The 56,904-nt window shown below is 50.8% G+C and carries 58 protein-coding genes (2 of these 58 only partly in view); 34 read left to right on the top strand and 24 right to left on the bottom strand.

Annotated features, from left to right (window positions below):
- The 3 genes in view from AB9H23_RS08045 to leuS are tightly spaced (each overlapping or abutting the next) and all read left to right on the top strand, a layout consistent with a single transcriptional unit that may run on beyond the window.
- Positions 1–463, top strand: the 3' portion of a protein-coding gene (locus AB9H23_RS08045; RefSeq protein WP_370004726.1) for an NAD+ synthase. The gene continues 323 nt to the left of window position 1, outside the view; 463 of the gene's 786 nt are visible here — the last part of the coding sequence; its start codon lies beyond the left edge, outside the window; its stop codon occupies positions 461–463.
- Complete coding sequence (cutA, locus tag AB9H23_RS08040; protein ID WP_147671270.1) at positions 463–780, top strand: divalent-cation tolerance protein CutA; 318 nt, start codon at positions 463–465, stop codon at positions 778–780. The genes AB9H23_RS08045 and cutA overlap by 1 nt, the downstream gene beginning before the upstream one ends.
- Complete coding sequence (gene leuS / locus AB9H23_RS08035; protein ID WP_370004725.1) at positions 761–3,610, top strand: leucine--tRNA ligase; 2,850 nt, start codon at positions 761–763, stop codon at positions 3,608–3,610. The genes cutA and leuS overlap by 20 nt, the downstream gene beginning before the upstream one ends.
- A 115-nt stretch (positions 3,611–3,725) precedes the next feature.
- Here the strand turns inward: leuS and AB9H23_RS08030 are convergent, their stop codons facing one another.
- Together AB9H23_RS08030 and hisG are read right to left on the bottom strand one after the other, a co-directional pair.
- Complete coding sequence (locus tag AB9H23_RS08030; protein ID WP_370004723.1) at positions 3,726–4,499, bottom strand: fumarylacetoacetate hydrolase family protein; 774 nt, start codon at positions 4,497–4,499, stop codon at positions 3,726–3,728.
- Positions 4,500–4,509: 10 nt separating this feature from the next.
- Positions 4,510–5,373: an ATP phosphoribosyltransferase gene (gene hisG / locus AB9H23_RS08025; RefSeq protein ID WP_370004721.1), complete on the bottom strand. Its 864-nt coding sequence runs from the start codon at positions 5,371–5,373 to the stop codon at positions 4,510–4,512.
- Between the two features lie 158 nt (positions 5,374–5,531).
- On the opposite strand from hisG, the gene AB9H23_RS08020 reads away from it, so the two are divergent.
- Together AB9H23_RS08020 and AB9H23_RS08015 are read left to right on the top strand one after the other, a co-directional pair.
- Entirely contained in the window at positions 5,532–6,821 is a 1,290-nt protein-coding gene (locus AB9H23_RS08020; protein WP_370004720.1) for an amidohydrolase family protein, read from the top strand.
- Positions 6,822–6,831: 10 nt separating this feature from the next.
- Positions 6,832–7,503 carry an HAD family hydrolase gene (locus AB9H23_RS08015; protein WP_370004719.1) on the top strand — a complete coding sequence of 224 codons (672 nt, stop codon included), beginning with the start codon at positions 6,832–6,834 and terminating at the stop codon, positions 7,501–7,503.
- A gap of 8 nt (positions 7,504–7,511) precedes the next feature.
- On the opposite strand, the gene tfrA is transcribed toward AB9H23_RS08015, so the two are convergent.
- The gene (gene tfrA / locus AB9H23_RS08010; protein WP_370004717.1) at positions 7,512–9,155 is read right to left on the bottom strand and encodes a fumarate reductase (CoM/CoB) subunit TfrA; all 1,644 of its coding nucleotides are present in this window, start codon (positions 9,153–9,155) and stop codon (positions 7,512–7,514) included.
- A 225-nt stretch (positions 9,156–9,380) separates the two neighbouring features.
- Between tfrA and sepS the strand changes: the two genes are divergently transcribed.
- The 4 genes from sepS to AB9H23_RS07990 are packed head-to-tail and all read left to right on the top strand — an operon-like array spanning position 9,381 to position 12,810.
- Complete coding sequence (gene sepS / locus AB9H23_RS08005; protein ID WP_370004715.1) at positions 9,381–10,976, top strand: O-phosphoserine--tRNA ligase; 1,596 nt, start codon at positions 9,381–9,383, stop codon at positions 10,974–10,976.
- Between the two features lie 4 nt (positions 10,977–10,980).
- Positions 10,981–11,367 carry a DUF120 domain-containing protein gene (locus AB9H23_RS08000; protein ID WP_147671277.1) on the top strand — a complete coding sequence of 129 codons (387 nt, stop codon included), beginning with the start codon at positions 10,981–10,983 and terminating at the stop codon, positions 11,365–11,367.
- 28 nt (positions 11,368–11,395) lie between these two features.
- Positions 11,396–12,070 (top strand): 3,4-dihydroxy-2-butanone-4-phosphate synthase, encoded by a 675-nt coding sequence (gene ribB / locus AB9H23_RS07995; RefSeq protein WP_370004713.1) that lies wholly within the window; start codon positions 11,396–11,398, stop codon positions 12,068–12,070.
- Positions 12,071–12,081: 11 nt separating this feature from the next.
- Positions 12,082–12,810, top strand: a complete 729-nt coding sequence (locus AB9H23_RS07990) for an ATPase domain-containing protein (RefSeq protein ID WP_013294922.1) — start codon at positions 12,082–12,084, stop codon at positions 12,808–12,810.
- Between the two features lie 39 nt (positions 12,811–12,849).
- Here the strand turns inward: AB9H23_RS07990 and AB9H23_RS07985 are convergent, their stop codons facing one another.
- Complete coding sequence (locus AB9H23_RS07985) at positions 12,850–14,319, bottom strand: cobyrinic acid a,c-diamide synthase (RefSeq protein WP_370004711.1); 1,470 nt, start codon at positions 14,317–14,319, stop codon at positions 12,850–12,852.
- Positions 14,320–14,330: 11 nt separating this feature from the next.
- Positions 14,331–15,686 (bottom strand): Asp-tRNA(Asn)/Glu-tRNA(Gln) amidotransferase subunit GatA, encoded by a 1,356-nt coding sequence (gatA, locus tag AB9H23_RS07980; RefSeq protein WP_321211382.1) that lies wholly within the window; start codon positions 15,684–15,686, stop codon positions 14,331–14,333.
- A 204-nt stretch (positions 15,687–15,890) separates the two neighbouring features.
- Between gatA and ala the strand changes: the two genes are divergently transcribed.
- The 8 genes from ala to AB9H23_RS07940 all read left to right on the top strand — a co-directional run bounded on the left by ala (position 15,891) and on the right by AB9H23_RS07940 (position 23,372).
- Positions 15,891–16,883, top strand: coding sequence for an alanine dehydrogenase (gene ala, locus AB9H23_RS07975; protein WP_370004709.1), 993 nt, complete (start codon positions 15,891–15,893; stop codon positions 16,881–16,883).
- 74 nt (positions 16,884–16,957) lie between these two features.
- A complete protein-coding gene (locus AB9H23_RS07970) occupies positions 16,958–17,158 on the top strand; it encodes a hypothetical protein (protein ID WP_147671281.1) in 201 nt (66 codons plus the stop codon).
- A 9-nt stretch (positions 17,159–17,167) separates the two neighbouring features.
- Positions 17,168–17,788: a LysE family transporter gene (locus AB9H23_RS07965; RefSeq protein ID WP_370004707.1), complete on the top strand. Its 621-nt coding sequence runs from the start codon at positions 17,168–17,170 to the stop codon at positions 17,786–17,788.
- Positions 17,789–17,903: 115 nt separating this feature from the next.
- Positions 17,904–20,546, top strand: coding sequence for a DUF1156 domain-containing protein (locus AB9H23_RS07960; protein ID WP_370004706.1), 2,643 nt, complete (start codon positions 17,904–17,906; stop codon positions 20,544–20,546).
- Positions 20,547–20,663: 117 nt separating this feature from the next.
- Positions 20,664–21,455, top strand: coding sequence for an HAD family hydrolase (locus tag AB9H23_RS07955; protein WP_370004705.1), 792 nt, complete (start codon positions 20,664–20,666; stop codon positions 21,453–21,455).
- Between the two features lie 46 nt (positions 21,456–21,501).
- Positions 21,502–22,326 carry a hypothetical protein gene (locus AB9H23_RS07950; RefSeq protein ID WP_370004703.1) on the top strand — a complete coding sequence of 275 codons (825 nt, stop codon included), beginning with the start codon at positions 21,502–21,504 and terminating at the stop codon, positions 22,324–22,326.
- A complete protein-coding gene (locus AB9H23_RS07945) occupies positions 22,323–22,925 on the top strand; it encodes a 5'-nucleotidase C-terminal domain-containing protein (RefSeq protein ID WP_370004702.1) in 603 nt (200 codons plus the stop codon). Before AB9H23_RS07950 ends, AB9H23_RS07945 begins: the two co-directional genes overlap by 4 nt.
- Before the next feature lie 96 nt (positions 22,926–23,021).
- Positions 23,022–23,372, top strand: coding sequence for a DsrE family protein (locus AB9H23_RS07940; protein ID WP_370004701.1), 351 nt, complete (start codon positions 23,022–23,024; stop codon positions 23,370–23,372).
- A gap of 168 nt (positions 23,373–23,540) precedes the next feature.
- On the opposite strand, the gene AB9H23_RS07935 is transcribed toward AB9H23_RS07940, so the two are convergent.
- From AB9H23_RS07935 to AB9H23_RS07925, 3 genes are read right to left on the bottom strand one after another with little or no spacing between them, the layout of a single operon-like run.
- Positions 23,541–23,759 carry a hypothetical protein gene (locus AB9H23_RS07935; protein ID WP_370004700.1) on the bottom strand — a complete coding sequence of 73 codons (219 nt, stop codon included), beginning with the start codon at positions 23,757–23,759 and terminating at the stop codon, positions 23,541–23,543.
- Between the two features lie 46 nt (positions 23,760–23,805).
- Positions 23,806–23,973 carry a TMEM175 family protein gene (locus tag AB9H23_RS07930; RefSeq protein WP_321211374.1) on the bottom strand — a complete coding sequence of 56 codons (168 nt, stop codon included), beginning with the start codon at positions 23,971–23,973 and terminating at the stop codon, positions 23,806–23,808.
- Positions 23,974–24,008: 35 nt separating this feature from the next.
- Positions 24,009–24,755: a sugar phosphate isomerase/epimerase family protein gene (locus AB9H23_RS07925; protein ID WP_370004699.1), complete on the bottom strand. Its 747-nt coding sequence runs from the start codon at positions 24,753–24,755 to the stop codon at positions 24,009–24,011.
- Positions 24,756–25,048: 293 nt separating this feature from the next.
- Between AB9H23_RS07925 and AB9H23_RS07920 the strand changes: the two genes are divergently transcribed.
- Genes AB9H23_RS07920 through AB9H23_RS07900 form a run of 5 tightly spaced genes read left to right on the top strand, consistent with a single transcriptional unit; the run spans position 25,049 to position 29,890 of the window.
- Positions 25,049–25,471: a PadR family transcriptional regulator gene (locus AB9H23_RS07920; protein WP_370004698.1), complete on the top strand. Its 423-nt coding sequence runs from the start codon at positions 25,049–25,051 to the stop codon at positions 25,469–25,471.
- On the top strand, positions 25,468–26,517 hold the full coding sequence (locus AB9H23_RS07915; protein WP_370004697.1) for an ATP-binding cassette domain-containing protein: 1,050 nt from the start codon (positions 25,468–25,470) through the stop codon (positions 26,515–26,517). Before AB9H23_RS07920 ends, AB9H23_RS07915 begins: the two co-directional genes overlap by 4 nt.
- 5 nt (positions 26,518–26,522) lie before the next feature.
- Entirely contained in the window at positions 26,523–27,680 is a 1,158-nt protein-coding gene (locus AB9H23_RS07910; protein ID WP_013294908.1) for an ABC transporter permease, read from the top strand.
- Positions 27,681–27,708: 28 nt separating this feature from the next.
- Positions 27,709–28,917, top strand: coding sequence for a PQQ-binding-like beta-propeller repeat protein (locus tag AB9H23_RS07905; RefSeq protein WP_370004696.1), 1,209 nt, complete (start codon positions 27,709–27,711; stop codon positions 28,915–28,917).
- A gap of 37 nt (positions 28,918–28,954) precedes the next feature.
- Entirely contained in the window at positions 28,955–29,890 is a 936-nt protein-coding gene (locus AB9H23_RS07900; protein WP_370004695.1) for a pyridoxamine 5'-phosphate oxidase family protein, read from the top strand.
- A gap of 369 nt (positions 29,891–30,259) precedes the next feature.
- On the opposite strand, the gene albA is transcribed toward AB9H23_RS07900, so the two are convergent.
- The 6 genes from albA to AB9H23_RS07870 form a co-directional block, all read right to left on the bottom strand.
- On the bottom strand, positions 30,260–30,535 hold the full coding sequence (gene albA, locus AB9H23_RS07895) for a DNA-binding protein Alba (RefSeq protein WP_013294904.1): 276 nt from the start codon (positions 30,533–30,535) through the stop codon (positions 30,260–30,262).
- Positions 30,536–30,614: 79 nt separating this feature from the next.
- Complete coding sequence (locus AB9H23_RS07890; RefSeq protein ID WP_370004694.1) at positions 30,615–31,799, bottom strand: nitrogenase component 1; 1,185 nt, start codon at positions 31,797–31,799, stop codon at positions 30,615–30,617.
- Positions 31,800–31,807: 8 nt separating this feature from the next.
- Complete coding sequence (locus AB9H23_RS07885; RefSeq protein ID WP_370004693.1) at positions 31,808–33,325, bottom strand: 2-isopropylmalate synthase; 1,518 nt, start codon at positions 33,323–33,325, stop codon at positions 31,808–31,810.
- 145 nt (positions 33,326–33,470) lie between these two features.
- Complete coding sequence (locus AB9H23_RS07880; protein WP_370004692.1) at positions 33,471–34,262, bottom strand: DUF63 family protein; 792 nt, start codon at positions 34,260–34,262, stop codon at positions 33,471–33,473.
- On the bottom strand, positions 34,252–34,914 hold the full coding sequence (locus tag AB9H23_RS07875; RefSeq protein ID WP_370004691.1) for a PHP domain-containing protein: 663 nt from the start codon (positions 34,912–34,914) through the stop codon (positions 34,252–34,254). Before AB9H23_RS07875 ends, AB9H23_RS07880 begins: the two co-directional genes overlap by 11 nt.
- A gap of 41 nt (positions 34,915–34,955) precedes the next feature.
- Complete coding sequence (locus AB9H23_RS07870) at positions 34,956–35,999, bottom strand: DUF1786 domain-containing protein (protein WP_370004689.1); 1,044 nt, start codon at positions 35,997–35,999, stop codon at positions 34,956–34,958.
- 123 nt (positions 36,000–36,122) lie between these two features.
- Here AB9H23_RS07870 and AB9H23_RS07865 point away from each other — a divergent pair, with 123 nt between their 5' ends.
- From AB9H23_RS07865 to AB9H23_RS07825, 9 genes are all read left to right on the top strand, one after another.
- Positions 36,123–37,409, top strand: coding sequence for a TrpB-like pyridoxal phosphate-dependent enzyme (locus tag AB9H23_RS07865; protein ID WP_370004688.1), 1,287 nt, complete (start codon positions 36,123–36,125; stop codon positions 37,407–37,409).
- 160 nt (positions 37,410–37,569) lie between these two features.
- Entirely contained in the window at positions 37,570–37,857 is a 288-nt protein-coding gene (locus AB9H23_RS07860; RefSeq protein ID WP_370004687.1) for a hypothetical protein, read from the top strand.
- Positions 37,858–37,869: 12 nt separating this feature from the next.
- Positions 37,870–39,090: a bifunctional 5,6,7,8-tetrahydromethanopterin hydro-lyase/3-hexulose-6-phosphate synthase gene (locus AB9H23_RS07855; protein WP_370004686.1), complete on the top strand. Its 1,221-nt coding sequence runs from the start codon at positions 37,870–37,872 to the stop codon at positions 39,088–39,090.
- Between the two features lie 18 nt (positions 39,091–39,108).
- Positions 39,109–39,693, top strand: coding sequence for a flavodoxin family protein (locus tag AB9H23_RS07850; RefSeq protein WP_370004685.1), 585 nt, complete (start codon positions 39,109–39,111; stop codon positions 39,691–39,693).
- 76 nt (positions 39,694–39,769) lie between these two features.
- On the top strand, positions 39,770–41,326 hold the full coding sequence (locus tag AB9H23_RS07845; protein WP_147671293.1) for an oligosaccharide flippase family protein: 1,557 nt from the start codon (positions 39,770–39,772) through the stop codon (positions 41,324–41,326).
- 40 nt (positions 41,327–41,366) lie between these two features.
- Entirely contained in the window at positions 41,367–42,038 is a 672-nt protein-coding gene (locus AB9H23_RS07840) for a TOBE domain-containing protein (RefSeq protein ID WP_147671294.1), read from the top strand.
- A gap of 19 nt (positions 42,039–42,057) precedes the next feature.
- A complete protein-coding gene (locus AB9H23_RS07835; RefSeq protein WP_147671295.1) occupies positions 42,058–42,288 on the top strand; it encodes a 4Fe-4S binding protein in 231 nt (76 codons plus the stop codon).
- Positions 42,254–42,829, top strand: coding sequence for an imidazoleglycerol-phosphate dehydratase HisB (gene hisB, locus AB9H23_RS07830; RefSeq protein WP_147671296.1), 576 nt, complete (start codon positions 42,254–42,256; stop codon positions 42,827–42,829). Before AB9H23_RS07835 ends, hisB begins: the two co-directional genes overlap by 35 nt.
- A 239-nt stretch (positions 42,830–43,068) precedes the next feature.
- A complete protein-coding gene (locus tag AB9H23_RS07825; protein ID WP_370004684.1) occupies positions 43,069–43,851 on the top strand; it encodes a class II glutamine amidotransferase in 783 nt (260 codons plus the stop codon).
- A gap of 174 nt (positions 43,852–44,025) precedes the next feature.
- Here AB9H23_RS07825 and AB9H23_RS07820 read toward each other — a convergent pair whose 3' ends face one another.
- The 6 genes from AB9H23_RS07820 to AB9H23_RS07795 all read right to left on the bottom strand — a co-directional run bounded on the left by AB9H23_RS07820 (position 44,026) and on the right by AB9H23_RS07795 (position 49,566).
- A complete protein-coding gene (locus AB9H23_RS07820; RefSeq protein ID WP_370004683.1) occupies positions 44,026–44,856 on the bottom strand; it encodes a F420-dependent methylenetetrahydromethanopterin dehydrogenase in 831 nt (276 codons plus the stop codon).
- A gap of 168 nt (positions 44,857–45,024) precedes the next feature.
- On the bottom strand, positions 45,025–45,438 hold the full coding sequence (locus AB9H23_RS07815) for a cysteine peptidase family C39 domain-containing protein (RefSeq protein WP_370004682.1): 414 nt from the start codon (positions 45,436–45,438) through the stop codon (positions 45,025–45,027).
- 220 nt (positions 45,439–45,658) lie between these two features.
- Positions 45,659–46,720: a hypothetical protein gene (locus AB9H23_RS07810; RefSeq protein ID WP_370004681.1), complete on the bottom strand. Its 1,062-nt coding sequence runs from the start codon at positions 46,718–46,720 to the stop codon at positions 45,659–45,661.
- A complete protein-coding gene (locus AB9H23_RS07805) occupies positions 46,677–47,759 on the bottom strand; it encodes an oligosaccharide repeat unit polymerase family protein (RefSeq protein ID WP_370004680.1) in 1,083 nt (360 codons plus the stop codon). Before AB9H23_RS07805 ends, AB9H23_RS07810 begins: the two co-directional genes overlap by 44 nt.
- Positions 47,749–49,104 (bottom strand): Ni-sirohydrochlorin a,c-diamide synthase, encoded by a 1,356-nt coding sequence (cfbB, locus tag AB9H23_RS07800; RefSeq protein WP_370004679.1) that lies wholly within the window; start codon positions 49,102–49,104, stop codon positions 47,749–47,751. The genes AB9H23_RS07805 and cfbB overlap by 11 nt, the downstream gene beginning before the upstream one ends.
- 81 nt (positions 49,105–49,185) lie before the next feature.
- Complete coding sequence (locus AB9H23_RS07795) at positions 49,186–49,566, bottom strand: hypothetical protein (RefSeq protein WP_370004678.1); 381 nt, start codon at positions 49,564–49,566, stop codon at positions 49,186–49,188.
- A gap of 644 nt (positions 49,567–50,210) precedes the next feature.
- Here AB9H23_RS07795 and AB9H23_RS07790 point away from each other — a divergent pair.
- Entirely contained in the window at positions 50,211–51,317 is a 1,107-nt protein-coding gene (locus AB9H23_RS07790; RefSeq protein WP_370005981.1) for a radical SAM protein, read from the top strand.
- A 1-nt stretch (position 51,318) separates the two neighbouring features.
- Here AB9H23_RS07790 and AB9H23_RS07785 read toward each other — a convergent pair whose 3' ends face one another.
- From AB9H23_RS07785 to AB9H23_RS07770, 4 genes are all read right to left on the bottom strand, one after another.
- Positions 51,319–51,618 carry a hypothetical protein gene (locus tag AB9H23_RS07785; protein WP_370004677.1) on the bottom strand — a complete coding sequence of 100 codons (300 nt, stop codon included), beginning with the start codon at positions 51,616–51,618 and terminating at the stop codon, positions 51,319–51,321.
- A gap of 4 nt (positions 51,619–51,622) precedes the next feature.
- Positions 51,623–52,390, bottom strand: coding sequence for a ParA family protein (locus AB9H23_RS07780; protein ID WP_370004676.1), 768 nt, complete (start codon positions 52,388–52,390; stop codon positions 51,623–51,625).
- A 101-nt stretch (positions 52,391–52,491) separates the two neighbouring features.
- Complete coding sequence (locus AB9H23_RS07775; protein ID WP_370004675.1) at positions 52,492–54,309, bottom strand: threonine--tRNA ligase; 1,818 nt, start codon at positions 54,307–54,309, stop codon at positions 52,492–52,494.
- On the bottom strand, positions 54,306–55,211 hold the full coding sequence (locus tag AB9H23_RS07770; RefSeq protein WP_370004674.1) for a TrmB family transcriptional regulator: 906 nt from the start codon (positions 55,209–55,211) through the stop codon (positions 54,306–54,308). Before AB9H23_RS07770 ends, AB9H23_RS07775 begins: the two co-directional genes overlap by 4 nt.
- 86 nt (positions 55,212–55,297) lie before the next feature.
- On the opposite strand from AB9H23_RS07770, the gene hcp reads away from it, so the two are divergent.
- Positions 55,298–56,773, top strand: coding sequence for a hydroxylamine reductase (hcp, locus tag AB9H23_RS07765; protein WP_370004673.1), 1,476 nt, complete (start codon positions 55,298–55,300; stop codon positions 56,771–56,773).
- A gap of 6 nt (positions 56,774–56,779) precedes the next feature.
- Positions 56,780–56,904, top strand: partial view of a cupin domain-containing protein gene (locus AB9H23_RS07760; protein WP_321211341.1) — the 5' portion only. The gene runs 193 nt beyond the window's last position; only the first 125 of its 318 coding nucleotides appear in the window; its start codon is at positions 56,780–56,782; its stop codon lies beyond the right edge, outside the window.

Genomic DNA, 56,904 nt, shown 5'->3' with positions numbered 1-56,904 from the left:
ACTCGCTCTGGCAAACCTCAAGCCAAGGGCAAGGATGATGGTCCTCTACTACCATGCCAACTCCATGAACCGGCTTGTGGCTGGTACCGGTAACCGTACGGAGCTCCTTGTGGGATACTTCACAAAATACGGTGATGGGGGAGTCGACATACTTCCAATTGGGGGCCTATACAAAAAACAGGTCCGTATGCTTGCAGAGGAGCTTGGTGTTCCATCCGAGATAATATCCAAGGCCCCGTCAGCCGGCCTCTGGCCCGGCCAGACCGATGAGGAGGAACTGGGGATAAGTTACGACGTCCTGGATGAGATCCTCTTTCTGCTGGTTGATAAAAAAATGGGGGTTCCTGAAGTCGCATCTGAACTTGGAGTGCCTGTTGAAGAGGTTAAGAGGATACAGGGTATGATAAATGCGGCAGGGCACAAGCTCAGGCCCCCGGAAATAGCCGATCCCGGGGTGATCTGATGTTCACGCTGATATACATAACGACCTCCGGCCAGGAGGAATCGGCAAGGATCGGGCGCAGACTTGTTGAGGAGAGGCTCGCAGCATGTGTGAACATCATACCCTCCATAAAATCCTTCTACCACTGGGAGGGCTCCCTTGAGGAGGATGAGGAGTCGGTCCTTATTGTTAAAACAACCAGTGAACTAACCCAGCAAATAATTAAAAGAGTTAGGGAACTACATAGTTATGATAATCCATGCATAATTTCAATTCCCATAACAGGGGGATCCCGTGATTACCTTGAATGGTTAAATAATGAAGTCAAAAAGCCATGATGGCGGTGATTCAGTGGATATTGAGAGTAAATGGCGCGATAAGTGGAGAGATGCAGGAATATTTCATGCTGACCCCGATGACAGAGAGAAGATCTTCCTGACAGTTGCCTATCCCTACCCCAGCGGTGCCATGCACATAGGACACGGAAGGACCTACACGGTCCCGGATGTCTATGCACGTTTCAAGAGGATGCAGGGATACAACGTCCTCTTTCCCATGGCCTGGCACGTCACAGGGGCCCCGGTAATAGGGATAGCCAGGAGGATACAGAGACAGGACCCCTGGACCCTCAAGATCTACAGGGAGGTCCACAAGGTACCCGAGGAGGAACTTGAACGCTTCAGTGCCCCCGAATACATAGTTGAATACTTCAGCAGGGAGTACCGTTCTGTGATGGAGGATATGGGTTACTCCATAGACTGGAGGCGTGAATTCAAGACCACGGACCCCACCTACAGCAGGTTCATACAGTGGCAGATAGGGAAGCTCCGTGACATGGGCCTTGTGAGGAAGGGCGCCCATCCAGTGAAGTACTGCCCTGACTGTGAAAACCCGGTGGGTGACCACGACCTCCTTGAGGGGGAGGGTGTGGCCATAAACCAGCTCACGCTCCTCAAGTTCAGAATGGATGATTCATACCTTGTTGCGGCCACCTTCAGGCCCGAAACAATCTACGGTGCAACCAACCTCTGGTTGAACCCGGAGGAGGAGTATGTGAGGGTGCGGACAGGCGGTGAAGAGTGGATAGTAAGCCGCGCATCCCTTGATAACCTCTCCCATCAGAAGCTGGACCTTGAGGTTGAGGGTGACGTGGACCCTGAGGAACTCATTGGAAGGGAAGTTGAAAACCCTGTGACCGGAGAAAAGCACCCCGTACTTCCAGCCTCATTCGTTGACCCTGAGTACGCCACTGGAGTTGTATTCTCTGTACCTGCCCATGCCCCTGCAGACTTCATAGCCCTTGAGGACCTCAGGAAGAACTCTGAACTGCTTGAGAGGTATGGTCTCGGTGATGTGATTGAGGGCCTCGAGCCCATCAATGTGATCACCGTTGAGGGTTACGGAGTGTTCCCTGCAGCAGAGGTGATCCAGAAATTCGGGGTTGAGAGTCAGGAGGATGAACGCCTTGAGGACGCCACAGGGGAACTCTACAAGGTCGAACATGCCAAGGGTGTTATGAGCAGCCACATCCCTGTTTACGGTGGGATGAAGGTTTCAGAGGCCCGTGAGGTCATAGCAGATGAACTGAAGTCTGAGGGCCTGGCCGATGAGATGTACGAGTTTGCAGAGCGCCCTGTGATATGCCGCTGCGGTGGAAGGTGCGTTGTGAGGCTCATGGAGGACCAGTGGTTCATGAAGTACTCCGATGAGGAGTGGAAGGAACTGGCCCACAGGTGTCTTTCCAGCATGAAGATAATACCCGAGGAGGTGAGGGCCAACTTCCAGTACTACATTGACTGGCTGAATGACTGGGCATGCTCCAGGAGGATTGGTCTCGGTACAAGGCTCCCCTGGGATGAGAGGTGGATAATAGAGCCCCTCACCGATTCAACCATCTACATGGCCTACTACACCATCGCCCATAAACTGAGGGAGATGGACCCTGAGAAACTGGATGATGAGTTCTTTGACAGTGTCTTCCTTGGTGAATCCATAGCGGGGGATGAACTCAGGGAGGAATTCAGCTACTGGTACCCCCTTGACTGGAGGCTGTCTGCCAAGGACCTCATAGGCAACCACCTCACATTCCATATATTCCATCACTCCGCCATATTCCCTGAATCCCGCTGGCCCCGTGGTGTTGTTGTATTTGGAATGGGCCTCCTTGAGGGTAACAAGATGTCCTCATCCAAGGGTAACGTGATACTGCTGCGGGATGCAATAGAGAGGCACGGAGCAGATGTTGTGCGCCTGTTCCTCATGTCATCTGCAGAGCCCTGGCAGGACTTTGACTGGAGGGAGAAGGAGGTTATAGGAACCAGGAGGCGCATCGAGTGGTTCAGGGAATTCGGTGAAAGGGTCTCTGAGATCTGGGATGGCAAACTGGCCCTGTCTGAGCTTCCTGAATTTGAGCCTGAAAGTTTCGCTGGTAAGTGGATGATCTGCCAGCTTAACCACAGGATACGCGAGGCCACAGATGCCCTTGAGTCATTCCAGACCCGTAAGGCAGTGCAGGAGGCACTATATCTCCTCAAAAAGGATGTGGACCACTACATGGCCCGTGTTGATGGCCGTGCCGACATGGAGGTTAAAATGGTGCTTGCACATGTTCTGAGCGCCTGGATAAGGCTCATGGCACCATTCACTCCCTACACAGCCGAGGAGATGTGGGAGAGATACGGTGGTGAGGGTTTCGTATCGGAGGCTCCCTGGCCCAGGTTCAGGGAGGACGCCATAAGCAGGGAGGTCCAGGTTGCAGAGGAGATGGTCCAGAACACCGTCAGGGATATTCAGGAGATCATGAAGATACTGGACGCCCGACCTGAGAGGGTGCACCTCTACATATCACCGCCCTGGAAGTGGGATGTCCTGAGAATAGCATCTGAGGTTGGAAAACCAGATATGGGTGCCATAATGGGGAGGGTTTCAGCCTCCGGAGTCCACAGCAACATGAAGGAGGTCTCAGAATTCGTGAGGAGGATCCTCCGGGATGCGGGTAAATCTGAGGTTGTTGAGGTGGACGAGTACAGTGTACTGGTTGATGCCAGTGACTACATAAAATCAGAGGTGGGGGCCGATGTGGTGATCCACCGTGATGCGGACTACGACCCTGAAAACAAGGCCAAAAATGCTGTTCCCCTTAAACCCGCAATATATCTTGAGACATGAGGTTAAAGGGGACATTTTATTTTTTTATTTATCCAGTGCCTGGCCCTTTTTTATTGAAAAAAATAATACAATGGCTTGGGGATTAAATAAAGCCTATTTTATCAGATGCTGGCTTTCACTGGATGTTATCTGAAGATTCAACCCTGTTTTCAAGTGTTCCCACACCCTCAACGGTGGCCCTTACGGTGTCACCCGGTTTCATCTCTCCGACGCCGGGTGGTGTGCCGGTTGCAATGATATCGCCGGGCTCCAGTGTCATGATCTCTGATATGAACTCAACCAGTTCCTGGACGGTGAATATCATGTTGGATGTGCTGGATGACTGCCTGAGTACCCCATTGAGTTCAAGGGATATATCAAGGTTGCTGGGTCTGATATCAGTTTCTATGAATGGCCCTATGGGGCAGAAGGTGTCAAAGCTTTTTGCACGGGTCCACTGGCCGTCACGCCTCTGTAGGTCCCTTGCAGTTACATCATTGAGGACCGTGTAACCTGCTATGAATTCATCCGCCTCCCCTGAATCAACGCGCCTTGCCCTTTCTGATATAACCGCTGCGAGTTCAACCTCATGGTCAACCTCCGAGGACATTGCAGGGTAGACTATTGCATCTCCATGGCCTATGACCGCTGTTGGTGGCTTGAGGAATATGACGGGTTCATCAGGTATGTCCATTCCAAGTTCAGCTGCGTGGTCCCTGTAGTTGAGACCCACACATATGACTTTTGAGGGTGAAACCGGTGGGAGGATCTTCACGTCCTCCATATGATATTCAGAGATGACCTCAGGGTCTTCAAGGAGGTGGTGATCACTTTCAACCTGAAACACCTTTTCTCCGTCTGCAAAGCCGCAGAGAACCCTTCCGCCATCTGAAAACCGGAGGAACTTCATTGATAACACCTCAGGGGATTATCCTCTCAATTGGCACAACCAGTATGTCCCTTGCCCCCACGGACTTGAGCCTGTTCACCAGGTTGAAGACCTCCTTCTCATCCACAACCGCGTGGACAGCCACAACACCGTTATCCGATAGAACCTCAGAGACCGTGGGTCCTGTCATCCCTGGCATGAGTGCCCTGACACGATCCAGGTTTTTCCGGTCTATGTTCAGCATTACGAGCCTGCGGCCCTCTGCATCTATAACTCCCCGTATACCTGTTCTGAGCTCCTCTATCAGCTGCCCCTTGCGTCTGTAACTTTCAGGGTTTGCTATGAGTTTCACTGAACTCTCAAGGAGTGTGTCAATGACCTTGAGGTGGTTCATCCGGAGTGTGGTGCCGGTGCTGCTGAGGTCAGTTATGAGGTCCGCCACCCCTATGAAGGGTGCTATCTCTGTGGAACCTGTGAGTTCAACTATCTCGGCCCCTATGTTCCTTTTCCTGACGTAGTCCTCTGTTATCCTGGGAAACTCTGTTGCTATGACCGCACCGTCGGGTATGTCCTCTGGTTTATCGATGGGGGAGTCCTCGGGGGCTGCCAGGACCAGGCTGGCCCTCCCATAGTTGAGGTCCTCGAGGATTTCAACCTCACTCCCCCTCTCCACTATGAGGTCGTATCCTGTGATACCAAGGTCAGCCGCCCCATCTGCAACGAATTCGGGTATATCGGCTGCCCTGCTGAACATGACATCGATCTGGGGGTGCTGTGTCTTTGAAAATAGCTTCCTGTTAATTGTATCCTTCAGCCCCACACCTGCGTTTTCAAGTAGCCTTATTGCAGGTTCGCTTATCCTTCCCTTTGAGGGAACCGCTATTCTTATCTTCATTCAATCCCTCGATGACTCAAATATTTACTGTGAATACCGTACACATGTATCTCATCTGCAGAATCACATCACTTATATCTCTTTTTAAGGAACCTATATAATAGCTTTAGATTCATCCCAGATTATAAGTTAAAACTTATAAGTTATAAGGTGATCCGATGGAAAATGAGAGCATACTGATACATGGCGCCCAGGTCCTTGACGCAGCAGGCCCCCGCAGGGGATCGGTTCTGATTGAGGGTAACACCATAGAGGAGGTTTCAGACACCCTGAGTCCCGGTGACGCTGACACCGTCATTGATGGCCACGGGAAACTCATCATCCCGGGTCTTGTGAATACACACACCCACCTCTCAATGACACTCTTCAGGGGTATGGCAGATGACCTCCCCCTTGACAGGTGGCTGAATGACCACATCTGGCCAGCCGAGGCCCACCTCAACGGGGAGTACTGCCATGCAGGGGCACTCCTTGGATGTGTGGAGATGATAAGGTCAGGTACAACCACCTTCAATGACATGTACTTCTACATGGATGACGTGGCCTGTGCAGTGGATGAGGCAGGACTGAGATGCGTTCTAAGTCACGGGATGATAGACCTGGGGGATGACGATAAAAGGCGGGCTGAAATCAGAGAGAGCCTCAGGATAATCCGTGAATGCCATGGGATGGCAGATGGACGCATAAAGGTCGCCCTTGGGCCCCACAGCCCCTACACCTGCTCAGAGGAACTCCTCCGAGAAACCGCTCGACTGGCAGCTGAACACGGTGTTGGTATCCATATCCACGTATCTGAAACAGAAAATGAGGTCAGGGAGGTCTCAGAGGCCCATGGAATGTCCCCTGTTGAGTACCTGGATTCAACAGGCGTCCTTGGACCGGGGACCGTGGCAGCCCACTGTGTCTGGCTGAAAGAAAATGAAATGGAGATCCTCTCAGAGAGGGGGGTGAAGGTCTCACACAACCCCTCAAGCAATATGAAACTGGCATCAGGCACCTCACCTGTACCTGAACTCATGGAGAGGGGCGTCAACGTCTCCATCGGGACAGATGGGGCCGCCTCAAACAATAACCTGGATATGTTTGAGGAGATGAAGACCGCCTCACTGCTCCAGAAGGTCAGCCTCCATGACCCGACGGCACTCCCGGCAATGGATGTATTCCAGATGGCGACATTGAATGGTGCCGAGGCCCTGGGAATCTATTCTGGCCTCATAGAGGAGGGTAGGCTGGCGGATCTTGTGGTCCTAAACACCCGCAGACCCCACCTCACACCCTGGAGGAACCCGGCCTCACACCTCGTCTACTCTGCCAGTGGCGCGGATGTTGATACGGTGATATGTGACGGGAGGATTCTGCTACTGGAGGGTGAGCTGAAGGTGCTGGACGAGGAATACGTCATGGAAGTTGCAGAGGGTGCTGCAGAGGAGCTTACCTCAAAACAGTAGGGTTGGGAAGATGATCGCACTATTCGACATAGACAAAACCCTCATACACCGCTCAGAGGTCCATGAGGAGGCATTCAGCTATGCTTTCAGGGAGGTCTACGGTGTTGACGCCACCGTTGACCTCATAGACTACCATGGAAAAACAGACCCTGCAATAGCCAGGGAGATCCTCAGCCTCCTGGGCCTCAAATCAGAGGATATAGAGGATGGGATGGACGACTTCCTCCATGAGCTCATATTTTATGTGGGAAAAAACATCCGGTACGATGATATCAGGCTCATAGATGGTGTTATGGGGTTCCTTGAGGCTCTAAGATCCTGCAGTGCCTGCATGGGAGTTGTCACAGGTAACCTGGAGGATATAGCCTTCATGAAGCTTGAGAGGGCAGGAATTGCAGGTTACTTCTCATTCGGGGGCTTCGGGAGTGACAGCCCCATAAGGGAGGAGCTCACAGAAATCGCGGTTAAAAGGGGACTTGAGATGGGGGCCTCGGGAAAAATCGTCCTCTTTGGTGACACACCCTACGATATGATGGCCGGAGCCCATGTGGGTGCCCTTAAGATTGGAATAGCAGCCGGAAGGTACGGGGAGGCAGAGCTCAGACGGGCCGGGGCTGACCATGTCTTCAGGGACTACCGCAGCCCTGAGATAATGGATATAATTACTTGTGAGCAGTTTTAACTTACTGCTCATCTCTCTATGAACTGAGGCTCCCCTTTCCTGTTTAGTAATATGCTCCTTTTCCATTCCGGGCGTGTTTCCGGAAAATCCTCCCGGTAGTGGGATCCCCTGCTCTCCTCCCTTATAAGGGCTGAGCGGGTCACCAGTGAGGCTGTTATGAGCATGTTCTCAAGTTCAAGGGCCTCCAGGAGGTTGCTGTTAAATCCTCCTGTTTCAGGGACATCAAGGTCCCCCAGTTTATCCATCAGCGTGGAAATCCTGGACATTGCAGATTCAAGTGACCTCCGGCTCCTCACAATTGCAACATCACTCCACATCGCCTCGTGGAGTTCATCCCTTATCTCAGCCGGCCTTATGGATCCATCGCGGACCATACCCTTTATCCGCTGCTCCTCCTCCTCAATGAGTGACCTGACCTGTCTCCTGGATGAACTCATGGCGTTTTTTGCAGCTGATATGCCCGCCCTCCTTCCAAATACCTGGGTATCGGCCAGGGCATTTCCTCCGAGCCTGTTGGCACCGTGGACACCACCTGAAACCTCACCTGCTGCGAAGAGGTTCCTGAGGCTGGTCCTGCCCCACTCATCTATCCTTACACCCCCCATGAAGTGGTGTGCTGTGGGTGCAACCTCCATTGGCTCGGACCTTATATCCACGCCCACATCCAGGAACTGGAGTAGCATGGTCTCAAGTTTCTCCTCTATAACCTCATCAGGGAGGTGGCTCACATCAAGGTAGACGCCGCCGTTCTCTGTCCCCCGGCCCTCCATTATCTCGGTGTAGATGGCCCTTGCAACCACGTCCCTTGTTGCAAGTTCCCCGCGGGGGTCATAGCGGCCCATGAACCGTTCACCCTCACTGTTGAGGAGTATGCCGCCCTCACCCCTCACGGCCTCCGTCACAAGGACCCCCCTCCGTGACTCAGGGTAGACCATGCCTGTGGGGTGGAACTGGACCTGTTCCATGTCTATGAGGTCAGCCCCCGCCTTCCAGGCGATTGCAAAGCCATCACCACCCTTCTGCATGGTGTTGGAGGTCACAGGGTATATGTGGCCTGCCCCTCCTGATGCCAGTATGGTGGAGGAGGCCCTGAAGGCCACAGGCTCTGAATTCCTGATGGATACGCCCATGGCGCCAAGGACCCTTCCATCCTCAACAAGTAGTGAGGTTATCATCACCTCATCGATGGTCTCTATGTCCCTCCTTATAACCTCCTCCTTGAGGGCCGTGATCATCTCATGGCCTGTCCTGTCCCCATGGTAGCAGGTCCTCCTGTAGGTCTGGCCTCCGAAGGGCCTCTGATCCAGGAGGCCTGACTCCTGGCGGTCAAAGAGTGCACCATATTCTTCAAGGTCCCTCAGCCTGTCAGGGGCCTCGTCCACCAGTATACGGACAAGTCTGGGGTCGTTGATGAATCCCCCACCCCTCATTGTATCCTCAAAGTGGACATCGGGACTGTCATCAGGATCAACACATGCGAATGCGGCGTTGTATCCACCCTCGGCCATTCCTGTGCATCCTGATTTGAATGATAAACCCTTTGAAACTATTATTGGTGTCAGTTTGTGTTCAGAAACCTCAATTGCTGCCCTGCAGCCAGCTCCGCCTGAGCCTATTATGAGAACATCACATTCGTAAAGCTCGCTTTCCATGGAGATTATTTTCAACATTCATTATTATAAGGTTTGGCAGTCAATATGTTAAGGTGATGAATATGGGAAGTGAAAGATCACCCTTCCTGTTGAAGGTGGTGATGGGAAAACTGAAGGCACCTTCAACTGGCTAATTTAACAGAAGAATCTCCTGAGGGGTGATAACACTGCTCATCACACTGATGATCCCGATTACATATACCATAAAGATCACGGGGGTTCCATTTGAAGAAGAAGGATATTGTTAAACTATCAAGGAGGGACTTTGAGAGGGCATGGCTTGAGAGCGGGAAGCTCCTTAAAAAGCCCCACCATGACCTGCAGTATCCACGCCTGAGGTTTGGTGTGGGAAAATCCCACGTCCTCTATGACACCATCTGGATGATAAGGGAGGCCTACCTCAGGCTGGGTTTCAGTGAGATGGTGAACCCGGTATTCATAGACGAGGAGCACATATACAGGCAGTTTGGCCCCGAGGCCCCGGCGGTCCTCGACAGGTGCTTCTACCTGGGGGGGCTTCCAAGGCCAGACATAGGCCTTGGCCTTGATAAGATCCGGATGATAGAGGAAATGGGAGTTGAGGTGACAGAGGACAGGATCCAGGGCCTCAAGGAGGTCTTCAGATCCTACAAGAAGGGTGACATCTCAGGGGACGACCTCGTCCTTGAGGTATCCGGGGCCCTTGAGGTTGAAAGCCATGACGCCCTCAGGATCATCGAGAGGGTGTTCCCTGAGATAAGGGACCTCAAACCAGTTGCAGGTAGGACAACCCTGAGGTCCCATATGACCTCCGGGTGGTTCATATCCCTGCAGAATATACATGACAGGTACCCCCTCCCCCTGAAACTCTTCTCAATTGACCGCTGCTTCAGGAGGGAGCAGAGGGAGGATTCAAGTCACCTCATGACCTATCACTCAGCCTCATGCGTCGTTGTGGATGACGAGGTTCCCCTGGACGTTGGGAAGGCAGTGGCCGAGGGCCTGCTTGAGCACTTCGGCTTCTCAAGGTTCAAGTTTCTGCCTGATGAGAAGAAATCCAAGTACTACATTCCCGGGACCCAGACAGAGGTCTACGCCTACCACCCGGGCCTCAGGGACTGGGTTGAGATTGCAACCTTCGGGTTATACTCCCCCATAGCACTCTCAATGTACGGTATAGACGAGGAGGTCATGAACCTCGGGGTGGGTGTTGAACGTGTGGCCATGATACTCAACCAGGTGGATGACGTCCGGGAGATGGTCTACCCCCAGATCCATGGACCCTGGAGGCTCACCGACAGGGACATCGCCGGCATGCTCAGGATAAACCTCCACCCTGTAACCTCAGATGGCAGGATGCTCATGGAGAGGATAATTGAAACCTGGAGGGCCCATGCAGACGCAGAGTCACCCTGCAGCTTTGAGGTTTACCGTGGGGAATTCCTTGGCAGGAAGATCAGGGTGGAGGCAGTTGAGGATGAGGAGAACACACGGCTCCTCGGACCTGCGGTCTGGAACACCATCTACATCCACGATGGCAACATACTGGGTGTTCCACCCGGAACGGAACTGGACAACGAACTCATAGCCAGCGCCCGGCGGGATGGCCTCAACACAGGGATAACCTACATGGATGCCCTTGCAGCCGAGGCAGCCTACAGGGTGGAGGAGATGGCTGTGAGTGGCGCCGATGAGGTTGAGGTGAGGAGCACGATAGCAAGGTCCCTCTCTGACCTGAACCTCATCCTGGATGATGTGGCCATGAGGTACATAACAGGCAGGAACCGTGAGATAGACCTGAGGGGTCCCCTCTTCTCAACTGTAAGGGGCAGAGTGGAGTGAGAGGATGATCATAACCGGAAGGGTCAGTTCAGGTTTCGGTGAGGGCGCATACTTCATGACAAGGGACGTCTACCTTGAACAGTTCAGGGAGAAACTGGGTTTCGAGCCATTCCCCGGCACCCTCAACATAGAAACCGGTAACCCTGAAATCGTCAGAGAACTGCGGCTTAAGGCTGATAAAATACATGGTGGCGGCGGTTTCGGGGATGTGCTCTATGTGAGGGCAGTCCTGAACGATGAGGTTGATGGCGCCCTTCTGTTCCCTGTTAAAACCCATCACAGGGATGTGTGCCTTGAATTTGTTGCCCCTGTAAACCTCAGAAAAACCCTTAAATTAAGAGATGGAGATACTGTTAGCCTAAAGATAATGGATGATGAATCATCAGATTAATTGAGTGATACAACAGAGTCGTGATCATATGATTCAGGAAGCCCTTAAAGCACTCAGAAAGGGAGAAATGGTCCTTGTATTCGACGCGGACAACCGTGAACGGGAAACAGATATGATTGTTGCTGCTGAAAAAACAACCCCTGATCACATCAGGGTCATGAGGAACGATGCAGGTGGCCTCATATGTGTACCTGTATCCTGGGAGAACTCAGAAAGTCTCGGTATACCCTACATGACCGATATAATGAATGAGGCCTCAGGACGCTACCCGGTACTCAGCAGGCTATCACCCCACGATATACCCTACGATGAAAAGTCGGCTTTTTCCATAACAGTGAACCACCGGAGGACATTTACAGGAATAACTGACAATGACAGGGCCCTTACCATAAGGGAGCTTGCAGAGCTCTGTAAAAACAAAAAACACCATGAGTTCGGGGATCTTTTCAGATCACCAGGCCATGTCACCCTCCTGAGGGCCGCTGATGGCCATGTGACCAGGAGGAAGGGCCACACCGAGATGAGCATAGCACTCATGGAGATGGCCGGACTTGAGGGAGTTGCGGTCTGCTGTGAGATGATGGATGACAGGACCGGCAATGCACTTTCAACGGATGATGCCATGAAATATGCGGAGGAACACGACCTCATATTCATGAGCGGAGCAGACCTCATTGAATCATACATGGAATTCAGATCTTAAAGGTGTTTCTTATGGATAGGCTGAAAATAGGAATCAGTGGACTTGATGACACAATAGGCGGCTTCCCCATGGGTAGATCCGTCCTCATAACCGGGGAACCCGGATGCGGGAAGACAATCTTTGGATTGCGTTTTGCAATAAGCAGCTGCATGGAGGGATACAACACGGTCTATATCACAGCCGAGGAGGACGCCAACGACCTCCACATCCAGGCAAACTCCTTTGGCTGGAACACCCAGGAACTTGAGGAGAGGGGACTCCTCAACTTCATTGAACTGACCGGTATAAGGGCCAGGATAACAGAGGCCGAGCTCAGCATGGACATGGACCCAATGAAGGGCAACTTCACCAAGATAATACACGACATCCCCCCTGAGGCTGAGGTGGTTGTTATAGATAGTCTGGGGGGCTACACAGCCAAGTTAACAGCATATGAGTTCAGGAACCAGTTTGACCTCCTGGTATATGAGCTCAAGCAGAGGGGGATAACCTCTGTCATCATACTTGACAGCGCAACCTCCAAGGAATTCAATGAACTTGCCCTCTTCTCGGTCTATGGTGCCATAAAGCTCGGCAGGAGGGAGAACCCCTACACAGGTCGAAGGGAGCGTATAATGGACATAGTTAAGATGAGAAGCACCAAGACACCCCTCCAGTTCCTCACCTATGAGATAGGCGGAGAGGAGGGTATAACCATAACAGAGGGGGAGGAGATCCCTGAGGAGGATCTTGAAATTTAACCCCACCACCACTATTTTTTTATCACCTAAAAAAATAACCTAATTTTTTCTGAATCTTCTCATTATCTCCTCAAGGTCAGTGTATCCCCTGAATTCTGGTTCTGCTGCTTCAGATATGAGAAGATCCACGTCAAGGTTCTCCTCAACGGCCTCCATGGCCCTCATGCAGAAGTCCTCAAGTTTTATCTCAACCTCAGGGGTGCCGCCCCTCATGCTCATCTTAACCCGGGGCAGAGCCAGGTACCTCCCCCCTGAGGCCCTCTTAAATATATCCATGTCATAGACCCTGTTGAGGATGGCGTGGGGGACCTCAACCCCAAGCCTCTCAAGGACACTTATATGGGCGTCCAGGTCAACGGCCGCTGACTCCACCCCTCCCCTGCTGCAGCCGGCCACCATTATAACAGGTATCCCAGCTGCAAGTGCGATTTCGGCCCCTGAGTAGGGTACGGTTTCATTGAGGAGTCCTGTTAATATGCTCATAACACCCTCGATCAGTATTATATCATACCTTCCCCTCACCGATTCCAGGGCATCCTCAAGGTCCATCCAGCCCAGGTGCCCTATTCTTATGGAGGAGTGCTCCTCCATGGGCTCCTTTATGAGGTAGAGGGCCGGTACTATGTCCCTGACATCAGGGCCCACCTTCATGACCCCCACCCTGAGACCCCGCCTCCTGAGGGCGCCTGCAAGGCCGGTGACTATGAAGGTCTTCCCTGCATCCGAGCCCGTGGATGCTATCATGATTGCCGGCGGGGTATTCCTGGTCTCGCTTCCTCTTTCCTCAACGTTTATACCTGTTTCCACACCTATCTCTGACCTCAGGGTTTTTCTGAGTTCCCGGTTCTTCTCCATTATCCTCTCCCTTGAATCCTCACCGGCGCCCAGAAACTCCAGTATGTTCTCCACAAGGGCGGGGTTCTCATCCAGTGCCCCGTGGACCATGGTACCTGCGACGTTTCCATCGTCACTGCAGACACCCGAGGTTACCTCAAGCCTCCTGTCCCTGTAATCGGCCCTCCTTATTATGGAGCGCATTATCTCAGGAGCGTCCCCCCTTATCTCACCGTAGGTGTGGCAGTGAAAACCGGTTACCCTCTCACCGGTTAAACCTGCGGTGAGGAATGACTCCCCTGTGACAAGGGCCTCCACACGGTCGTTGCTTATCATGGGGTGGAATGATACATTCAGGAGCCCCAGACCCTCCCTGTATATGGGGCAGGGCGATTTTCTCCCTATATCCGTCCTCTCTGCCAGTGCCTGGAACCCTGAGCAGATGCCAAGGACAAATTTTCCCTCAGCAGCCATCCTCCTTATCTCTGATCCAAGGTCCGCTGATAGACTCCCTGACTCAACTATGCTCCCACCGGGTATTATGATGCCATCCAGGACCCTGTGGGCCCTCTCACCATTCACTAGGCCATTCTCCTTAACCAGGTCGGTGGGTAGAAATCCAAAATCCTCAAAGGCCGGTACAGAGCCCCTCAGGTATGCGAGTCCAATCCTCATGTAAACTCACTCTAAAGGGAGGCTATACCCCTCATTGCAGAGAGTATCATTCCATCGTCCCCTGGCTTTGCCTGGAGCTGCAGGCCCACAGGAACCCCATCCACGTCACCTGCAGGCATGCTTGCAGCGGGTATACCTGCAAGGTTGGCTATGACCGTGAGGACATCGTATGCATACATCTCCATTGGTTCAAGTTCCTCTCCAAGCCTGTGGGGGAGTTTAGGGACTGTGGGGCCCAGTATGATGTCCACGTCCTTCAGGAGCCCCTCTATCTCCCTCCTTATGAGTGACCTTGCCTGGAGGGCCCTCCTGTAGTATTTACCAGATAGTTCCTTCTGGCTGATGTAGGAGCCCATGTGTATCCTCCGGAGCACCTCAGGGCCGCACACGTCCTCTATCCTGTGGCCATACTTCCTGCCATCGTACTTTCTTGTGGCTGAGAAGAACTCAACATAGTTTATGAGGTAATAGGTTGGGAGGCAGAGGTCGATGTAGCCAAAATCAAGTTCCACTATCTCAGCCCCCTCATCCTCTATCAGGTCAAGTTTCCTCTGGATGGCAGCATCTATTGAGTCATCGGTGACCTCAAGGAACTCCTTCACGACACCGAAGCGAATATCCTTCAGTTCCCGATCCACGCCGAGTTCCCGGTCCTCTGCAATGGTTGTTGGGTCGGTGGGGTCATGGCCTGATATCACCTCAAGGGTCAGCTGAAGGCCGGATACGTCAGCTGCAAGGGGCCCTATCTGGTCGAAGCTCATGGCAAGGTCAAGGAGCCCCTGCCTTGAAACCAGCCCATAGGTTGGCTTGAACCCCATAACACCACAGTGGGAGGCCGGGTTCCTTATGGATCCCCCGGTATCTGATCCCAGTGCAATGTCGCACATCCCGGCTGCAACGGCAGCGGCGCTTCCCCCACTGGAACCTCCGGGTATCCTTCCAGGTGCAGATGGGTTGTCGGTGGGGCCGAAGAATGAGGTCTCTGTTGAACTTCCAGCTGCGAATTCGTCCATATTGGTCATGCCGACTATTATCCCATCCTCTTCCTTTATCCGCCTTATGACGGTTGCATCGTAGCTTCCAGTGTAGTTCTCAAGTGTCCTGGATGCGGCGGATACCGTGAATCCCTCCACGTTGATGTTGCTCTTAACACCTATAACCAGACCCGCGAGTCTACCTGTCCTCTCCCCCGAGGCTATCCTTGAGTCTATCTCCTCAGCCCTCTGGAAGGCCTCCTCCTCCCTGACCTCTATAAATGCGTTTATATCATCATTTTTCGCCCTTATTGTCCTGATGAACCTTTCAAGGTTCTCTGATGCGGTCATGCCATGATCCTTAATCATTTCAACCTTATCCATGATTTCCATTTCCAAACACCCGTATCCTATCATTGAGTAAACCGATTATCCTGAAGAGCTGCATTTGAGGGTCCCTGGCTTTCCATGATGGTCATCCTGGGGTATCTGCAGGTGCCCGGTCACCCTCCTATTGGGTTTAATTTCATTTTCAACATTAATAAATGTGAAGATGACCAAGATCTAGGATATGGAATGGATGGAAAGGGTGAAGTGATGGAGAAAACCATTATACTCAAAAAAAGTGATGTTGAGGGTCTTCTGACCATGGATGACTGTCTGAAGGCTGTTGAGAACGCCTTTGTCCAGGATGCCCTTGGCCGTGTCCAGATGCCCCCCAAGATGTACCTATTCTTCAGGAAACACGATGGGGACCTCAGGGTGATGCCCTCCTACCTTGAGGAACTTGAAATGGCGGGTGTTAAGTGCGTGAATGTCCACCCATCAAATCCCCGTGAACATTCCCTCCCGACGGTCATGGCTGTCATAGAGCTTGTCGACCCAAGGACCGGGTTCCCCCTTGCACTCATGGATGGAACATATATAACCGATATGAGGACCGGGGCAGCCGGGGGGGTCTCCGTGAAGTACCTTGCAGATCGGGAGGCATCAACACTGGGGATGGTGGGTGCCGGGAGACAGGCCTGGACACAGCTCATGGCCATCAGCAGGGTCGCTGACCTTGAGGAGGTCTGTGTTTACTGCAGGACGCCCTCCCAACGAGAAAAATTCGCAAAGAAGGCCTCTGAGGTCTACGGGTTCAGGGTCAATCCTGCCCGGGATATCAGGGAGGCTGTGGAGGGGAGGGACATAGTTGTAACGGCCACCCCCTCAAGGAAGCCCCTGGTGAAGGCTGACTGGATAACACCTGGAACCCACATATGTGCCATGGGGGCAGATGCCCCTGGAAAGCAGGAACTGGACCCCCTCATACTCAAAAGGGGGAGGGTCTTCTATGACAGCTGGGAACAGGCATCCCACAGTGGAGAGATAAACGTACCCCTCAGTGAGGGCCTTATCACAGAGGAGGACCTCCAGGGAACAATAGGGGATGTGATAACAGGTAAAATTGAGGGTAGAAGATCAGGTGAGGATATAACAGTATTCGATTCAACCGGACTCTCACTGCAGGACGTTACAACAGCCTGGATGGTCTATGAGAGGGCCGCTGAGTCAGGTAAGGGCCTGGAGGTTGACCTGCAGGGCTGAGAAAAGATGGTGTAAAACCCTGATCCCCGGGGTTTGGTCCCATTCACTGCCCCCAAGAAAAGATGCTATATAGGATGGTGAACACAGTTAGTTACCGGAGCTGTGATATCATGTACCCCACCAGGACATCAATGCATGAACTCCTCGTAAGGATGGACCATGTGTTTGAGAGGATAAGGATACTCGGGAGGACCCGGGCCCTCAGGAAGGATGAGATAGAGGAGATTGACCGTCACCTCACTGAGATCATGAAGATACTTAACAGGTACAATTAGGCTGGAAGAATGCTCAGTGTCATCCTATTTACCGTAACATCCTTCATCATAGGCCTCTCAGGGGCAATGGCCCCCGGCCCCCTTCTCACTGTCACGGTCTCGGACTCCATTCAGGGGGGTTTCAGGGCAGGGCCCCTCCTTGTCACAGGCCACATCCTGGGTGAGGCCCTCCTGGTTGTCCTGATATTCATGGGTATGGGCTACCTCCTCTCATCAGAGTCCGCATCGTCATTCATTGGGATTGCAGGTGGCTCCGTCCTCATCTGGACCGGCATCAGGGGTCTGAGGTCCGGGGACGAATCCTCAGGGGATATTCCAGCAGGAGGATCAGTACTCAGGGGTGCAGTGATAAGTTTTTCCAACCCCTACTTCTTTATATGGTGGGGTGCTGTTGGGGCCGCCCTCATGTACAGTGGACTTGAACTTGCAGGTGCTGCTGGACTTGCAGGTTTCCTTGTGGGTCACTGGTCATCCGACCTGGCCTGGTACAGCCTGGTATCCTTTCTATCATCCAGGGGATCCTTTGATACAGGTGGAAGAATTTACAGGGCAGTTATGGTGGCATGTAACGGTTTTATTTTGCTTGCAGGACTCTACTTCCTCACTGGAGGACTTGCAGTCATTTTCTGATGACAGTTAATTTGATAGTTATGCCCTCCAATATGTATCATGCCCAGAATAAACCAGGATGAACTGTTGTTAATGCGATCATCCAGTTCTGCGGAACCATGTGGAGGATTGTTTAATGGATGAGAGGTTTATTGAGAGGACTTTTCCTGTTGCGAGGGTGAGTGAGAATTCTGCCCGTGAGAAGAATATAAGGCATGGTCATATTTCCACGCTTCATATCTGGTGGGCCCGCCGGCCCCTTGCAAGCAGCCGGGCCACCATCTACGCCAGCCTGATCCCCACTGCAGGTGATGGACTGGAGGAGGTCCGGGTTAAGAGGTTCATTGAGGAGTTGAGTGAGTGGGAGAACAGTTTGAATCAGGGGATGATTGAGAGGGCCCGGAGGGATATAAGGGAGTATAATGGTCGGCCGCCCCGTGTACTGGACCCCTTTGGTGGGGGTGGCAGCATACCCCTTGAGGCCCTCCGTCTGGGGTGTGAAACCTACAGTATGGATCTCAACCCGGTGGCTGTCCTCATCCAGAAGTGCACACTTGAGTACCCCCAGAGGTACGGGGCCAGTGATTCCTGGTCTGACAGTGAACCCCGACTGCTGAGGGATGTTAAGAGGTGGGGTGAATGGGTCCTCAGGGAGGCCAGGGAGGAGCTTTCACGTTTCTACCCGGAGGATGAGGATGGCTCAATCCCCGCGGCCTACATCTGGGCCAGGACACTCCCCTGCCAGAACCCTGACTGCGGGGCAGAGATACCACTCATGAGACAGTACTGGCTCGCCAGGAAAAAGAACAGAAAAATAGCCCTCCAACCGCTGGTTACAGGTGAGGGTGTGGAATTTGAGATCGTGGAGGACCCTGACTTTGACCCCTCCAGGGGGACCATCTCAAGGGCCATCGTAACCTGTCCGGTCTGCGGTTCAACCATACCCGCCAATGACACCCGACGACTGTTCCAGGAGGGTGAGGCCGGTGAGAGGCTCATCGTCGTGGCACTCACACACCCCCAGCGGAGGGGTAAAACCTACCGCCTAGCAACAGAAAATGACCTGGAAGCCTACATGGAAGCCCAGGGATACCTGGAAAAGAAAAGAGATGAACTCATGGACCAGTGGGGAATAGACCCGGTCCCAGATGAGCCTATAAGGAGGGTTCCCTTCAAATTTGGTGTTATTAATGTATGGGTTTATGGCCTTGACACCTGGGGTGGTCTTTTCAATGCCCGGCAGAAACTTGCCCTCATAACCTTCACCGAGAAAATCCGCCAAGCCCACCAGGAAATGCTAAAAGAAGGATGCGAGGAAGACTATGCAAAGTCTGTGATTAGTTATTTATGTTTAACTTTTAACAGAATGGCGATGAGTTATAATAGTCTCACCCAATGGCAGCCTGCACGCGAACTAATGGGTAATATGTTTTCTAGACAAGCTTTACCCATGGTTTGGGATTATGCTGAACCGAATCCTTTCAGTGGATCTATGAGGAGCTGGAAAAGCCTATTCAAAGACAATATTGATACTATAAAGGTTCTTTCGCTTACTGCTCAAAAACCTGCTAGGATGTTTCAGGGTTCTGCGGTTTCTCTTCCTTTTGATGATGAATATTTTGATGCGGTTTTCACTGACCCACCATATTATGATAATGTGCCGTATTCGTATCTTTCGGATTTCTTTTATGTGTGGTTGAAGAGGGCCCTGGGTGATCTTTACCCGGATCTTTTCATGACACCCCTCACGCCTAAGAGGGGTGAGATGGTGGCCTACACCAATGATAAGAGTATGGATGAGGCCCGGGAGGAGTTCGAGTCCATGCTCAGGGACTCCTTCAGGGAGATACACCGCGTCCTCAGACCCGGCGGCATAGCCAACATCGTCTATGCCCATAAGACCACCCATGGCTGGGAAACCGTTATAAACTCCCTTCTTGACTCTGGTCTGGTGGTGACCGCATCATGGCCCATATTCACCGAAAGAAGGTCCCGTATGCGTGCCCAGGGCTCAGCGACCCTTGCCTCCTCTATTTATATTGTGGCCCGTAAGCCTGATTTTGAGAAGAGCACCGGTTATTATGAGGAGGTTCTGGGTGAGTTGAAGGAGGTCTTGGGTGAGAAGCTGGATTACCTGTGGGGTGAGGGTATAAGTGGCCCGGACTTTTTCATCGCGGCCATAGGGGCTGGCCTGGAGGTTATAGGGAAGTACAGTGAGATTCTCAAGTACAACGGCGACGTGGTCCGGGGTTCCCGGTTACTGGATGATATACGCGCGGTTGCAGCGGATTTCGCCATAAGGAGGATACTGGATAACGGATTCGCCGAGGGCCTCTCATCCCTCACAAGGTTCTACCTATTCTACCGGTGGAACTTCGGAAACTCCAGCGTGGACTTCGACGAGGCCAGGAAACTCGCCGGCAGCCTCGGCATAGACCTCCAGAACACCAGGACCGGATTCATAAGGATACAGAGGGGTAAGGTCACAGTCCTCGGCCCCGACAAGAGGAGTGATGACCATGACACCACAGAACTCATAGACGCACTCCACCTCGCAGCCAGACTCTGGAGCCAGGGCAGAAGAGAAGAACTCCAGGACTTGCTCCTTGAAACCGGCTACGGAACCGATGAAAAATTCTACCGGGTAGCCCAGGCCATAATAGAATTCCTGCCAGACTGCAAGGAAAAACAGTGGCTCGAAGGCCTGATTGTGAACAGAGACACCATGATAAAAACCCTCAAAGAAAAAACCAGCCAGAAAACACTCAAAGACTATTAATCCAAATGAAAACCTTCCAAGAGCAAATCGGGAAAACACTTAAAAACTCAATTTTCTTTTTCAATCCATACTCCTCCCAATAATTAATTAATACCGTGAAAAACATAATATCATGTGATGAAGGCAGCTGTTTTTGATAACTCAGGGACACTCATAAGAAGGTACAGGGCCCTCAAGAACCTTAAAACAGGTAAGATATGTGACAGAATGAATTCACTTGATATTGTGGATTACAGGGACAGAAGGGCCCTTGTTGTGCTTCAGACCGACCCCGCGACATGTATTGTAAACGCAAAACCCGACCAGACCATATATGAGTTCATAAAGAGGAACCGCATAGACTTCGATGTCAGCTATGCCAACACCGCGGTTACCTCTGATGAGATCCGGGATATCCTCAGGGATGACCCTGCAACTGTCAGGGACATACAGGACACCATAGATGCCGTTTCCAGGAAGAACTACAACATACAGATATGCAGTGGATCCGGCTTCATAGTCAACATTGACAGAAACATGGTTGACTTCACAATAACCGCAGGTGGAAAACTCTTCCCTGAGGTTCCGGAGGTTGTGGAGGAACTCAGGAAAAGAAACATCCACATATACATTGCATCAGGAGACCGGAGGGGGTCACTGAGGGAACTTGCAAGGATCATCAGGATACCCCAGGAAAACGTCTTTGACACCGCCGACACCGAGAGGAAGGCAGAGATAATCCAGAACCTGAAGCGAAGGTACAGCAGGGTCATGATGGTGGGTAACGGCCTCAACGATATCCTTGCATTGAGGGAGGCTGACGTGGGGGTTTTAACACTACAGCAGAGGGAACCTGTTCCTCAGAGGCTGATTGATGCTGCTGACTACGTTGTTGATAACATAAGGGAGGTTCTGAATATAGAATTCTAAGGTTTTGGGTTCTGAATATAGAATTCTGAAATATGGGGGGCTGATATTGAGTGAACTTTGCATCGTGCAGGTGAATGACACCCACGGATACCTCAAATCCCACCCGGAACTCTTCTGGGAGGGCAGAAATATAATGTACGAGACCCTGGGGGGCTACCACCACATAGCAGGCCTTGTGGATGGTATACGTGAAGAGGGACCCACACTACTATTTGACTGTGGTGACACCATCCACGGCACATACCATGCCGTGAAGAGTGAGGGCGCCGCCCTTATACCCATCCTCAATGAAATGCGCTTTGATGCAATGACAGCCCACTGGGAGTTCGCCTATGGACCCAGAAGATTCATGGAAATATCTGAAAAACTGAATCATCCGGTTCTTGCAATAAACTGCTACCGTGAGGGTACAGAACGCCTTGCTTTTAGACCATATGAGATAGTGGAGAGGGGTGACCTCCAGGTGGGTGTTGTGGGGATAGCATCCAATATAGTGGATAAGGTGATGCCCCCACGGTTCAGTGAGGGCCTTGAGTTCACCCTTGGACGTGATGAACTCCCCTACTGGATAGAGGTGCTCCGTGATGAGGAGAGGGTCGACCTGGTGGTGGTCATATCACATCTGGGTTTCCCCCAGGAGTGCCAGCTGGCAGCGGATGTTGATGGCATAGACGTGCTTCTGAGCGCCCACACCCACAACAGGCTCGAGAGACCCTTCATTGTCAATGACGCCATCATAATACAGTCAGGGTGCCACGGCTCATTCATTGGACGCCTTGACCTTGAGGTTGATGGTGGTGTCCGGAAATTCAAACACGAACTTGTAAGGGTCAGGGGCCGTCAAATGAGGATGTTGAGGAGATGGTCATGAGGGCGGCTGAGGTGGACAGGGACTACCTTGAGGCCACCGTGGGTTCAACCCGGACGCACCTCAACAGGTACACAATACTGGAGTCAACCATGGACAACCTTCTCCTCAGGGCAATAATGGATGTGGATGACTCTGAACTTGCATTTTCCAATGGATGGCGCTATGGTGCCCCGGTACCCCCTGGGGATATCCAGGTTGAGGACCTCTGGAACATGATCCCTGTTAATCCCCCGGTATCCCGTGTTGAACTTCTGGGGAGGGAGATCCTGGAGATGATGGAGGAGAACATTGAGCTCACATTCTCCAGGGACCCCTACAGGCAGATGGGGGGCTACCTCAAGAGGTGCATGGGCCTGGAGATCTACTTCAAGATAGAGAACCCTCCCGGTAGCCGGATACAGAAGATATTCGTGAACGGGAAGCCCCTTGAGCCTGATAGAACCTACAGTGCAGTCTATGTAACCAGTCAGGGTGTGCCATCACGGTACGGTGATAACCACGAGGAGATGGACATAAGGGCGGTTGATGCCCTGAGAGAGTACGTTGAGAAGAACAGCCCGGTTGATGCCGAACTCGATGGGAGGATAACGCCAGTATGATTGTCCTCACGCGATGAATACACTGTGATACTGAAGCCATTAGGGATAACACCTGTATGACTGTCTTCAACTGTAATTGTGAACCGGGTGATCATGATGGGTGATGAGAGGATTTACCGTGTGGTCTTCCACCTTGATGAGGACGACGATGAGAGGGTTTTGCTGCTTTTTGCCAATGTGAGGAACCTGATGGCCGACATTCAGAATGTTGAGATTGAGGTTGTGGCGTACTCAAAGGGTGTCAGCGCCTTCCTGAGGGACTCAGAGTACTCAGATAGGATCTGTAAGCTCATTGATGATGGTGTCAGATTTGCTGCCTGTTCCAACACCCTGAATGCATGGGGTATAACCTCAGGAAAACTTGTGGATGGTGTTGATACCGTATCCTCGGGTGTGGGTGAGATTGTCAGAAAACAGGCGGAGGGATGGGCCTATATAAGGCCCTGATATCCTGGATGAACCCGAATATCGCCGTGGTGCGCCTCACCGATTTCATGCCTATATAAGGCCCTGATATCTAGAGGAACCTCTTGAGGACCATGATTGCATAGGCAATGGAGCTGTACTCGGGCGTGAATTGTGTTAGCAGGAGCGCCACGATTGCTGCAAATGGCATCAGAAGTTCCTCTTAAGTGCCCTCAGGTACTGGTCCCTTTCAGCATCCATGAGTCCATTTCTATATGCATAGAACCAGCTTGCAGATAGTAGGGGGCCTATCATCAGCATGTTAACATGGAATATGACATTGGATGTCGTAAGTCCGCCATAGTCTCCTGTGAGTTCCGTTGAGAAGGGTACCATGGCCACGAACATCAGCAGAATATGTTTATCCACAGGAAACCCGTGTCAACCTCCTTCAGGTTTTTCAAATTGCATGTGGTTAACCCGCCAGAAAAATCCCTAGGAGGAGGAAGCTGAGGCAGTAGATGTGGATCCTGGGGGCTGGGAGTGTGAGGTATGAAGCCATTGAGGACTCTGTTATGATCCCCTCCGGCACCTCAATGCCGAGAACAAGGAGCGTCATTGCAATGGCAAATATTCCATCCAAAATGCCTCAATTCTGTTCTTATTCATGCTTCACCCTCAATAAAAGGATTCCAGGATTCTCCTGCTCTTTATGACCCCCTCATAGTTATTCAGTTCTATCACCCCACGGTCTATCCCCCTGAGGAGTTCAAGGTCAACCGTGCCCTCCCCCAGGGGGAGGTGCTGGTCCCTTTCACCGTTGTTGTCGCTCAGGTGGTGGTGGGCTATTCTCTCCATGCTGAGGAAATCCTCAAGGAAACCCGTGGTGTTTGCATGGCCCACATCCACAGTCACATATGATCCGCATTCCTCTGAGAATTCTGCAAGCTCACTGGGGCTGTTGCAGAGGTATGAGAACCTGCCCGGCATGTTCTCAACTGAGAACCTTACCGATGAATCCTCTGCATGGGCCACACAGTTTTTAAGTGTTTCAGCTGCGAATTTAAGGGCAGCGTTCCTTATCCTCTCCTCCCTCCTGTGCACAAGACCCGGGTGGGTTGTTACGGTCGTTGCCCCTATCCTTGATGCGAGTTCCACCGTCTCAATCATCTGTCTTTCTGTCTCCTCCCTTACGCCCTGGTTCATGCTGCCAGGGTTCAGGTCTATGGTGGGGGCGTGGAGGAGTATCTCAAGGTCAAAGGATTCAAAGACATCCAGTGCTGCCCCATCTTGAAGGAGCCTCCGGGGCCAGTAGGGTCCCTCGCAGAGTATCTCAATGAGCTGGAAGCCGTCCTCCTCTGCTTTTTCCAGGATGTTCTCCATTGGTTCCATGAACAGTGCCAGGGTTGAAAATCCGAGCCTCATATAGATCCCGGTTGGTTTTCTATTCAGCCGGCCTTATGAGTGTTTCCATTCCCTCTGAAAATGAAAGATACTTATAGGTGCCTGGATCTGCAGGGTCCCTGCTGTGTGAAAGGCGTTTAGAGTGCCCCTGCACTATAGAATGAATGGTAAGTGCATTCCCGTTCACAGTGACAATCTGTGGTGATCACCACTGTTTTAGTGTTATCCTGAATTACTTCCATCACACCACCAAAAAGTATATATAAAACAGGATATATCAGAAAATTGATATATCACTTTCTGGAGATGTCCTGATGTGTGCAGAAAATGACCCCCATGGAGAGGGGGGACAGTTTGACGAGAAGATAATAAAGAGTTTCATGAGGGGATTCGGAAAAACAATGATCCTCTGGATGATAAGCAGGGAAAAGATCCATGGATACGAGATAATGCGACGACTTGAGAAGTTCTACTCGATCAAGGGGATGCACTGCCAGGAGATCAAACCGCCCGGTCCAAGCGTCATCTACCCAGTACTCCACGACCTGGAGAAGAAGGGACTCATAAGGGGTTCATGGGAGATGCACGGGGAGAAGAGGGTCAAGTACTACGAGATAACCCCGCTGGGAAATGAAACAATAGAGAGGATCCGTGATATAATGAAAAACCACATCTCAAGGATATGGGAGGACTTCTGGAACGACATGTTCCCATGTGAGAGGGAGGAGGAAGAATGAAATATGCCATAGAGACCCACGACCTCACAAAGGTCTACGGGGACTTCAAAGCAGTTGACAGCCTTAACATGAAGATAGAGAAGAACTCCATCTTCGGGTTCCTGGGGCCCAACGGGGCAGGTAAGACCACAACCATAAAGATGCTCACCTGCCTCATACCACCAACTTCAGGTACAGCCCGTGTCGCCGGATACGATATACTGGAGAACCCCGACGAGGTGAGACAGCAGATAGGTATGGTCCCCCAGAAGGTCAGCCTCTACGAGGACCTCACAGCAAGGGAGAACGTGGAGATGTGCGCAGACTTCTACGGGATGCCAGAGGACCTGAAGGAAACAAGGATCGATGAACTCATGGAGCTGGTTGACATAAAGTACGCGGCAGATAAACCCGTTGGACAGATGTCGGGGGGACAGCAGCAGAAGGTTTCACTGGTTGCAAGCCTGATACACCAGCCAGACATACTATTCCTCGACGAACCAACCATAGGGCTGGACCCGACAACAAAGAGGGTGCTGTGGGACCTCATCGAGGAACTGAACAGCAGCGGCCACACAATCATACTCTGCTCCCACGACATGTACGAGGTTGAACTCCTCTGCGACTACGTGGGTATAATAAATCAGGGCTTGCTAGCAGCCTTTGACACGCCCCAGGGCCTCAAGGACACCGTTATAAGGGAGGAGGAATCCCTCAGGGCACGGGAGATTGGCACCATACTTGAAAGAATTCAGGAGGAGACCCCTGAATCCGAAAAAAGGGTCATTGAGGAAATGAAAAAATCCGGGACCTGCGCCGGTAAGGAACTCAGCATGCTGATCACCGACCTCAGCGACGAACTCATAGCTGAACTTGAATCCCTCCCGGTTACCCTGGAGGTTAAAAGGCACCACACCGGCAGGATAATACTTGAACTGGATGAGAGCTGTGACACTGCCATAAATGATGTCCTCGGGGCAGTTATAAGGAACAATGCCAGGATCAGCTCAATTTCAACCAGGGACCCCTCACTTGAGGATGTATTTATGAAGGTTACAGGGAGGTAACCGTTATGGAAATGAAGAAGGTAATGTGGATGCTCAAGAAGGACCTCATAGTCCTCTGGAGGCACAAACCCCGCCTCATATCAATCATACTGTTCCCCATACTCATGATAACCCTCTTCGGTTACGGTATGGGCGGTACACTGGAGAACATACCGGTGGTTATAGTTGAGCAGAGCAGCGGCCCCCTCACAGACCAGACCGTCGCTGCAATGAGGAACATGAGCCTCTACGATATTAAGGATATCATGAAGGACCCTGAAACCGCAAGGGACATGGTGGATGCAGGGGAGGTCAAGGCGGCCATAATACTGCCCCCCAACTATGACAATCTCACAGACGAGCCAACAGTGGTCATGTACCTTGACTCCTCTGACCAGCTGGCAAGTCAGGCCCTGGTACCTGCAACCCAGGCACTGTTCAGCAGGCTTTCAGGTGAAATTGCGGTTCAGAAGATGCAGAGCCCCGCTGTGAATATTCAGAACCAGAATTCAACCCCCGGGGAGACGGGCTTTCAGAGCATCGTGAGCACGATAAACTTCCAGGTTGACAGAATCTACGGGGACGTCAAGTACATGGATTTCCTGGTGCCTGCGGTACTTGCAATGACCATAATGTTCTCCTGCATGTTCGGTATGGGACAGTCAATTGCAGGTGAAAGGGAGAGGGGAGAACTCGCACGTCTCTTCATGACCCCCACAAGCGTTTCAACAGTTGTTGGGGGTAAAATAATCTCAAAACTGGTTATAGAAAGTGGAAGAGCATTCCTGCTGCTCTGTGTGGCCATACTGCTCTTCGGAATAAAGATCAACGGCAGCATGCTCCTTACTGTCCTTCTACTTGTACTCACAGCACTGTGCTTTGTGGGATTCGGAATAATGATATCAGCGAGGGTGGGGACCCAGGAGGACTACATGCAGATGGTTATGCCCTTTGCAATGCCCATGATGTTCGTATCAGGGGTCTTCTACCCCATCGAGACCATGCCATGGGTGTTCCAGAAGCTGGCCTACGTGGTGCCCCTCACCTATGCCAACGACGCTCTGAGGTCAGTGATGCTGAAGGGTGCAGGTGTCGGGGACATCTGGCTTGACCTGGCCGTGCTTGTGGGATTCACACTCCTGTTCTTTGCAATGGGGGTTACCAGGTTTAACAGGGACATTTAGGTTGTAATACTAAATTTCAGGTGGTAATATGATGAGGAAAGGTTTAATTGCGGCACTTATAATCATTGGGATGGTTTTAAGCCCTGTATCAGCTGCAGACTGGCCCCTCTTCCATGGGGACCAGCAGCGCACAGGTTTCTCTGAGGAGCCAAGTGACTTCTCAGCAAGGACATGGTATCTCTCCATCGGCGGGATAAAGTCATCACCTGCAATATTCAACAAGGTTGCCTACATCGGCTCAGTCGATGGAAAGGTTTATGCGGTGAACCTCGAGACCGGTTCAGTTGTCTGGAGCTACCGGACAGGAGGCGCGGTTGTATCATCCCCTGCGGTGGTCAATGGCACCCTTTATGTGGGTTCAGGGGACGGATACCTCTACGCCATAGACACAGACACCGGTGACCTCGAATGGAAATTTAAAACAGGCAACAGGATAGAGTCATCTCCTGCAGTGAGTGGGGGTACCGTATATGTGGGGTCAGACGACTGCAGGCTCTACGCAGTTGATGCAGATGACGGTTCAAAAAAGTGGGAGTTCTATGCCGGGGAGGCTGTTAAATCATCACCACTTGTGGTGAACGGAACCGTCTACTTTGGATCATGCAACGGCAATGTCTATGCCCTATCAGAGTCCGACGGAAAGGAGAAGTGGAGCTACACAACCGGTGACCAGGTCATCTCATCACCGGCCTTCTGGAACGGAACCATCTACGTGGGGTCAGATGACGGGAACATGTATGCCCTATCAGAGTCCGATGGAAGCGCGGTCTGGAGGTACAGCCTCGGTGACAGGGTCAGGTCAACACCAGCCATTGACACAGAGGAGAACAGCCTCTTTGCTGGATGCGATGACGGCAACGTGACCTCCCTTGACACAAGGACAGGCACCCTGAAATGGTCATTCAAAACAGGCGGGGCCGTGAGATCAGCGCCGGCCCTCTTTGAGAACATGGTGGCTGTGGGCTCAGATGACGGGACACTCCACATCCTCAACAAGTACACAGGGAAGGAGGAGTGGAGCTACTCACCGGGTTACTACCTTTTCAACTCACCGGCAAGTTCATCACCCGTAGTCTACGGCAAGACCATCTACTTTGCAACAGAAAACGGCTACATCTACGCCCTTGACTCCAAGAAGAAGGAGGGCCCAACCTCACCATTCGCATACTATGTGGCGGCGATAATAATAGCCATCATAGGGGCTGGAGCCGTGATAAGAAGGGTTGCAAGGAAATAAACCCTTCTTTTTTATTTAAAAAACTGAAGGTGAAGGTATGTTCAGGACACTCATAATCTATGAGAGCACCTACGGCTCCACAGAGGAAGCCGCATCAGCCATCGGGAGAATACTCGGGCCCTCAAGGTGCTGCACCACAGAAGAGTTTCAGGAAGACTGCAGGGAATTTGACTTCTTCGTTATCGGTTCTGGGGTTTACAGGGGCCGTTTACACGACAGAATAACCGATTTTATAAAGAAAAATCCCTGGCTTCGTGATAAACCCGTGGCGATATTCTCAGTTTCCCTGAGCCGGGACGATGGTATAAGGGCTCTCAGTGAGGCTGAAAAACTTCTTGGGGGTGCTGTCCATTCAGCCACCCTTGGTGGGCGCATGATCCTTGAAAGACTCTCTGATGGGGATCTTGAGGATCTCAGGAGGTTCTCCGAGGTTGCTGGAATTGAAATTAAGGATTCTGACATCTTTGATATCTCAGAGGTGATTGGAGTTGCCCTTGACCTTAAAGAAATCAGGGACTCGCTTATGACTGACATTGATGAGGATAAACTCCGTGAATCCATTGATGAGTTTCTGAGGTCCCATAACACATGTGTCCTTGCAACCTGCCATGGTAACCGACCAAGGGCAACACCCCTTGAATACGTGTACGACGGTGAGTCCATATACGTGATCACCGAGGGTGGGGAGAAATTCGCAGGTATCCTTGAGAACAGCAACGCCTCTGTTGCAGTTTACGAGGACTACACATCCATGAGCAATCTGGCAGGGATGCAGATAACCGGTGCTGTGGATATACTGGATGAAGAGGAATCAGAGAGGATCTATAATCTAAGGGGCCTCAATCCTGAGTCCATGAGAAACCTCCCCGTGGATATGAATGTCATAAGGATCTCCATCCAGAGTGTAGAGTTCCTTAACAGCAGGTTCAGGGATGCCTCAGCAGGCGCGAAACAGGTTCTCTGGTTTAAATAGAAACCCTGGAATAGTTTTATGGAATGCCCGGAATTTCCTATTCATTCATTTTTAGTAAATTAATTCTCAGTCACGTATGGGGAGTGATTCTTCATAGAAGCTGCTTAAAATACTGAAAATCTTGAAAAAATAATCATAATATTCAGAATATGTGAATAAACTATTACAATCCTGTGAAAATTGGATATTACATTGAGGTCAGCTGAAATGGTATGAAGACCCTCTTAATTTCTGATAAAGTATTATGCTGGGGTTAAGTGAGAAGTCAATGACTCTTCTGAATCCCCTGATAAAGAGTAAAGTTCCTGAAAATTCAGTGCATATAAAATATAAAAGAATGGAAACCTGTGGCTTCCATCTTTTATATCCCTAATCCTTTCTGAGCTGGATTTCTATTGCTGAAACATTGGTAGCGGTTCCCTCGTTACCAATGATCTCCTCTGTACATATGTCGATGTTCTCTATCTGTATGTCTGGTATGAAACGGTTCCTGACAATCTCTGCAACATCAACAGCCCTGCTTATAGCTCTTCCACGGGCTTTAAGGATCACTTCACTGGTTCCACCGTTCATCTGAGTCACTACGGCCAGAACATAGTTCATTACAGGCTTGTTTCCGATGTATACTACATTCTCCTCTGACATCACTTAACCTCCAAGAGTGTCTGTAATAAAGATAGAAACCCCAGATTATATAAAGTTTGTGATATGCTAATTAAAAAATTTAATAACTTCTGGACTTAACAGCTTCAAGTATCCTTCCACCGGTTACACATGCACCCCTGAACCCTGCAGTGAGGGCAGAGCCATGCATAACATCGATTAGCGGCGCCCCCAGTGATTCTGAAAACCTTGTCTCTGCAACTCCACCGAGTATGACCTCAGGTTCATTCCTGATAAGCGCATCCTCCAGCTCAGAGAGATCAGCCCCAACCAGGACCTCAGACCTCACACCAGTTCCAGAGAGGTTCTCAAGTGTGTACTCACCAATCATGTCCATTGCCACCACAGCAGGTTTCATTCCAAGTTCAGTTACAAATCCGGCCAGTGCAACGGCCCTTGTGGGCCCTGAAACTATACCGACCCTCACACCATCCAGTTCCGATCTCAGACGATCCCTTTCCTCAGCGTATTCACCGAGTTCGTCCTGGAGGGTGTAATCAATGCTGAGGTGTTCAAGTATCACCTCATAGAACCTTAGGGTGTTTGAAAATCCCAGGGGGATTGGGTGGTGGATGAAGGGAATCCCGAATTCCTCCTCGAGAAACCTGCAGGGCCCTATTCCTGATACATCACAGAAGGAATAGTTCAGATGGGCTGACGCGATTCTCTCAATGTCACCGACTGTGCTCCCGGATGTGAGAACACAGTTCACAGAAACACCCATCCTGCCCAGGGTATCCACAATATGGTGGAGGTCGGGGCCGCCCCTGAACTCACCTATGATGTTGATTGATGGCTCATCTGATGGTTTCGCATCAGCTGCAATGGACTCAAGGAGTGCCATCATGACCTCAAGGTATCCTTCGCCCTGGTTTGACTCAAAGCCCCCTGCACTGATGGTTATGATTTTAGAGTCGATTTCCCCCTTAACCTCCTCTGCAGCCCTACCTATATCCTCACCTATTATGCTTGTTGCACAGGAGCTCATAACAGCTATGAGTTCCGGTTTAATGGTTCTGTCAGCATCAACTATGGCCTTTTTGAGTTTATCGGCTGCCCCGAATACCACATCTGATTCAGTGAGTTCTGTTGATAGAACCCTTATTCTCTTACCTCCCCTTGCCGTCAGAAGGTATCCGATGTGGTATGCGCAGCCCCTGGGACCATGGATGAGTGGTACAGCATTGCGGATGCCTGAAACAGCCCTTACAGCCCCGAAGAGTTTACATGTTGATACTGGCTCCATCGGTACACCTATTTGAGGCTCAGGATCTTGTTGATGGCATCGAGGACCGCCTCCACACTCGCCATCACTATATCCTCCCTGGTGGATCTTCCTGTTGCCTTGTTGCCGTCGGCGTCACTCATGACAACGAAGACCTCTGCAAGGGCGTTGGTACCGCCTGTTATTGCCTCTATGTTGTACTCATCAAGTTCTATATCTGCTGTTTCACTTACAAGGCTCTGTATGGCGTTTATGGCCGCATCAACTGGTCCCACACCGGTCATTGATGTTGTCTTGATCTCATCTCCAATCCTCAGCTTCACTGTGGCCGTTGGCATCACACTCTCACCTGTCATCACAGCTATGCCCTCAAGCTTCACGATCTCCCTTGTTGCCTTTCCAAGGATTGTGACGGCCATTGCCCTGAGATCTGCGTCGGTGATCCTTTTACCCTTATCACCGAGTCTCTTGACCTGTTCATAGAGGGTGCAGAACTGGTCCTCGTTCATATCTATGCCGTATTCCTGAAGCTTTGATCTGAGGGCATTGGCCCCTGTGTGCTTGCCGAGGACTATCCTCCTCTTGTGGCCAACCATCTCAGGTGTTATGGGTTCATAGGTTTCTGCCTTCTCAAGAACCCCATGGACGTGTATGCCGGCCTCATGTGCAAAGGCGTTTTCGCCCACGATTGCCTTGTTGGGGGGCATCCTTACCCCCGTTATCTTTGATACAAATTCCGAGATGTTCACAAGTTCCGTTGTCTTTATGGTGAGGGGGAGGTCATAGCGGGTTATAAGGGCCATCACAACCTCCTCGAGGGCTGCATTCCCTGCCCTTTCACCGAGCCCGTTGATGGTTGCATGTACCTGTGATGCGCCTGCCTCCACCGCTGCAAGGGAGTTTGCAACGGCCAGTCCAAAGTCATTGTGGCAGTGGACGCTTATGGGTGTCCTGAGCTCATCCCTGAGGCCCCTTATGAGGTGGTTCATGGCCCGGGGTATCATCACCCCAACTGTGTCCGGGACATTTATCATGTCGGCCCCTGCATCCTCTGCGGCCCTGTATACCTCCACAAGGTAATCAAATTCTGTCCTTGTGGCGTCCTCGGCAGAGAATTCCACCCTGAGCCCATGTTCAGCCGCATATTCCACCCCGAATACCGCCCTGTCTATTATCTCCTCAGGGGACATTTTGAGCTTGTACTTCCTGTGGAGGGGTGAGGTCCCTATGAAGGTGTGTATGTAGTCAGCGCCGCAGTCAATAACAGCGTCTATGTCCTCCCTGAGCACCCTTGCCAAACCACAGGTGTTCGCATCAAGTTCCAGGTCGACTATCATCTTTATGGATTCCATCTCCCCTGGGGAGGCTGCAGGGAACCCTGCCTCTATTGTGTCAACTCCAAGGGAGTCCAGTTTCCTTGCTATGCATATCTTCTCATCCACCGTGAGCGCCACTCCCGGTGTCTGCTCACCATCCCTGAGTGTTGTGTCAAATATTCCAACCGTCTCAGGTAGCTTCATTTCTGGTTTAACCTCTTCTATGTACATTTAAATTCCCCGTGGTCTGGCCTTTTATCATGATCTATATGCTGCCACAATTAAAAGCTTTTACACAGCAGACTTATAAGTTATAAGTTATAACTTAAAAGTCAGGAAAAGATTTCTGCCGTCAGAGACGGGGTCCTGGATATATTTAAACCGCCATGCTGAGACTCAGAAAGTTCCTGAGGCCCGGTGCTAGGCCGAGTATGAATATCACAAGTTTAAGTAGATCCGAGTCCCCGGGGTCCTCAACGTACCTGTCAATGGCATAGAGCGCCGCCAGTATGACCGCTATCTTGAGTGGGAACATCACAAGGGCAGTACCAGTCAGGGCCGTGAATGCCGATGGCAGGACATGCTGCTCAGCATAGCCATAGAGGTCAACCGCAACGTAGGTTGAGGATGCATCAAAAAGGTGCGCGTATACCACGTAGAGGTTCATCCTGTCCCTTAGAAGTTCCCATTTAAGACCTATTATATAGAAAAGGAATGCAGATGCCATGAATACTCCCAGTACAGAGAAAAATGGTACTGGATTGATTTTCTGCATGCTTATGATGTTTGGTATGGAAAGAACCGCCCCTGTAGCAAATACAAGCTTTCTGTAATCCCATCCATAAAGTTTCTCAAGTTTAACCGAGACGAGGAGCGCTGCTATTGCCGTGAGTCCCACAAGGATGTATATGCCAGGGGTCACAAGGAGATGGGTGAGTGGATAGATCCCATTATCAACGAGGGCCCTTGCACCTGACCCGAGAAATATGAAGGGAAGCAGTGGCACCAGGAGTTCCCCAGGATCCTTTTTAAGCCACCTGAACATTCTGAGTATGATGAGAACAGCAACTCCTAGTACAAGGCCGAAAACAACCGTGTTGAGGGGTGTGTAGCCAGGGTGGAGGTAGAAGAAGTTGCTCTCCAGGAACTTCTGAAGCTCAGATATCATTTCTCATCCTGCCTATGAGTTTTTTGTTGATTACCTCCCTCACAATCAGGGGAAGAGGTGTCCTTCTTCCCTCAGGTCTGGTTCTACCCCTTCTTATACCCTCAATTATATCATCAGCGGTATTTTCAGACTCCACAAACGTGAATGAACTTCCAACGGCCTCCACAAAGTGTGCGTCGCTTGCACCTATCTCAGGGATGCCCCTCTTTCTTGCGAATTTCCTTGCCCTCCAGTTGGAGTAACCAACTATGTAGCGGGAGTTGAGGGTTTCAACTGCATCAACACGGAGGTTTCTCTCGTTCACAAAGAGTCCCTGTCTGTACCTGACAAATGGGTGTGGTATTATGGCAAGTGCGTCCTGTGAGTGTATCTCATCCAGGGTCTCTGCAGGTGTGAGGCCCCTCTGTATTTCCTCCTGCACACCCAGTGCCACTATGTGGCCTGCGGATGTGCTGAGCTCCACTGCAGGGACCACCGTGACCCCAAATTCTGCTGAGTCCTCCATTGCAATCAAGGATCCCTTCATTGTATTGTGGTCTGCAATCGCAACTGCATCGAGGCCCACAAGGGAGGCCCTCTTCAGCACATCCCGTGGCGTTCCCCTTGCATCCCCTGAGTATACCGTGTGTATGTGGGGGTCAATCCTTATCATGAAATCACCTTAACAATTACCCTCATGTTCCATTGGACCCATCAGTGCATCACCCTGTATTCTATGCTTCCTATGAGCCCCACGGGCCCTGTCATCATGACGTCCCCTGCCGGTGCAGCATGGTGGACCCTGAGGGATGTTTCATCGAGAATACTCCTCTGTGGACCAGTTGCAATAACCACCTCAGGCTCACCCACCCCTCCGAGGACATGGGCACCATGCCCCCCGTCGCCATGGACCTCCCGGTGGGTTATCTCCCCATGGGCGAGTTTCAGGAGGAGTTCCTCAAGTTTTTCAGGGGACATCATCCTTGTGTGGTGCTCCATGACCCCATGTATCCTGCCATCCAGTATGCTGGCTGCCAGGGTGTGGCCGTTACCCACATCAACAGCGACGAGCGGCCCATCGGAGTCCACTTCGGGGTCAAGGAGTGCCCCTGCTATTGAGGCGAACTTGGAATCCATCATAAGGATCGGGTGCTCAGCTGCATCCTCAATGGATTTCATCCTTGTGAAGTGATCTGGGACATTGCCAAGGTATGAGAACTCCTGAGGTTTCAATGGTTCTCTGAGTTTCTCCCTGATCTTCATGAAGCGGAAGTTCCTATCACCCATATCACCACCCGCACCATGGTCCTGAACAGCCACCCCCATGAAATCGATTTCCAGTTCAACGTCAAAGTGTGCCAGGGCCCCTGCTATGGCCCCGAGATCAACATCCCCTAACTTCACCCTCCTCAGGCCAGGGTCCCTCTCTGATATTTCTATCCCCATTGCCCTGACCCTTTCAAGATCATCCCTGATGGTCCTTGCTGCCTCAGGGGTCATTACAACACGGTAGCCCCTCTCAAGGTGTTCCATTATGGCCCTGCTCACGGGTCCCCCGCCCATTGTCTGGCCATGAATGAAGACGTCCTCACTGATTCCCCTGATCCTTTCTGCGATTATCCTTGTGGGTGAGGGCATCACCATCTTTATGGAATTTTCAATTCTATCAACTTCCGTGTCATGGTACATTATATCCTGGGTCCCTGCCCCCACATCAACTGCAAGTATCTTCATGTGGGAATCATATCTTCCCTCCATTTATTAACCATTTCCTAAATGTACAGATATGTACTGTAAAGTTTTAAATAGTTCTTTAAAGAGACATCATGCATGTAAATGCTGATGATAACACGACCGGATCATGAAATCCAAGGTGATACCATGAACAAGATTGTTCTTGACGAAAATGAAATACCAAAAAAATGGTACAACATCAACCCGGACCTGCCATCACCACTACCCGAACCCAGAAACCCGGAGGGCGGAGAGAACATAGAGAACCTTCCAAGGGTGTTCTCAAGGGGTGTCCTTGAGCAGGAGATGTCAATGGAGCGCTGGATAAAGATTCCCAAGGAGGTCAGAGATGTCTACAAGATGATCGGAAGACCCACCCCACTCTTTCGGGCAAAGGGCCTTGAGGAGATGCTTGACACCCCCGCCAGGATATACTACAAGAGGGAGGATTACTCACCCACAGGAAGCCACAAATTGAATACTGCGATAGCACAGGCATACTATGCCCGCGAAGATGGCGCTGAAAGGCTCACAACAGAAACAGGTGCTGGGCAGTGGGGAACAGCCCTCTCGCTTGCATGTTCACTCATGGACCTCCAGTGCAAGGTCTACATGGTCAGGGTTTCCTTCAATCAGAAGCCCTTCAGGAAAACAATAATGCAGCTCTACGGTGGCGAGGTTGTCCCATCACCAAGTGACCATACCGAATTCGGAAGGAAAATACTCAGTGAGGACCCCGAACACCCGGGCTCCCTTGGCATAGCCATATCAGAGGCAATGGAGGAGGCCCTACAGTATGAAAACGTTTACTACTCCCTTGGAAGCGTCCTAAACCACGTTCTGCTACACCAGACCGTGATAGGTCTTGAAACACAGAAGCAGCTGGAAATAGCAGGTGAAACACCTGACGTCATGATAGGCTGTGTTGGAGGGGGCAGCAACTTTGGTGGGGCGGTTTTCCCATTCATAAAGGATAAAATTGATGGTAAACTCGACTGTGAATTCATAGCAGCTGAACCAAGATCCTGCCCGACCCTCACCCAGGGAGAATACCGGTACGACTTCGGTGACACTGCTGGTATGACGCCCCTCCTAAAAATGTACACACTCGGCCACGACTTTGTACCCCCATCTGTACACGCAGGCGGTCTGCGATACCATGGAATGTCACCGCAGGTTGCACTGCTGGTGAAGGAGGGCATCATCAAGGCCAGAGCCGTGGCGCAGCATAAAATATTTGAGAGCGGTGTTAAATTTGCAAAGGCCGAGGGGGTTGTCCCTGCACCGGAAACCTGCCACGCCATAAGTGTTGCCATGGAGGAGGCCAGAAAGTGCAGAGAGACCGGTGAGGAAAAAACCATAGTCGTAAGCTTCTCTGGCCACGGGCTCCTGGACCTCAAGGGTTACGGGGACTATCTTGAGGGCAAAATCTGATAGCCCCGATTGAATTCATGGGAATTTCTGGCTGAAACTCCATACCTGGAACTCCACTGGATTTCAGCCACGAAAATCCCGTATCTCCTTCTTCAATACATATAAATACCATCATCACCTACACTAAATTAGTTTATATCAATCTCATCAAGGTGATCTGATGGACTACAGAAATATCGTTATCGGTGCCATGATCCTTATCATAGCACTGATGGTCGGTTTCAATGTTGCCCTGTACATGGGGGCCCAGGAACAGAACGTAACCCAGCTGGACTGGGCTGACAACGCAACAACAGATATGAGTTTTGCAAATGAATCCCCTGCACCGGTCAGCACCGACAACACCATAAAAACCACAAAGAGAACCAGGACAAACATCACACCCGGTGAAGAAAACACCACAGCACCTGAAGAACCCGAACCACCGGCTCAAAATCAAACCACATAAGGAGGATCAAGATTGTACAGAATAGGTGAAGCACTCATAGGAAGCGGCAATGAAGTCGCCCATATAGATCTCATCATAGGTGATAAGGAGGGAAACGCGGGGGCGGCCTTTGCAAATGGCCTCACCAGCCTTTCCCTTGGTCATACACCACTTCTTTCGGTGATAAGGCCCAACCTCATGACAAAACCCGCAACCCTCATAGTACCCAAGGTTACGGTGAGCTGCCTTGAGGACGCCGACAAGGTCTTCGGGCCGGCACAGACAGCGGTTGCCCGTGCAGTTGCCGATGCGGTTGAGGAGGGAATAATCCCCGAGGAAAAGGTTGAAGACCTCGTGGTAATTGTCAGCGTATTCATACACCCTGAGGCAGAGGACTACCGCAAGATATACCAGTACAACTACGGGGCAACCAAACTGGCCCTCAGAAGGGCCATGGAGAACTACCCATCAGCAAGGAAGGTCCTCAGTGAAAAGGACCGGGGAAGCCACCCCATCATGGGCTTCAGGGCAGTCAGGCTCTGGAACCCCCCCTACCTGCAGGTTGCCCTTGACCTTGACAGCATGGAGGAGATGGATAGGATCATTGACGCTCTCCCCAACAGGGAAAGGATACTCCTCGAGGCCGGAACACCCCTCGTCAAGAAGTTCGGTGTTGGTGTCGTGAGCAGGATAAGGGAGCTTCGAAGGGACGCCTTCATAATAGCCGACCTCAAAACCCTTGACGTTGGCAGAATAGAGGTTAAGATGGCCGCAGATGAGACGGCTGATGCAGTGGCCATATCAGGTCTTGGAACCGTTGAATCCATTGAGAAGGCCATCCACGAGGCCCAGAAACAGGGCATATACTCCATACTGGACATGATGAATGTTGAAAACTTCGTTGATAAACTCAGGGGCCTCAGATATAAGCCAGACATCGTCCTCCTCCACAGGAATGTGGACCTTGAAACCCTCAGGGCAGAGCGTGGAGAGGATATTGGTGAAATGAGCGAATGGGGCAACATCAGGGAAATAAAGGATATACTTGGCCCTAGGGGTCTTGTGGCCGTTGCAGGCGGTATAACGCCCTCCAAGATGCAGGAGGCCCTTGATAGCGGCGCCGACATAATAGTGGTTGGAAGGTACATAATCGGCTCAAGGGATGTTAGGAGGGCCGCCGAGGACTTCCTGGAGCACATGCCCCAGGACCCCGACACCATGAGACTGCCCCTTGACGAGGACGAGTCAATCTAGCCAGGAAGGGGGTTGCATATGATAGTGGGTATATGTGGAAGCCCCAGGAAACAGGCCACCCATTACGTGCTTGAGAGGGCCCTTGAAACACTGGCGGATGAGGGGTTTGAAACCGAATTCTTCGCTGTGAGGGGTAAGAACATCTCGCCCTGCAGGCACTGTGACTACTGCCTCAGGAACAGGGAGTGTGTGCTGAGGGACGACATGTACCCCCTCTACGACCTCCTGAGGGGGGCCCAGGGAATCATAATTGCAACCCCTGTCTACAATGGTGGTGTCAGCGCCCAGGTGAAGGCCATAATGGACCGCTGCCGGGCGCTTGGCGCAGAGGACTACGACTCCCTGAGGGGAAAGGTGGGCATGGGCATAGCTGTTGGTGGTGACAGGTGCGGGGGGCAGGAACCCGCCCTCATGCAGATACACACCTTCTACATCCTCAACGGAGTAATACCAGTAAGCGGGGGGTCCTTCGGAGCAAACCTGGGTGCGTGTCTCTGGTCAAGGGACACCGTCGAGGGCGTTAAGGAGGACTCCTACGGGTTTAAAACCCTTGATAAAACCCTCAAAATGTTTAAGAGAATTCTGAATTCCCGGGCCCCATAAGCTATTTTTTTATCATGGCAACTTCGACCCAAAGGCTTATTTAAGGCGCTATCAGATTTATTTTTCCGGTGATTCAATGGCATCTTCAGGTACCTCCAAACTTCTAAAGGGCAGCTTCTTTATAATAATCGGCAACCTCCTTTTCAGGGTGGGTGGATACATCTACCGGGTTCTAATGACACGTCTCCTCGGACCCGAGGGCTACGGACTCCTGGGACTGACACTCCCATTCCAGGGGATATTCCAGATACTGGCCGCCGGGGGTCTGCCGCCGGCAATAGCCAAGTATGTGGCCCAGCACCGGGCCCTCAAGGAGGATGAGATGGCCAGGCAGGTTGTTGTAACCGCGCTGAAGGTCATGATATTTCTTGGTCTGACGTTTTCCCTCGTAATGTTCTTCACAGCCCCCTGGCTTGCAAACCAGTTCTTCCATAAACCAGCAGCCCAGTACCCCCTGCAGGCTGTTGCACTTATAACACCCTTCAGTGTTATAGTGGGTGCCTTCAGGGGCGCATTTCAGGGCATATACCGGATGGAGTACGTCGTGGTTACAAGGGCGGTTGAGCAGGTTTTCATGATAACCCTCGCAGTTGTCTTTGTGATGGCTGGTTTCTATGCAGCAGGGGCGGTTATGGGTACCGCCATGGGTTTTCTTGCCTCGGCCATATCAGCTATCCTGATATTCAAAAGGCTGATGAACAGCTACTTCCCGCCTGCTCCCCCAGAAAAGAGGCTGACCCTCAGGGAGGAGCTGGGGCTTGTGAAAGTGCTTCTCTCATTCTCCATCCCCGTTATAATCACCGCCCTCTCTGAGATGGCAATATATGATATAAGTGTATTTGTGATAGGGGTTTTCATGGCGACAACCTCTGTGGGGTACTACACTGCGGCTGATCCTGTTGCAAGGCTTCCTCTTGTAGTATCACTCTCTGTGGCAACTGCTGTTCTTCCTGCGGCCTCAGAGGCCTTCGCCCTGAATGACAGGAAGCTCCTTGAAACCTACATTGTACAGTCATACAGGGTCGTGACTCTCCTTGTACTTCCCATGTGTGTTGGCATAGCCGTCTTCTCAGAACCCCTCCTTGAACTCCTCTTTGGGAGCAACTTCATCTTCGGTGCCGGGGCCCTGAGCATACTGGTTGTTGGGATGAGCTTCTACACCCTCTTCATGATATCCTCAAGCATCGCCCAGGGGATAGGTTACCCCCGTCTTCCAATGTACGTGCTGGTTGCTGGAACTGTCATAAACCTTGCACTGAACGTTGCCCTCGTACCATTACTTGGAATCGAGGGGGGAGCCCTTGCAACAACAATCGCAGCACTTATCATAATGATCATCATCCTCTGGAAGACCTCAGAGATAACCGGTGTGAAGCCACCTGGCCTCTCACTTCTCAGGATAGGATTCGCATCAGGGGTTATGGGTGTCTTCATGCTGCTCCTTCCCCAGACCATAATGGGGCTCCTTCTGGCAATAATCCTCAGTCCCCTGGTTTACGGTGCGAGCCTGCTCCTTATAGGTGGTGTTGAGAAGAGGGACGTGAGGCTTTTGAGGAAGTCTGCATCAAGGATGGGTCCCCTCTCAGGAGCCATGAACAGGGTGGCTGACCTCATGGACCGCTGGGCAAGGTGATGGCATAAGAATATAAAGAACAAGATCCATAGGTTCTACAATGAGCTTCAGCTGCAGAATTGCCATTGACGGAACCGAAGTCCCCGTGGATGAGAGAAGGTTCAGACTTCTCAGGCTGATCCAGAGCAGGGGTTCCATAAGCAGAGCAGCAGAGGAGGCTGGTATCCCCTACCGCAGCGCCCTTGCCTATATAAAGAACCTTGAGGAACTCCTCGGTGAAGAGGTCGTGGAAACCAGAAGGGGCGGTAAAGGTGGGGGTGGAGGTAGCAGGCTCACAGAAACAGGCATCAGGGTCGTCCTTGAGTATCTTAAATTAAAGAGGGCCCTTGAAAGGCAGATTTCCAGTAACGAAATCAGGGGAACTGTTGAGGAGATTTCAGGGGATGGTTCAAGGATAAGGGTGGGGAACTCCCTCATGGAGGCACCAATGGTTGAGGGTTTATCCCCTGGAGATGAGGTCATACTCCTCGTTGACCCTGAGGACATTGTGCTCATGGGTGAAAGGTACGATACCAGCATGAGGAACATCATTCCAGGAACTGTTACAGGCCTTGAACTTGATGGGGACACTGTGACTGTCAGGATCAATGCAGGGGACATTAAACTCAAGACCCGCATAACACGGGAATCTCAGCGTAAAATGAAACTGAACCCTGGATCCGATGTATATGCTGGTTTTAAGGCTGTTGCTGTTACTGTTCTTAAGATATGACGGATTGGTGGTGATTTAATTGAAGATCATTGTGGATCCAGATAAATGCACCGGATGCGGTGAGTGCCGTGAGGCCTGTCCCAAGGGGGGAAGGATATGGGCCATAGACAGGAGAAATCCTGCCCGGGCCTCAAACCTTGAATTCTGCCACCAGTGCATGATATGTGCAAGTAAATGTCCTGAAGGCGCCATAAGGATCATAAGGGATGATAACTATGAGAAGAAGTCTGAAGACCCGGGAAACCCTTGAAACCCATGTGAAGGTTGATCTTAACCTTGATGGTAGTGGAAGGTCAAATGTGAATACAGGTCTTGGATTCCTTGACCACATGCTTGGATCACTGGCCCGTCACGGGCTCATGGACCTTGAGGTGGAGGCAAGGGGAGATCTGGAGGTTGACGACCACCACACGGTTGAGGACGTTGCGCTGACACTGGGCGAGGCTCTCAGGGAGGCCCTCGGTGATGGAAAGGGTATAAGGAGGATGGCCCATGCTATGGTCCCCATGGATGAGTCCCTGGCCACCGTTGCACTGGACCTGGGTGGAAGACCCTACACAGTACTTGAACTTGATTTCAGCCGTGCAAAGATTGGGGACGTATCATCAGATAACATAGGGCATTTCTTTGAATCATTTGCGGCTTCTGCGGCCATTAACATCCACGCATCTGTGAGGGGAAGTAACGACCACCATAAGGCCGAGGCACTCTTCAAGGCGCTTGCAATGGCACTCAGGGACGCTGTACGGGTTGAACACGATATGATTCCAAGCACCAAGGGTAGATTGTAGAGAATCTGTGGATGGCGACGTGCACCTTAAAGTCATTTCATTTGTACCCTAGTATTTCGCATAGGGGAGTTCAGTTGCCATATCATTGCAGATACGCGTTTCAGGTTTGGATGCAATTTATTAAGAGGTTTTCGCTTAATTAATCATAGGATCTGCCGTCTAAGACATGATAATTGACCTCAGTCTGCATCACAATCCATCACTGGAAGAATCTGATTACAAAGTAGGGGGTGATTGGTTTGTGTGAACTTCTGGGGTTCTGTTTTAACCGGGAAGTGAAACCATCCTTTTCCCTCAGGGGTTTCAGGAAGAGGTCAGAGAATAATCCAGATGGCTGGGGGCTGGCCTTCTATCCGGATGAATCGGTACAGGTTTACAAAGAGCCATGCCCATCAAAGGAGAGTCCGCTGTCACAGTTCCTGGAGAACTATGAACCCATAGGTTCCAGGATCATAATATCCCATATACGTCAGATAACCAGCGGGGATAGGTCCCACAGGAACACCCACCCCTTCCAGAGGGAATGGGACGGACGGGACTATGTCTTCGCCCACAACGGTACCCTCAGCATTGACAACCCTGAGGGTGGAAGGTATAAGCCCGTTGGGACAACTGACTCCGAGATCGCATTCTGCCACATCATGAATCGCATAAGTGAGAAGGGCGTTAAATTCAGGGGTGATGAGGATTACGTGTGGCTCTGGAGCGTCCTGAATGAAATAAACGGACATGGAAGATTTAACTGCCTCCTATCCGATGGTAAACACCTTTTCTCCTATCATGACATTAGGGGATACAAGGGTCTCCACCAGTTGCATCGAAAGGCGCCCTACGGTCCTGTTGAACTCCTTGATGACGATTACCAGATAGACCTCGCCCATGAGAAAAAGCCTGATCAGGAGGGTTACATAATCGCAAGTAAACCTCTGACCAGTGAAAAATGGGAGGCCTTCCTTCAAGGAGAATTGAGGGTCTACAGAGATGGGAAGTTAATCTTCAGGGTCAGTGAGGAGAGCATCTGACGACGTACGACAGCCAATTTCAACCAAGATCCATGCCATCTATTTTTTATATGGACCGCTGGACCAGTGATATTAAGCATACGGAATATAAACCATGCTCTGGAACGTTGCAAAGGTGAGAATTAAATCCCCGTTGAAAGGCTCATATATCAGAAAAAATAAGTGGTTGAAGATCTATTCTGGCTTGGCCAGAAGATCCTTCTTGCTAAGTGTTTCGCCTTCCTTACCGTGTGGTGTTCTCAGCACGGTGTCGTTGGCCTTTTCGATTTCCCTTGCTTCAATTGCAAGTTTGGCAGCTGCAGATAGCATTTCGTGTGCTGAGGCAACGATTGGTATGTACTGGTCAGGGTCCTGTACCATGAAGCAGCCCCTGACGTCTATGTCAGCCACCTTGGTTGCTATCTCATATGCAGCCATGGCCTTGGCCTTTGCATATGGGTTGGTGTAGCCTGCTGCCTCAACCGCCTTATCTGTGTCTATTACCACCTGTGGAAGTTCAGGTGCCTTTCCGGCTTCAACATCCGCGATCATTGCATCGATTGTGTTCTGCACAACCCTGTATGCGCCTGTGAATGCAAGGACCTTTATAACGTCAGAGTTGAAGGATGCCATCTCTGTTGGGTCCAGGAACTCCCTTCTTGCCCCTATCATCGGGTCGGCCTTTACTATTATGTATCCAAGTCCCTGCTCCTCGATTTCATCCTTGACCCTGAGGCCTGGTGCGTCACCTATGATCATGGCTGGAACATCAGCCGCTGAAAGGAGCTCCCTTGCCTTTGCAGGGCCAGGTGCACCGGGGTTTGGGCTTATGAATATAACAAAGTCCCTCTCCATTTCAAGCATGGTTGGTACTGCCCTTTCGATTTCATCGGGGTTCATTTTTGCACCTGAACCCACGACACAGACATCTATGTTTGGCCTGTCTGCCCTCTCATCAAGTAACAGGTCCAGCACAGGTGAGGTCCCGATGTTACCACATTTTATTATACCAATTTTTACAACCATTAGATCACCAGAATCTTATTATTTTGCGCCTTATTAAGTATTTTATGATTTAAAGATTATGATTAAGCTTTTATACCAGTAGTATATTTTTTACCTTTTCTGGGATCATGATGATTAAAATTTAAATTATAGTTAATATCTTAATCATTTAATTTAATATTAGGTTTATTAATCCTCCTCCCTTTCAACCACAAGAACGTTGCCTGTGAATATTTTTGAGAAGATCTCCCTCCTTATCCTGATCCTTCCCATGGCAGGGTCAGCCAGGGTGATGTTTCTATCATCAACCGAGAGAACAACGGTGTAGTGTGCCGTGTCACCGTACCTTACAAATGCGATGTGATTCCTTCTCAGATCCGATATTTCCATCCTGACACCCCTTGCACTCAACCCCTTCGAGGTTGCTGCGAGTATCAGCCCATACATGGTGGTCCCTGATTCGTCTGTACCTGCAAGCTCCGCCAGTTCTGCCTCGCTGCAGTGAACTCCAAGGTTTCTGAGAACCGTGGCAAGTGCCGCCGGGCCACAGCTGTAGCCGCTGCTCTGCCTCACTATAACCTCATCACCCAGAGATGATTTCATATTAAAAACCTCCATTTTAATACCAGTATTCATAATAAATTATTAATTATTATTAATAAATGTATATGATTGAAGTGAAACAGAAGCCCATGGGCTAATATAACGCACGGCGGTCTTGCTTCAAATGAAAAGGAGGTTGAACGAGCAGCGGGCAAATGCCCTGACCATCACCCAGAATAGTGGTTCCTCAAAGAATTAATGACCTGAAGGTATCCATCAGCTACCTGAAACCTTTTCGGGCATCCCAGATGCGCTTCATAGACCTAAATCCACCCCGGGGACCCGCGACCTCATGGAAATCATCAATGAGCCCCATCAATTTTCTGATGGCCCGCTCAGCATCCCCTACAATTCCTGAGGATTCAGGTGGTTTAACATCATCCACCACCTCACTCAGGCTGGCAGAATCAACCACAGGTATCCCCACCTCACCTGCAAGGTCCACACTAGCGTGTCTCTCATGGAAGCCCCGGAGCTTAATTGCCGGAACACCCAGCACCGCAGCCTCGATGGTGAGGCCCATTCCCGCCCCGTATATAACAAGGTCAGCGTAGGCCATGAGGGATGGAAGATCAACAAACCCCTCAAGGACCTCAGTCTTCTCTGAACCTACGAAGCTCCTTACATAATGTGGACTGAAGCGGAAGGGTACCACTATAATGCGTCTTCCAAGGGCTTCAACTCTTGATATGAGGTCAGGTATATCCCTCCTTCGCAGGTCGCCTCCAAGGACCAGGAGAGTGTAATTCCCGATACCTGGATCCTCAGTCTGGAGGCGGCTCACATAGAGGGCGTGGGGGTAGCCACCTATGACCTCAACATTCTCAAGGAGGTACGTATCCTCAAGGTAATCCCTGTAGCGGGTGGATGGTGCCGTTACAATGTCTGCAAACGCTATCATTTCAATGGGGTTGTAGATGTCCTGTTCAATATGAAGGACACCCCTCCCCCTGAGATATGATGCTGCGATGGCCTTCCTCACATCCCCTGCATTCCCGCATGTGAGCACGAGATCCGGGTTTATTTTTCCAAGGTGGCGCCAGGTAGCTGCAATATCCCTCAGGACGAGGTATGCGATTTCCATCTTACCCCCGGATCTGCTCCTGCTGGTTCCCATGGAATAGTACTCCTGGCAAAGGTCTCCCAGGACCTCCCTCACCCCCCCACCATGGCACAGGCAGTGGTACTCATATCCAGATTCCTGCATCAGTGGATGGAAGGTCTTTGCAGGTGCCAGTTCAGCTGCAACCGCCAGTTTCAGGATAACACCTCCAGAGGACATATATAATTGATATGATGGCCACCATGTAGAACAACCAGACCACAAGGTCTGTTGGGCCTGTTTCAACCCAGATTATGGTATGGGCCAGAATTACTGAATAGATACCTGTGAAGATTCCATTCAGTGATATCTGAATCCTGTGCATTAATCCAAGAATCAGGCCCAGGAGGAACATCTGGATAACCATTGCAGGAAGCCCGAAGTCCAGGAGCGGGGGTCCGAATATGAGTGATGTTGTTGAGTGCCTGTAGCCAAGCACGGCCTCACCGACGATTGCCCTTGGATCAGTTGAGTGCAGGTATCCTGTAAGGGTGTAATAGAGGAGTTTACCGGCAGTTGCTCCCTGATGGTCCAGAAGCCTATCAAATACCATGAGGGTGTAGCTTGCCCTGTAGAGGAGGAGTTCCAGTGGATTGAGGGTCCAGGTCTGCCATTCAATTGATTTAACAGCAATGTAACCGACTGCTATTGCCACAATGGCAAGAGCTGATATTAGGAGGCCTATCTGGCGGGGGGATGGCCTTGCAGAATAGTAGATGGTTATGATACCGCTCAGCAGTATAACCACAACGGTTGTCCTGTAGCCTGTGAGGGCAAAGAGTGTGGCGCCAATTATAAGTGGAATACAGTACCTCCTCCTGGGATAAGCTGCAAGAAGCATGTTAATTGATGGGAGGAATATGAGGTATGAGAGAAGCCACATCTTCGTAACCGCCCTTGCCTTGAGATAACCGCTGAGTAGTGGGATTCCACCCAGAAGATAAAGGTTCAGTGCCTGTAGAATGATTCCAGACGTGACAAGAAGTACCAGGAGTGCTTCCGGTGGATTTCCTGGGCTGGCAGGTTTCTCTGTTCGTATCCTTCCAGACATATATACTCCAAGGATGAATATGCTGGCACCCAGGACTATATAGAGAACTGAAAGCCCTGATGGGAGTATCAGGCCCCTGATGCCCATCAGTGCCCCTGAAAGGGCAAGTACAAGGTATATGAGCAGCGCTATAATGACAGAATAGGGAGAGAATATATCAAACCTCATCCTGGAGCTCCCATGCATTCCTTGTGAAGTTTGCGGCAAAGGTGGGACATGATGCTACATGTATGTGCACGTAACTTGCAAGGGCCGATCCAGAGGTTATTCCATCCATGGAATCCATTATACCCCTTCCCCTGAGCACCCTGAAGGCAAACTGCGCATCTCCAGTGACTGAGACCCTTGAGTAGTGGAATTCATGTCCCCTGAACACATCCCCCTCCCCTGTTATCAGGTTGTCAGAGACCGCCTCAGAGATCACGTAACTCAGTCCCTGGACATTTTTCGTCATCTCAGCATCGTAGGGGAACACACCACACATCTCGCGCCCATCAATGGACCTCATCAGGTACATAAGGCCGCCACATTCCCCGAAGATGGGTCTGCCGTCTGCGTGAAACCTCTTCACCGACATCCTCATGGATCTGTTGGATTCGAGTTCCCCTGCAAAGACCTCAGGGTAACCGCCCCCTATGTATACCGCGTCAACATCAGGAAGCTCCTCATCATGGAGGGGGCTGAAGTAGACAACCGAAGCCGCGTTATCCTCAAGGGCCTCCATGTTCTCCCTGTAATAAAAGTTAAAGGCCTCATCAAATGCCACGCCTATTTTAACCTTCCTTTTGTTCTCCCTCTGCCACAGAGGTTCCCTCTCCCCATCAATTTTCCCCGCAGACGCCATTATATCCTCAAGGGCCTCAAGGTCCAGGTACTCCTCCATTGCACTGCCCCATCTCTCAATGTAGGATGCTATCTGTTCCCTTTCAACGGCAGGTACAAGTCCAAGGTGCCTCTGCTCAACCTCCAGTTCTGCACTCCTTGGTATCCCCCCCACCACCTCAGTGCCTGTGAGTTCCTCCACAGCCTCCTTTGTCTTGAGGTAGTGTCTCCTGTTCTTAACCTGGTTCAGGATAACCCCCCTGATTTTAACCTCAGGGTCAAGGGACCTGAAACCCAGCACCATGGCTGCCGCGCTTTTAACAAGGCTTCTTGAATTTATTATGAGAACCACAGGGGCCTTGAGGGCCTTTGCAACTGAAGCAGTGCTTCCAGTGTCCCCGGTTGAACTTATACCCTCATACAGTCCCCTGACGCCCTCTATTATACCCATTCTGGCTCCAGATATCTTCATTGCCCTTGTGAAGGCCTCCCTTATCTGGGCATCTGTCATGAAGAAGGAGTCGAGGTTCCTTGAGATGTTGCCTGTGGCCATGGTGTGATACGATGGGTCTATGTAGTCCGGACCCACCTTGAAGGGCTGGATGCCCCTATCTGAAAGTGCCCTCATTATCCCGGTCGCTATGGTGGTCTTGCCAACTGCGCTCCCTGTCCCTGCAAGTACAAGTCTCATATATGAAACTCGATGCTACATTTATTTAAGTTTTGGGAGAATAGCAGCTTTCCTCTGTTTCCCGGAAATAAAAAAAGGATTTCATCTTAGAAGATACCTTGACCTTGATGTGTGTGACTTTCCATGGACAAGGCAGAAGTCGGCGTCGCATCTGCTGCAGAACCACATCCCCTCTGGACATGTGGAGCCCTCCTCATACCTCAGTGTTCCGTGCCTGCCACAGAAGGGGCAGTAATTCCTGAAGCGTGACTGATGCTCCCTGTAATCCCCATGGAGTGAACATGAACACCTCCCACTGGCCTCAACGTAATCCGCGGTTACAGTGTGGAATGATGCTCCCACATCCCTTGATGTGCGTCTGTAGGCCCTCACATGTTTCCTTTTGAGGACCCTCTTTTTATAGTACGCCTTTGTATGGATTCTTTTTTTGGTGTACTTCTTATGATACTTCTTCGCATCCACCTTCAGGGGCTTTGCGCTGATTTCAGTTCCTCTATCCTCCGCCTCAGAAGCGGTTATGCCCGCTGCAGCTATGGAGAATAGAAATAAAGATGCAATAAAAAGTCGCTTAATTTTACCGCCTCCAATCCAGAAAGACTATTTAATGTTCCCTCTGGATGTTAGATTATAACTGTGACCTCATATATAAATATTTTGTCTCAGAATTGGAAAATAAGACGTTTTAGAACTCTTTTTTTCAATTAGAGCCTTCTAATTACTTTTTAAAAATTGAAGTGATGGGTGTGATCTTTTAATTTCTTCTTTAAATCACTCTGACACTACCGTTTCCTTTTTTCAAAAAATAAGCCATATTAAACCTTTTTTTAAATTGAATAATCTGATGGTTTATTCAAGGGGGTACATAGGCACCATTCTGAGAGGATACGCAACATGAAAAAAGAGCTGTCTTCATATCAGGGTATTAAATGGATTTTTTTGAATTTTAAATATTTTTTTGTGGTTAAAAGTTAATTTAAATCTTTTTTATGGCTTAAAATCAATTATAATCCTTTCAGATCATTCATCCTATCTCCCATTAGAATCACTGCGGATCCCGGAAGGCCCCTGATAAAATTAGTTATAGAATCATGGACATACTATTAACCATGAGTCTTGCTGAAAGGGTCCAGGTGCTGAGTGACAGTGCCCAGTTTGACCTCTGCGACTACAGTGCAGACCCCTCCCAGAGGAACCCCTCGGTGCCGGGTATCTACTACACCAGTTACAGGGGCTGCAGGGTCCCCCTATTTAAGGTTCTGCTCACCAACAGGTGCTGCAACGACTGCAGGTACTGTATAAACAGCGCAGAGAAAGAGCCCGTAGAGCTGAAGCCGGAGGAAATTGCAGGGATATTCCTTGACTACTATGAGAGGCGCTACGTTGATGGACTCTTCCTCAGCTCCGGAGTGAGCAGGGACCCTGATGAAACCATGGAGAATCTCCTGGAGACCCTCAGAATCCTGAGGCTTGAGGGCTACGGCGGCTACATACACCTCAAGATCATACCGGGTTCATCCATGGACACTGTAAGGAGGGCCATGGAACTTGCAAGTCGTGTGAGCATCAACCTTGAGACCGCAACCAGGGATGGCCTCGATGAACTTTCATCCACCAAGGACTACACTGTTGACATCCTGCGGAGAATGAGGTGGATCAGCAGGTTCAAAAAGAGATACCCTGAACTTGCAACCTCAGGCCAGAGCACCCAGCTGATGGTGGGGGCTGTTGATGAAACAGATGAGGATATAGTTAAACGTGTTAAGTGGATCTATGATAAATATTCCCTCAGGAGGGTGTATTTCAGTGGTTTTCAGCCCATTGAAGGGACTGAACTTGAGAAAAGGGCTGAAGCAGATCCCCGGCGTGTCTTCAGACTTTACCAGACAGATTCCCTCCTCAAGTCCTATGGTTTCGGTGTTGATGAGTTGAGGTTCAGTGGGGGTTACCTGGACACCTCTGTGGATCCAAAGTACGCCGCAGCCATGGAGATGGATATCTTCCCGGTGGACCTCAAGACCGCCCCCTATCATGAAATCATCAGGGTCCCCGGAATAGGACCCGGGTCAGCCAGAAAAATAATTGAACTCAGGGAAAGGGTTAACCTCACAGCAGATATCCTGAAGGGAATGGGGGTGAGGCTGGGCAGGGCCGAGCCCTTCATATACCTTGATGGATCCCAGACAACCCTCAGCAGCTGGAATAAGGGGGATTGAATTACTGGAGTTCAGAGAACATCTCCCATATTTCAGGGTACTTCTCCTTAACGGCCCTTTCTATGAGGTCCGATGCCTCCCTGCTTATGCTGAACTCCGGCTGTGTCTTTTTCAGGTACCTGAGTACCGCTGCAGACCTTGCAGACCAGAGGGTTATGCGGGGGTTGCGTTTAACCTCCCTTATAACAGCCTCAACCTGCACATCTCCAGGTGCAGAGTCCGCAGTCTCCTTCACTTCCTTCCTTGTCCTTGACTGGATGAGTGCATCGAGTCCCATTCCAAGGCCCTTCTTCTGTGTCATCATATCACTCCATATCCAGTATTTCGGCTGCGAGTTTCATGTAGGCCCCTGTACCTGTGCTTTCAGGGTCATAGGTGATGCATGGTTTTCCATGGCTGGGGGCCTCTGCAAGGCGTACGTTTCTCGGTATCCTTGTTCTGAAGATATTCTCCCTTTCACCAAAGAACCTTTCAACCTCCCTCTGCACGTCCCTTGCAAGGCGTGTCCTCGAGTCGTAGAGGGTTATGAGTATCCCCTTTATGGGGCAGGGGCTCTGGAGACGTTCCTCAACAAGGTTCATTGTCCTTAGGAGGTCGGCCATTCCCTCGAGGGCATAGTACTCTGCCTGTATTGGTATTATGACGCTGTCGGATGCCACGAGGGCGTTGAGTGTGAGGATCCCCAGTGAAGGCGGGGCGTCTATGAATATGTAGTCGAATTCATCCATTATATCCTTCATAGCCTCCTTGAGGATGGCATGGTAGCCTATCTCGCTGCTGAGTTCGATCTCTGCACCGCTCAGGGATATGTTGCTCGGTGCAAGGTAGAGGTCCTCAAGTTCGGCGGGCAGTATCACATCCCTGAGGGATGCCTTTCTGCTGAGTACGGTGTAGATGGTTGAGTCCAGCTCAGATTTATTCACGCCGAACCCTGTTGTTGCGTTACCCTGGGGGTCCATGTCAACCACCAGCACCCTCCTATCAAGGAGTGAAAGGGCTGCTGAGAGGTTCACTGCGGTTGTTGTCTTGCCGCAACCCCCCTTCTGGTTTATGATTGAAATTATCTCTCCCATTGAATCACCTGATTTAGGATGATCACTTGGAACTTAGAATTTAGAACTTATAAATTATATCTTATAAGTTATAACTTATAAGAAGAGGGGTCAAAAAAAATTTAGAAGTTGATTCTCTCTGATAGCCTGACAGGGAGGGGCAGCCTTCTGAATGGCATTCCATGGGTCTCTGATCTGACGAGTTCAATGAGCTCGTCGAGATCCATCTGAACCTTTTCACCTGTACTTCTGATGTTAACTGTGAGCTTGCCCTCCAGTTCGCTGTCACCCACAACCACAACGTAGGGTACCCAGTCCTGGGCAGCGTTTCTTATCTTCTTACCAAGGGTCTCTGCCCTGTCATCAAGGTCCGCCCTCACATCATTTGCAGTCATCTCTGATACAAGGGACTCTGCAAATTCAAGGTGTCGCCCGGCAATTGGAAGCACCCGTACCTGTGTCGGTGAAAGCCACACAGGCAGCATGGGTGGTTTCTCATCCATCTCAATGGCCGTCTTTTCAAGTAAACTGCAGATAACCCTCTCTATGCTTCCTGTTGGGCTACAGTGGAGGATTATAGGGTTGACCTCCTCCTCATCACTGTTAACATAGGTTATGCCGAATCTTTCCCCGCTTTCAACATCTATCTGCACTGTTGGGTTCTCTATTGGCCTTCCAAGGTAATCTATGGCTGCAAAGTCCATCTTGGCAATCCAGTAGTGCTTCCTTGAGGGTAGAAGTTCAAGTAGTATCGGTTTTCCTATCTTATCGGCCACTGAGTGCACCCAGTCAGAGTAATTCTCATAGAATTCCCTGGTGGCCCTGAATATCACCTCATAGTTCACCTGGAGGTCCTCACCGGTCTTCATGCACATCTCCACCTGCCCTGCAAACTCGGTGAGGGCCTGTTCAAGGTCGGCGCATACCGTGTGAAGGTCGGGCATTGTAAAGCCCCTGAGCCTTTTGAGGCCAACCACCTCACCCTTCTTCTCAAGCCTGAAGCTGTAGGTGGAGAGTTCATATATTGAGGCGGGGAGATTCTTCCATGTGAGGAAGGAATCTGAGAGTATCCTGAAGGCCCCAAAGCAGCATGCATATCGCAGCATGAGTTCCTTCTTGTTCTTCATCCTGTACTGCCTTTCACCGAACTTCTCTGCATGGACCCTGATGGCCTCGTCCTCAAGGTCATACATTATGGGGGTCTCAACCGGCATGGCCCCCTCACTGGTTACGAGCATGTAAACGTAGTCTGCAAGAAGATCCCTTATCAGCCTTCCCCGGGGGTACCATCTGAGGTGTCCCACATCGGCTGATGGCTCATAATCCGCGAGTCCCTTCTCCCTCATGAGTCTAACGTGTGGCGGCTCCTCGCCGGATGATTCAAGTTCACCCAGTTCATACTTCACAAGGTTTTCAAGGTCCCTGCTGGTGAAGTCGAATTCCTCTGGTCTGATTTTCTGGCCCCTATGGAGTATGAACCACTCTGATTCCTCTGATTCCTCCTCCTCTTTGATGGGCTCCGGCTTTATGGTCCTTGAGAGTTCCGATAGCGGGTGGCCCTTGCAGGATATTCTGAATGCCTTGTACCAGCCGAAGGGGACCCTTGAGACCTCAAGTCCCCTCTCCCTCAGTGCCTCCTCCATTCCCTCAAGAACTCTGCGGGCTGTCTTCGGGGAGCTCAGTGAGGAGCTGAGGTGCGCATATGGATATATAACCACATTATCAGCCTTAACATCACCAAAAACCCTCACTATTTCATCTGCCGCATTTTCAATGACTGAATCCGGGTTCTCCTCATCCTCAGCCTCCACCGCTGTGAAGACCACCAGGGACTCGGTGAAGTGTCCCTGCATTTTATCTTCAGGTATTTCCTCCGCTATCCCTGTTTTGTTCTTTGTCTCGTATTCCAGGTAATCAGAGTGAATTAACAGTATCCTCATGCCATCACCTTGTAAGAATAATATAATGTTATTGTTTTAAGGGCGAAGGTTTTTAAATATTGCCTATGTGAAGGGGAATGATAGGAGACTCCAGAAAACTGCATATCCGCTGAGTCAGTGCTGAAAACCCGCCAGATTGTTGCATGAATGGTGTGGCTAGATACCTCCTGCCCCCCATAGGATTCCCCATACCATATGCTGTCAAATATCCTTGAGTAGTTCTCTGCTATCTCAGGGTACTGGTTCCATATACCCATTGCAGTCTCAGGTATCGGGGACCCCTCAGGTGTGAACCTGGAGAATATCCACATCATCTCCCGTGAATCCCTCACAAACATTCGAACAGGCGGCATGCTCACGACCCTCACCTCACAGGGCAGATCAAGGTCCTCAGGGGCCATTATCCTTACATCGGCGCCTCTATCCACTATCCTTTCAATTGCAGGGCGCAGCTCCCTCAGCTCGTCCCTGAACATGAAACCCATCCTCATTTTGAGTTCGGACCTGGTCCTTGATATGATCTCGAGTTCCTTCTTCATTATCTTCTCCTGTCCGTGTATGAGCCATACCGGGGCCGGTACCCTTGCAACCTGGTCCTCGTAGGTTCGCCTGAGGTGGTGCATGGCCTCATCCAGTTCCTTCATTATTCTCTTTTTTTCCCTCCTGAAAACCTCTGCAGGGGGGACCACATGGTACCTGAGGGGTTTGCCGCGCTCCACCTCCACAAATCCCCTGTCTGAAAGCTGCCTCAGTACCTCATAGATCCTTGACCTGGGGATTCCCGATGCCTTGGCGGCCTCCGATGCCCCCGCAGATACCAGTGATACCATTGCAGTGTATGCAGAAGCCTGATAGTCTGTAAGTCCCATGAGTTTAAGTGCTTTCATTACCTTCCGTTCCATCCAGACACCTTTTTGTTACATTTTATACTCAAATAGTGACAAAAATTATATATAATTTGCTGTCAGTTTTTAATATGGTGATTGAAATGAAGTACCGCTGCAAGGTATGTGACTACATATACGACCCCGATGTGGGTGACCCCAGATCAGGTATAAAGCCAGGGACGCCCTTCGAGGAACTTCCAGAGGACTGGGTCTGCCCGGTCTGCAATGTGGGGAAGGACCAGTTCGAACCCCTCAAGGGTGAAATAAAACACGTGCGACCAGAGGATATAGACATGTTCTGCTACCAGTGCTCCCAGACCGTGCGTGGAAAGGCATGCACAATAAGGGGGGTATGTGGAAAGGAGCCCACAGTTGCCAGACTCCAGGACAATCTCCTTTTTGCAATAAAAGGGATTTCAGCATACCTATACCATGCCAGGGAACTTGGATACACAGATGATAAGGTGGACGCATTCCTTGAGAGGGGATTCTACTCAACCCTCACAAACGTCAACTTCGATGCAGAGGAATTCATAAACCTCGCCCTTGAGGCGGGTGAAATGAACCTCAGAACCATGAAACTCCTCAAGAAGGCCCATATAGATACCTACGGGGAACCTGAACCCACAGAGGTGAGGGTAGGAGCCCTTGATGGTCCAGCCATAATAGCAACAGGCCACAGCCTGAAGGCGCTTGAAGAACTGCTCAAACAGACCGAAGATACAGGTATAAACGTTTACACCCACTCAGAGCTGCTTCCAGCCCATGGTTACCCCGGACTGAAAAGGTACCCGCACCTTGCCGGGCAGCTCGGGGGACCATGGTTCGACCAGAGGGAGACATTCTCACGCTACAGTGCCGCACTACTCGGGACATCAAACTGTGTGCTTCTTCCACGGGAAAACTACAGGACCCGCATGTTCACATGTGGTGTCGCAGCATTACCTGGAGTTGAACACCTCGAGGGCTACGACTTCAGTCCAGTGATAGAGAAGGCCCTGGAACTTCCACCCCTTAAAGAGGAGGAGGCCACAACACTGACAACAGGGTTCGGGCTCTCAACAATCCTCTCACTTGCAGATAAAATAAAGGAACTGGTGGAGGAGGGTAAAATCAGGCGGTTCTTCCTTGTTGGTGGCTGTGATTCACCCCTCCCACGGGCAAAGTACTACACCGAATTTGTGAGGAAGCTCCCTGAGGATACCGTGGTCCTCACACTGGCCTGCGGCAAGTACCGTTTCAACTCAATGGATCTGGGTGACATAGATGGAATTCCCAGGCTCATAGACCTGGGCCAGTGCAACGACTCCATAGTGGCAGTGGAACTTGTGGAGGCACTGAGCAACCTCTTCAGTATGGACGTGAATGAGCTGCCCCTCAGCATAGTCCTCAGCTGGATGGAGCAGAAGGCCGCTGCAATACTCTGGAGCCTACTATCACTTAACCTCAGGGGCATGTACATAGGTCCCATACTGCCGGGATGGGCCAACCATGACATCATAAATGTGCTCGTTGATAAATATGAACTCACACCAATAGGTGACCCTGAAGAGGATATAAAGAGAATGATTGGGTGATGAAAAATGGAGATTAAGGGAAAGGTTCTGAAACTGAATGAGCTGATTGACTACCAGGACGATTCAGTGGTGAGCAGGGAGATCATCAGAAAGGACACCGGTACCGTGACCCTCTTTGCCTTTGACAGGGG

The sequence above is a fragment of the Methanothermobacter sp. KEPCO 2 genome (assembly GCF_041228365.1).
GTDB classification, from domain to species: Archaea; Methanobacteriota; Methanobacteria; order Methanobacteriales; family Methanothermobacteraceae; genus Methanothermobacter; species Methanothermobacter marburgensis.
The sequence above is the reverse complement of the archived record's forward strand: the minus strand, read 5'-3'. Positions and strand labels throughout refer to the sequence as shown.

Excerpts from the sequence above, each read along its gene's own strand:
- AB9H23_RS07910 (WP_013294908.1), top strand. The coding sequence starts at position 26,523 with ATGGAAATGAAGAAGGTAATGTGGATGCTCAAGAAGGACCTCATAGTC.
- tfrA (WP_370004717.1), bottom strand. The coding sequence starts at position 9,155 with ATGGAAAGCGAGCTTTACGAATGTGATGTTCTCATAATAGGCTCAGGC.
- AB9H23_RS07820 (WP_370004683.1), bottom strand. The coding sequence starts at position 44,856 with ATGGTTGTAAAAATTGGTATAATAAAATGTGGTAACATCGGGACCTCA.
- AB9H23_RS07955 (WP_370004705.1), top strand. The coding sequence starts at position 20,664 with ATGAAGGCAGCTGTTTTTGATAACTCAGGGACACTCATAAGAAGGTAC.
- cfbB (WP_370004679.1), bottom strand. The coding sequence starts at position 49,104 with ATGAGACTTGTACTTGCAGGGACAGGGAGCGCAGTTGGCAAGACCACC.
- ribB (WP_370004713.1), top strand. The coding sequence starts at position 11,396 with ATGATTCAGGAAGCCCTTAAAGCACTCAGAAAGGGAGAAATGGTCCTT.
- AB9H23_RS08020 (WP_370004720.1), top strand. The coding sequence starts at position 5,532 with ATGGAAAATGAGAGCATACTGATACATGGCGCCCAGGTCCTTGACGCA.
- AB9H23_RS07860 (WP_370004687.1), top strand. The coding sequence starts at position 37,570 with ATGGACTACAGAAATATCGTTATCGGTGCCATGATCCTTATCATAGCA.
- hcp (WP_370004673.1), top strand. The coding sequence starts at position 55,298 with ATGAAGTACCGCTGCAAGGTATGTGACTACATATACGACCCCGATGTG.
- AB9H23_RS08030 (WP_370004723.1), bottom strand. The coding sequence starts at position 4,499 with ATGAAGTTCCTCCGGTTTTCAGATGGCGGAAGGGTTCTCTGCGGCTTT.
- hisB (WP_147671296.1), top strand. The coding sequence starts at position 42,254 with ATGAGAAGAAGTCTGAAGACCCGGGAAACCCTTGAAACCCATGTGAAG.
- AB9H23_RS07890 (WP_370004694.1), bottom strand. The coding sequence starts at position 31,799 with ATGGAGCCAGTATCAACATGTAAACTCTTCGGGGCTGTAAGGGCTGTT.
- AB9H23_RS07875 (WP_370004691.1), bottom strand. The coding sequence starts at position 34,914 with ATGATAAGGATTGACCCCCACATACACACGGTATACTCAGGGGATGCA.
- AB9H23_RS07845 (WP_147671293.1), top strand. The coding sequence starts at position 39,770 with ATGGCATCTTCAGGTACCTCCAAACTTCTAAAGGGCAGCTTCTTTATA.
- AB9H23_RS07990 (WP_013294922.1), top strand. The coding sequence starts at position 12,082 with ATGGATAGGCTGAAAATAGGAATCAGTGGACTTGATGACACAATAGGC.
- AB9H23_RS07960 (WP_370004706.1), top strand. The coding sequence starts at position 17,904 with ATGGATGAGAGGTTTATTGAGAGGACTTTTCCTGTTGCGAGGGTGAGT.
- AB9H23_RS07815 (WP_370004682.1), bottom strand. The coding sequence starts at position 45,438 with ATGAAATCATCTCTGGGTGATGAGGTTATAGTGAGGCAGAGCAGCGGC.
- AB9H23_RS07885 (WP_370004693.1), bottom strand. The coding sequence starts at position 33,325 with ATGTACATAGAAGAGGTTAAACCAGAAATGAAGCTACCTGAGACGGTT.
- cutA (WP_147671270.1), top strand. The coding sequence starts at position 463 with ATGTTCACGCTGATATACATAACGACCTCCGGCCAGGAGGAATCGGCA.
- gatA (WP_321211382.1), bottom strand. The coding sequence starts at position 15,686 with ATGGAAATCATGGATAAGGTTGAAATGATTAAGGATCATGGCATGACC.
- AB9H23_RS07985 (WP_370004711.1), bottom strand. The coding sequence starts at position 14,319 with ATGAGGATTGGACTCGCATACCTGAGGGGCTCTGTACCGGCCTTTGAG.
- AB9H23_RS07925 (WP_370004699.1), bottom strand. The coding sequence starts at position 24,755 with ATGAGGCTCGGATTTTCAACCCTGGCACTGTTCATGGAACCAATGGAG.
- AB9H23_RS07775 (WP_370004675.1), bottom strand. The coding sequence starts at position 54,309 with ATGAGGATACTGTTAATTCACTCTGATTACCTGGAATACGAGACAAAG.
- AB9H23_RS07840 (WP_147671294.1), top strand. The coding sequence starts at position 41,367 with ATGAGCTTCAGCTGCAGAATTGCCATTGACGGAACCGAAGTCCCCGTG.
- leuS (WP_370004725.1), top strand. The coding sequence starts at position 761 with ATGAAGTCAAAAAGCCATGATGGCGGTGATTCAGTGGATATTGAGAGT.
- albA (WP_013294904.1), bottom strand. The coding sequence starts at position 30,535 with ATGTCAGAGGAGAATGTAGTATACATCGGAAACAAGCCTGTAATGAAC.
- AB9H23_RS07945 (WP_370004702.1), top strand. The coding sequence starts at position 22,323 with ATGAGGGCGGCTGAGGTGGACAGGGACTACCTTGAGGCCACCGTGGGT.
- AB9H23_RS07920 (WP_370004698.1), top strand. The coding sequence starts at position 25,049 with ATGTGTGCAGAAAATGACCCCCATGGAGAGGGGGGACAGTTTGACGAG.
- AB9H23_RS07940 (WP_370004701.1), top strand. The coding sequence starts at position 23,022 with ATGGGTGATGAGAGGATTTACCGTGTGGTCTTCCACCTTGATGAGGAC.
- AB9H23_RS07810 (WP_370004681.1), bottom strand. The coding sequence starts at position 46,720 with ATGTCCTCTGGAGGTGTTATCCTGAAACTGGCGGTTGCAGCTGAACTG.
- AB9H23_RS07790 (WP_370005981.1), top strand. The coding sequence starts at position 50,211 with ATGAGTCTTGCTGAAAGGGTCCAGGTGCTGAGTGACAGTGCCCAGTTT.
- AB9H23_RS07900 (WP_370004695.1), top strand. The coding sequence starts at position 28,955 with ATGTTCAGGACACTCATAATCTATGAGAGCACCTACGGCTCCACAGAG.
- AB9H23_RS07865 (WP_370004688.1), top strand. The coding sequence starts at position 36,123 with ATGAACAAGATTGTTCTTGACGAAAATGAAATACCAAAAAAATGGTAC.
- ala (WP_370004709.1), top strand. The coding sequence starts at position 15,891 with ATGGAGAAAACCATTATACTCAAAAAAAGTGATGTTGAGGGTCTTCTG.
- AB9H23_RS07965 (WP_370004707.1), top strand. The coding sequence starts at position 17,168 with ATGCTCAGTGTCATCCTATTTACCGTAACATCCTTCATCATAGGCCTC.
- AB9H23_RS07805 (WP_370004680.1), bottom strand. The coding sequence starts at position 47,759 with ATGAGGTTTGATATATTCTCTCCCTATTCTGTCATTATAGCGCTGCTC.
- AB9H23_RS07770 (WP_370004674.1), bottom strand. The coding sequence starts at position 55,211 with ATGGAACGGAAGGTAATGAAAGCACTTAAACTCATGGGACTTACAGAC.
- AB9H23_RS07785 (WP_370004677.1), bottom strand. The coding sequence starts at position 51,618 with ATGACACAGAAGAAGGGCCTTGGAATGGGACTCGATGCACTCATCCAG.
- AB9H23_RS07905 (WP_370004696.1), top strand. The coding sequence starts at position 27,709 with ATGATGAGGAAAGGTTTAATTGCGGCACTTATAATCATTGGGATGGTT.
- AB9H23_RS07880 (WP_370004692.1), bottom strand. The coding sequence starts at position 34,262 with ATGATATCTGAGCTTCAGAAGTTCCTGGAGAGCAACTTCTTCTACCTC.
- AB9H23_RS07970 (WP_147671281.1), top strand. The coding sequence starts at position 16,958 with ATGGTGAACACAGTTAGTTACCGGAGCTGTGATATCATGTACCCCACC.
- AB9H23_RS07915 (WP_370004697.1), top strand. The coding sequence starts at position 25,468 with ATGAAATATGCCATAGAGACCCACGACCTCACAAAGGTCTACGGGGAC.
- AB9H23_RS07870 (WP_370004689.1), bottom strand. The coding sequence starts at position 35,999 with ATGGAGGGAAGATATGATTCCCACATGAAGATACTTGCAGTTGATGTG.
- AB9H23_RS08000 (WP_147671277.1), top strand. The coding sequence starts at position 10,981 with ATGATCATAACCGGAAGGGTCAGTTCAGGTTTCGGTGAGGGCGCATAC.
- AB9H23_RS07780 (WP_370004676.1), bottom strand. The coding sequence starts at position 52,390 with ATGGGAGAGATAATTTCAATCATAAACCAGAAGGGGGGTTGCGGCAAG.
- AB9H23_RS07850 (WP_370004685.1), top strand. The coding sequence starts at position 39,109 with ATGATAGTGGGTATATGTGGAAGCCCCAGGAAACAGGCCACCCATTAC.
- AB9H23_RS08015 (WP_370004719.1), top strand. The coding sequence starts at position 6,832 with ATGATCGCACTATTCGACATAGACAAAACCCTCATACACCGCTCAGAG.
- hisG (WP_370004721.1), bottom strand. The coding sequence starts at position 5,373 with ATGAAGATAAGAATAGCGGTTCCCTCAAAGGGAAGGATAAGCGAACCT.